This is a genomic window from Gordonia cholesterolivorans (assembly GCF_039531975.1).
Lineage (GTDB): Bacteria > Actinomycetota > Actinomycetes > Mycobacteriales > Mycobacteriaceae > Gordonia > Gordonia sihwensis.
The window spans coordinates 1-56,736 of the sequence record NZ_BAAARB010000019.1 but is presented as its reverse complement, the minus strand read 5'-3'; the positions used below and the strand labels follow the sequence as shown (position 1 = coordinate 56,736).

At 68.6% G+C, this 56,736-nt stretch carries 49 protein-coding genes and 2 tRNA genes (1 of these 51 only partly in view); 16 read left to right on the top strand and 35 right to left on the bottom strand.

Annotated features, from left to right (window positions below):
• Together ABFX36_RS15395 and ABFX36_RS15390 are read left to right on the top strand one after the other, a co-directional pair.
• A protein-coding gene (locus tag ABFX36_RS15395) for an RNA degradosome polyphosphate kinase (protein ID WP_006895956.1) crosses the window boundary here: on the top strand, positions 1–1,274 show its 3' portion. 910 nt of this gene lie to the left of the window's left edge; only the last 1,274 of its 2,184 coding nucleotides appear in the window; its start codon lies beyond the left edge, outside the window; the stop codon is at positions 1,272–1,274.
• Positions 1,274–2,179 (top strand): NUDIX hydrolase, encoded by a 906-nt coding sequence (locus tag ABFX36_RS15390; protein ID WP_006895955.1) that lies wholly within the window; start codon positions 1,274–1,276, stop codon positions 2,177–2,179. The genes ABFX36_RS15395 and ABFX36_RS15390 overlap by 1 nt, the downstream gene beginning before the upstream one ends.
• Positions 2,180–2,264: 85 nt before the next feature.
• Here ABFX36_RS15390 and ABFX36_RS15385 read toward each other — a convergent pair whose 3' ends face one another.
• The 3 genes from ABFX36_RS15385 to leuC all read right to left on the bottom strand — a co-directional run bounded on the left by ABFX36_RS15385 (position 2,265) and on the right by leuC (position 5,256).
• Positions 2,265–3,008 carry an HU family DNA-binding protein gene (locus ABFX36_RS15385; protein WP_062366946.1) on the bottom strand — a complete coding sequence of 248 codons (744 nt, stop codon included), beginning with the start codon at positions 3,006–3,008 and terminating at the stop codon, positions 2,265–2,267.
• Positions 3,009–3,191: 183 nt separating this feature from the next.
• Positions 3,192–3,782, bottom strand: a complete 591-nt coding sequence (gene leuD, locus ABFX36_RS15380; RefSeq protein WP_006895953.1) for a 3-isopropylmalate dehydratase small subunit — start codon at positions 3,780–3,782, stop codon at positions 3,192–3,194.
• A gap of 37 nt (positions 3,783–3,819) precedes the next feature.
• A complete protein-coding gene (gene leuC / locus ABFX36_RS15375; protein ID WP_062366948.1) occupies positions 3,820–5,256 on the bottom strand; it encodes a 3-isopropylmalate dehydratase large subunit in 1,437 nt (478 codons plus the stop codon).
• Between the two features lie 135 nt (positions 5,257–5,391).
• Between leuC and ABFX36_RS15370 the strand changes: the two genes are divergently transcribed.
• On the top strand, positions 5,392–6,111 hold the full coding sequence (locus tag ABFX36_RS15370; RefSeq protein WP_039867175.1) for an IclR family transcriptional regulator: 720 nt from the start codon (positions 5,392–5,394) through the stop codon (positions 6,109–6,111).
• Between the two features lie 43 nt (positions 6,112–6,154).
• Positions 6,155–6,655, top strand: a complete 501-nt coding sequence (locus tag ABFX36_RS15365; RefSeq protein ID WP_346077081.1) for a pyridoxamine 5'-phosphate oxidase family protein — start codon at positions 6,155–6,157, stop codon at positions 6,653–6,655.
• Here the strand turns inward: ABFX36_RS15365 and ABFX36_RS15360 are convergent.
• The 10 genes from ABFX36_RS15360 to ABFX36_RS15315 form a co-directional block, all read right to left on the bottom strand.
• The gene (locus tag ABFX36_RS15360) at positions 6,637–7,389 is read right to left on the bottom strand and encodes a MerR family transcriptional regulator (protein WP_006895949.1); all 753 of its coding nucleotides are present in this window, start codon (positions 7,387–7,389) and stop codon (positions 6,637–6,639) included. The two genes, ABFX36_RS15365 and ABFX36_RS15360, sit on opposite strands and share 19 nt — an antisense overlap.
• Before the next feature lie 9 nt (positions 7,390–7,398).
• Positions 7,399–8,967, bottom strand: coding sequence for a flavin-containing monooxygenase (locus tag ABFX36_RS15355; RefSeq protein WP_062366955.1), 1,569 nt, complete (start codon positions 8,965–8,967; stop codon positions 7,399–7,401).
• Between the two features lie 12 nt (positions 8,968–8,979).
• Positions 8,980–9,903: a reductase gene (locus ABFX36_RS15350; RefSeq protein ID WP_045539425.1), complete on the bottom strand. Its 924-nt coding sequence runs from the start codon at positions 9,901–9,903 to the stop codon at positions 8,980–8,982.
• Positions 9,904–9,939: 36 nt separating this feature from the next.
• Positions 9,940–10,797: an SDR family NAD(P)-dependent oxidoreductase gene (locus tag ABFX36_RS15345; protein WP_197462918.1), complete on the bottom strand. Its 858-nt coding sequence runs from the start codon at positions 10,795–10,797 to the stop codon at positions 9,940–9,942.
• Between the two features lie 218 nt (positions 10,798–11,015).
• Positions 11,016–11,088: transfer RNA gene (locus tag ABFX36_RS15340), tRNA-Glu, on the bottom strand.
• Positions 11,089–11,142: 54 nt separating this feature from the next.
• Positions 11,143–11,214: transfer RNA gene (locus tag ABFX36_RS15335), tRNA-Gln, on the bottom strand.
• A gap of 139 nt (positions 11,215–11,353) precedes the next feature.
• Positions 11,354–12,853, bottom strand: coding sequence for a glutamate--tRNA ligase (gltX, locus tag ABFX36_RS15330; protein ID WP_278124380.1), 1,500 nt, complete (start codon positions 12,851–12,853; stop codon positions 11,354–11,356).
• Between the two features lie 14 nt (positions 12,854–12,867).
• The gene (locus tag ABFX36_RS15325) at positions 12,868–14,700 is read right to left on the bottom strand and encodes a glycosyltransferase (protein WP_062366959.1); all 1,833 of its coding nucleotides are present in this window, start codon (positions 14,698–14,700) and stop codon (positions 12,868–12,870) included.
• Between the two features lie 33 nt (positions 14,701–14,733).
• The gene (locus ABFX36_RS15320; RefSeq protein ID WP_045539419.1) at positions 14,734–15,567 is read right to left on the bottom strand and encodes an alpha/beta fold hydrolase; all 834 of its coding nucleotides are present in this window, start codon (positions 15,565–15,567) and stop codon (positions 14,734–14,736) included.
• The gene (locus tag ABFX36_RS15315) at positions 15,564–16,334 is read right to left on the bottom strand and encodes a fumarylacetoacetate hydrolase family protein (RefSeq protein ID WP_062366961.1); all 771 of its coding nucleotides are present in this window, start codon (positions 16,332–16,334) and stop codon (positions 15,564–15,566) included. Before ABFX36_RS15315 ends, ABFX36_RS15320 begins: the two co-directional genes overlap by 4 nt.
• Positions 16,335–16,445: 111 nt before the next feature.
• Here ABFX36_RS15315 and ABFX36_RS15310 point away from each other — a divergent pair, with 111 nt between their 5' ends.
• Positions 16,446–17,666 carry an MFS transporter gene (locus ABFX36_RS15310; protein WP_346077074.1) on the top strand — a complete coding sequence of 407 codons (1,221 nt, stop codon included), beginning with the start codon at positions 16,446–16,448 and terminating at the stop codon, positions 17,664–17,666.
• Here ABFX36_RS15310 and ABFX36_RS15305 read toward each other — a convergent pair.
• The 3 genes from ABFX36_RS15305 to serA form a co-directional block, all read right to left on the bottom strand.
• Positions 17,644–18,591 carry a hypothetical protein gene (locus ABFX36_RS15305; RefSeq protein WP_062366963.1) on the bottom strand — a complete coding sequence of 316 codons (948 nt, stop codon included), beginning with the start codon at positions 18,589–18,591 and terminating at the stop codon, positions 17,644–17,646. The genes ABFX36_RS15310 and ABFX36_RS15305 overlap by 23 nt on opposite strands.
• Positions 18,592–18,695: 104 nt before the next feature.
• Positions 18,696–19,706: a 3-isopropylmalate dehydrogenase gene (locus ABFX36_RS15300; protein WP_062367034.1), complete on the bottom strand. Its 1,011-nt coding sequence runs from the start codon at positions 19,704–19,706 to the stop codon at positions 18,696–18,698.
• A 14-nt stretch (positions 19,707–19,720) separates the two neighbouring features.
• The gene (gene serA, locus ABFX36_RS15295; protein ID WP_006895939.1) at positions 19,721–21,316 is read right to left on the bottom strand and encodes a phosphoglycerate dehydrogenase; all 1,596 of its coding nucleotides are present in this window, start codon (positions 21,314–21,316) and stop codon (positions 19,721–19,723) included.
• Positions 21,317–21,593: 277 nt separating this feature from the next.
• On the opposite strand from serA, the gene ABFX36_RS15290 reads away from it, so the two are divergent.
• Positions 21,594–22,259: a trypsin-like serine protease gene (locus ABFX36_RS15290; RefSeq protein ID WP_006895938.1), complete on the top strand. Its 666-nt coding sequence runs from the start codon at positions 21,594–21,596 to the stop codon at positions 22,257–22,259.
• Between the two features lie 82 nt (positions 22,260–22,341).
• Here ABFX36_RS15290 and ABFX36_RS15285 read toward each other — a convergent pair whose 3' ends face one another.
• The 5 genes from ABFX36_RS15285 to ABFX36_RS15265 form a co-directional block, all read right to left on the bottom strand.
• Positions 22,342–22,791, bottom strand: coding sequence for an SRPBCC family protein (locus ABFX36_RS15285; RefSeq protein ID WP_062366965.1), 450 nt, complete (start codon positions 22,789–22,791; stop codon positions 22,342–22,344).
• A 123-nt stretch (positions 22,792–22,914) separates the two neighbouring features.
• Complete coding sequence (locus ABFX36_RS15280) at positions 22,915–23,355, bottom strand: SRPBCC family protein (RefSeq protein ID WP_045538708.1); 441 nt, start codon at positions 23,353–23,355, stop codon at positions 22,915–22,917.
• Positions 23,356–23,504: 149 nt separating this feature from the next.
• Positions 23,505–24,506, bottom strand: coding sequence for a ketol-acid reductoisomerase (ilvC, locus tag ABFX36_RS15275; protein ID WP_174302284.1), 1,002 nt, complete (start codon positions 24,504–24,506; stop codon positions 23,505–23,507).
• Between the two features lie 130 nt (positions 24,507–24,636).
• Positions 24,637–25,137, bottom strand: coding sequence for an acetolactate synthase small subunit (ilvN, locus tag ABFX36_RS15270; RefSeq protein WP_006895934.1), 501 nt, complete (start codon positions 25,135–25,137; stop codon positions 24,637–24,639).
• On the bottom strand, positions 25,134–27,041 hold the full coding sequence (locus tag ABFX36_RS15265) for an acetolactate synthase large subunit (RefSeq protein WP_081598085.1): 1,908 nt from the start codon (positions 27,039–27,041) through the stop codon (positions 25,134–25,136). The genes ilvN and ABFX36_RS15265 overlap by 4 nt, the downstream gene beginning before the upstream one ends.
• 308 nt (positions 27,042–27,349) lie before the next feature.
• Here ABFX36_RS15265 and ABFX36_RS15260 point away from each other — a divergent pair, with 308 nt between their 5' ends.
• From ABFX36_RS15260 to ilvD, 3 genes are all read left to right on the top strand, one after another.
• Positions 27,350–27,757, top strand: a complete 408-nt coding sequence (locus ABFX36_RS15260) for a PH domain-containing protein (protein WP_006895932.1) — start codon at positions 27,350–27,352, stop codon at positions 27,755–27,757.
• 50 nt (positions 27,758–27,807) lie between these two features.
• Positions 27,808–29,145 carry a magnesium transporter gene (gene mgtE / locus ABFX36_RS15255; protein ID WP_062366966.1) on the top strand — a complete coding sequence of 446 codons (1,338 nt, stop codon included), beginning with the start codon at positions 27,808–27,810 and terminating at the stop codon, positions 29,143–29,145.
• A gap of 146 nt (positions 29,146–29,291) precedes the next feature.
• On the top strand, positions 29,292–31,136 hold the full coding sequence (ilvD, locus tag ABFX36_RS15250; RefSeq protein WP_045538712.1) for a dihydroxy-acid dehydratase: 1,845 nt from the start codon (positions 29,292–29,294) through the stop codon (positions 31,134–31,136).
• Between the two features lie 82 nt (positions 31,137–31,218).
• On the opposite strand, the gene ABFX36_RS15245 is transcribed toward ilvD, so the two are convergent.
• Complete coding sequence (locus ABFX36_RS15245) at positions 31,219–32,379, bottom strand: DoxX family membrane protein (protein WP_231650254.1); 1,161 nt, start codon at positions 32,377–32,379, stop codon at positions 31,219–31,221.
• 81 nt (positions 32,380–32,460) lie between these two features.
• On the opposite strand from ABFX36_RS15245, the gene ABFX36_RS15240 reads away from it, so the two are divergent.
• On the top strand, positions 32,461–33,603 hold the full coding sequence (locus tag ABFX36_RS15240) for a PQQ-dependent sugar dehydrogenase (protein WP_062366969.1): 1,143 nt from the start codon (positions 32,461–32,463) through the stop codon (positions 33,601–33,603).
• A gap of 12 nt (positions 33,604–33,615) precedes the next feature.
• Here the strand turns inward: ABFX36_RS15240 and gatB are convergent, their stop codons facing one another.
• Positions 33,616–35,121, bottom strand: coding sequence for an Asp-tRNA(Asn)/Glu-tRNA(Gln) amidotransferase subunit GatB (gene gatB, locus ABFX36_RS15235; RefSeq protein WP_006895927.1), 1,506 nt, complete (start codon positions 35,119–35,121; stop codon positions 33,616–33,618).
• Between the two features lie 126 nt (positions 35,122–35,247).
• On the opposite strand from gatB, the gene ABFX36_RS15230 reads away from it, so the two are divergent.
• Positions 35,248–35,490, top strand: a complete 243-nt coding sequence (locus ABFX36_RS15230) for a PspC domain-containing protein (RefSeq protein WP_006895926.1) — start codon at positions 35,248–35,250, stop codon at positions 35,488–35,490.
• 3 nt (positions 35,491–35,493) lie between these two features.
• Here the strand turns inward: ABFX36_RS15230 and ABFX36_RS15225 are convergent, their stop codons facing one another.
• From ABFX36_RS15225 to ABFX36_RS15215, 3 genes are all read right to left on the bottom strand, one after another.
• A complete protein-coding gene (locus ABFX36_RS15225) occupies positions 35,494–36,525 on the bottom strand; it encodes an ATP-dependent 6-phosphofructokinase (protein WP_006895925.1) in 1,032 nt (343 codons plus the stop codon).
• Between the two features lie 110 nt (positions 36,526–36,635).
• The gene (locus ABFX36_RS15220; RefSeq protein WP_006895924.1) at positions 36,636–37,277 is read right to left on the bottom strand and encodes a response regulator; all 642 of its coding nucleotides are present in this window, start codon (positions 37,275–37,277) and stop codon (positions 36,636–36,638) included.
• Positions 37,278–37,329: 52 nt separating this feature from the next.
• On the bottom strand, positions 37,330–38,607 hold the full coding sequence (locus tag ABFX36_RS15215; protein WP_006895923.1) for a sensor histidine kinase: 1,278 nt from the start codon (positions 38,605–38,607) through the stop codon (positions 37,330–37,332).
• A 167-nt stretch (positions 38,608–38,774) separates the two neighbouring features.
• Between ABFX36_RS15215 and ABFX36_RS15210 the strand changes: the two genes are divergently transcribed.
• Positions 38,775–39,410: a hypothetical protein gene (locus ABFX36_RS15210; RefSeq protein ID WP_081598084.1), complete on the top strand. Its 636-nt coding sequence runs from the start codon at positions 38,775–38,777 to the stop codon at positions 39,408–39,410.
• The gene (locus ABFX36_RS15205) at positions 39,407–40,639 is read left to right on the top strand and encodes an alpha/beta-hydrolase family protein (protein WP_006895921.1); all 1,233 of its coding nucleotides are present in this window, start codon (positions 39,407–39,409) and stop codon (positions 40,637–40,639) included. Before ABFX36_RS15210 ends, ABFX36_RS15205 begins: the two co-directional genes overlap by 4 nt.
• Here the strand turns inward: ABFX36_RS15205 and gatA are convergent.
• Together gatA and gatC are read right to left on the bottom strand one after the other, a co-directional pair.
• Positions 40,609–42,102 carry an Asp-tRNA(Asn)/Glu-tRNA(Gln) amidotransferase subunit GatA gene (gene gatA / locus ABFX36_RS15200; RefSeq protein WP_006895920.1) on the bottom strand — a complete coding sequence of 498 codons (1,494 nt, stop codon included), beginning with the start codon at positions 42,100–42,102 and terminating at the stop codon, positions 40,609–40,611. The genes ABFX36_RS15205 and gatA overlap by 31 nt on opposite strands.
• Positions 42,099–42,410 carry an Asp-tRNA(Asn)/Glu-tRNA(Gln) amidotransferase subunit GatC gene (gene gatC / locus ABFX36_RS15195; protein ID WP_006895919.1) on the bottom strand — a complete coding sequence of 104 codons (312 nt, stop codon included), beginning with the start codon at positions 42,408–42,410 and terminating at the stop codon, positions 42,099–42,101. Before gatC ends, gatA begins: the two co-directional genes overlap by 4 nt.
• Positions 42,411–42,580: 170 nt before the next feature.
• Here gatC and ABFX36_RS15190 point away from each other — a divergent pair, with 170 nt between their 5' ends.
• On the top strand, positions 42,581–42,919 hold the full coding sequence (locus ABFX36_RS15190; RefSeq protein WP_006895918.1) for a YbjQ family protein: 339 nt from the start codon (positions 42,581–42,583) through the stop codon (positions 42,917–42,919).
• 5 nt (positions 42,920–42,924) lie between these two features.
• Positions 42,925–43,599, top strand: a complete 675-nt coding sequence (locus tag ABFX36_RS15185) for an ACT domain-containing protein (RefSeq protein ID WP_006895917.1) — start codon at positions 42,925–42,927, stop codon at positions 43,597–43,599.
• 596 nt (positions 43,600–44,195) lie between these two features.
• Here the strand turns inward: ABFX36_RS15185 and ligA are convergent.
• Complete coding sequence (gene ligA, locus ABFX36_RS15180) at positions 44,196–46,304, bottom strand: NAD-dependent DNA ligase LigA (RefSeq protein ID WP_006895916.1); 2,109 nt, start codon at positions 46,302–46,304, stop codon at positions 44,196–44,198.
• A 67-nt stretch (positions 46,305–46,371) separates the two neighbouring features.
• Here ligA and ABFX36_RS15175 point away from each other — a divergent pair, with 67 nt between their 5' ends.
• Positions 46,372–46,761, top strand: coding sequence for an MmcQ/YjbR family DNA-binding protein (locus ABFX36_RS15175; protein WP_006895915.1), 390 nt, complete (start codon positions 46,372–46,374; stop codon positions 46,759–46,761).
• Positions 46,762–46,803: 42 nt separating this feature from the next.
• On the opposite strand, the gene ABFX36_RS15170 is transcribed toward ABFX36_RS15175, so the two are convergent.
• The 6 genes from ABFX36_RS15170 to ABFX36_RS15145 are packed head-to-tail and all read right to left on the bottom strand — an operon-like array spanning position 46,804 to position 56,610.
• On the bottom strand, positions 46,804–47,841 hold the full coding sequence (locus ABFX36_RS15170; RefSeq protein WP_006895914.1) for a uroporphyrinogen decarboxylase/cobalamine-independent methonine synthase family protein: 1,038 nt from the start codon (positions 47,839–47,841) through the stop codon (positions 46,804–46,806).
• Positions 47,838–48,929, bottom strand: a complete 1,092-nt coding sequence (gene mnmA, locus ABFX36_RS15165) for a tRNA 2-thiouridine(34) synthase MnmA (RefSeq protein ID WP_346077064.1) — start codon at positions 48,927–48,929, stop codon at positions 47,838–47,840. Before mnmA ends, ABFX36_RS15170 begins: the two co-directional genes overlap by 4 nt.
• Positions 48,929–50,152 carry a cysteine desulfurase family protein gene (locus tag ABFX36_RS15160; RefSeq protein ID WP_222111523.1) on the bottom strand — a complete coding sequence of 408 codons (1,224 nt, stop codon included), beginning with the start codon at positions 50,150–50,152 and terminating at the stop codon, positions 48,929–48,931. Before ABFX36_RS15160 ends, mnmA begins: the two co-directional genes overlap by 1 nt.
• Positions 50,153–50,192: 40 nt before the next feature.
• Complete coding sequence (locus tag ABFX36_RS15155) at positions 50,193–51,563, bottom strand: FAD-binding oxidoreductase (RefSeq protein WP_346077061.1); 1,371 nt, start codon at positions 51,561–51,563, stop codon at positions 50,193–50,195.
• A 56-nt stretch (positions 51,564–51,619) separates the two neighbouring features.
• Positions 51,620–55,135, bottom strand: a complete 3,516-nt coding sequence (locus tag ABFX36_RS15150; RefSeq protein ID WP_062366976.1) for an ATP-binding protein — start codon at positions 55,133–55,135, stop codon at positions 51,620–51,622.
• Positions 55,136–55,161: 26 nt separating this feature from the next.
• Positions 55,162–56,610: an MFS transporter gene (locus ABFX36_RS15145; protein WP_082781273.1), complete on the bottom strand. Its 1,449-nt coding sequence runs from the start codon at positions 56,608–56,610 to the stop codon at positions 55,162–55,164.
• Positions 56,611–56,736: the final 126 nt, after the last annotated feature.

The following is a 56,736-nucleotide window of genomic DNA, read 5'->3' as shown; positions in this document are numbered from 1 at the left end:
ACATGACCGAGCACATGCTCGAACTCCTGCTCCGCGAGTTGGACGTCGACCCGGGCGACGTCATCCAAGTGCCTGGACTGCTCGATCTGACCTGTCTCTGGCAGATCTACGGGATCGACCGGCCGCAGTTGAAGGAGCGTCCGTTCGTGCCGGCCACCCACCCGGCGTTCGGTGAGCGGGAGACGCCGAAGAGCATCTTCTCGACCCTGCGCGACGGCGACGTGCTGGTGCATCACCCCTACGACTCGTTCTCCACCAGCGTCCAGCGATTCATCGAGCAGGCGGCCGCCGATCCGCACGTGCTGGCCATCAAGCAGACCCTGTACCGCACCTCGGGCGACTCGCCCATCGTCAACGCGCTGATCGACGCCGCGGCCGCGGGCAAACAGGTGGTGGCGCTGGTGGAACTCAAGGCACGGTTCGACGAACAGGCCAACATCCGCTGGGCGCGCACTCTGGAACAGGCCGGGGTGCACGTCGTCTACGGGCTCGTCGGTCTCAAGACGCATTGCAAAACCTGCCTGGTGATCCGTCGCGAGGGCTCGACCCTTCGCCGCTACTGCCACATCGGCACGGGCAACTACAACCCGAAGACGGCACGGCTGTACGAAGACGTCGGTCTATTCACCGCCGCACCGGAGATCGGCTCGGACCTCACCGACCTGTTCAACACGCTCACCGGCTACTCGCGCAAGCAGGAGTACCGGAATCTGCTGGTGGCGCCCCACGGCATCCGCACCGGCATCATCGAGCGGATCGAGGGCGAGATCGCGGCCCACCGGTCCGGAGATCCGGGGGCACTCATCCGGCTCAAGGCCAACGCGCTGGTCGACGAGCAGGTGATCGACGCGCTGTACCGGGCCTCACAGGCGGGCGTTCGCGTCGACGTAGTGGTGCGGGGCATCTGCGCGCTGCGACCGGGTGTGGAGGGACTCAGCGAGAACATCGTCGTCCGGTCGATTCTCGGCGAGTTCCTGGAGCATTCACGGATCCTGCAGTTCGGTGCCCAGAACGAGTACTGGATCGGCAGCGCCGACATGATGCACCGCAACCTCGATCGACGTGTCGAGGTGATGGTGCAGGTCCGTGACCGCAGGCTGGCCGCCGATCTGGAGGACATCTTCGAGTCGGCGCTCGATCCCCGGACCCGCTGCTGGGAACTGCAGCCGGACGGCACCTGGCGGGCCCAGCCGGCGGCCGGTGAGCAGGTCCGCGACCACCAGCGACAGATGATGACCCGTCAACGCCACCACGCCGACCCGACTGGATCCTGATGAGCCGGCCGACCCGTACCGTGTGGGCCGGAGGCGGCGTCCTCTGGAAGCCGAGCAAGTCGGCCGGCGTGAAGGTGGCGCTGGTTCACCGGCGGCGCTACGACGACTGGTCGCTGCCCAAGGGAAAGGCCGAACGCGGCGAGATCCTGCCGGTGACGGCCGCGCGGGAGCTCGTCGAAGAGACCGGCTACGAGGTGCGGTTGGGACACCGGCTGCGCACTGTCGGCTACCGTCTGGCCTCGGGGGTACCGAAACGGGTCTCCTATTGGGCGGTGGAGGCCGTCGGCGGAGGGTTCCACGCCAACCGCGAATGCGACGATCTGAAGTGGCTTCCGGTGGCCGACGCGATCGACGCGGTCAGCTACGACGCCGATCGCGATGTGCTGCACACCTTCGCCTCCCGGCCGGTGCGAGAGCTGCATACACTGATCGTTCTCCGGCATGCGTCGGCGGGGAGCCGCAGGGACTTCACCGGCGACGATCGCCTGCGGCCGCTCGACACGTGCGGGGTGGCCCAGGCCGCGGCGATCCGTGAGCTGCTCCCCCTCTTCGGCGCGCACCGCCTGCACGCCGCCGACCGGACACGGTGCGTCGACACTCTCGCGCCGCTGGCCGAATCGCTGCGCACCGAGGTGAAGCTGGAACCTGCACTGTCGGAGGAGTCCTTCGAGGCGGCTCCGGACGAGGCCTACCGCAGGATTCGACGACTGGCGAGCAAGACTGGGTCGGTGCACGCGGTGTGCAGTCAGGGCGGAGTCATCGCACCGTTGCTGCACCGGTGGGCCGAGGCCGACGGTGTGGAGTTGCCCGAAGCGGACAACCGCAAGGGCAGCGTATGGGTGCTGACCACGCGCGACGGCGATCTCGTCGCCGCCGATCACATCCCCAGTCCGCTCGCCGACTGACACACCGGACGCACTTCGGCCCCCGTCCACATCGTGCGGACAGGGGCCGAAGTGCGCAATACCCTTTGGCGGCAGGTGGATTCGGTCAGTCGTCGGCGCCCTTCGTCGGTGCGGACTTCTTGGCGGCGGCCTTCTTCGCCGGAGCGGACTTCTTGGCCGCCGTCGTCTTCTTGGCAGCAGCGGTCTTCTTGGCTGTCGCCTTCTTCGCCGGTGCCGTCTTCTCGGCCGCGGCGCTCGTGGCCGTCGTACCCGCGCCGGCGGTCTTCGCCGGAGCCGTCTTCTTGGCCGCGGTCTTCTTCGCGGGCGCCTTCTTCGCGGCGGCGGTCTTCTTCGCCGGCGTTGTCTTCTTCGCGGCGGCCTTCGTGGCGGCCGTCTTCTTCGCGGCCGTGGTCTTCGTGGCCGTCGTCTTCTTGGCCGTCGTCTTCTTCGCCGCGGTGGTCTTCTTCGCCGCAGCGGTGGACTTAGCCGGTGCGGCCTTCTTGGCGGTTCCGGAACCGGCGGCCGGTGTCGCCGACGCGCGCTTCACCGCGGGCTGCCCCGACTTGAGCTTCTGCTTGCCGGAGACGATCGCCTTGAACTGAGCACCCGGCCGGAAGGCCGGGATCGACGTGGCCTTCACCTTCACCGTTTCTCCGGTGCGGGGATTGCGTGCCACGCGCGCTGCACGACGGCGCTTCTCGAAGACGCCGAAACCGGTGATCGTGACGCTCTCACCCTTGTTCACGGCGCGAACGATGGTGTCGATCGCCTGCTCGACGAAGTTGGTGGCTGTCTTCCTGTCCGCATCGAGTCTTTTGGTGAGTTCCTCGATGAGTTCTGCCTTGTTCATCCGTACCTCCGCAGGATTCACACTGGCCGGGCGTGCCAGCTAATCCACACGGTAAACGGATCGTGGCGCAAAATAAGCCAACCAGCGCAAATTCACATGAGAAGTTCGGCCGCAGAACGCAAGCCTCACGGCGAGCGTCGAAATCGATTCTCGCCGTGAGGCTTCAGCGCCCGCGATCGCAGGTCAGGGCAGGGTGGTCGGCTTGAACGACGGACGCCGCGACTCGTACTCGGCGATCGCATCCGTCTGGCGGAGGGTCAGCCCGATGTCGTCGAGTCCCTCCATCAGGCGCCAGCGCGTGTAATCGTCGATCTGCAGCGGCACCACGAGATCGCCCGCGGTGACGGTCTTGTCCTCCAGACTGACCGTCAGCTCCAGTCCCGGCTCGGCCTCGAGCCGCTTCCACAGCAGCTCGACGTCGGACTGGGCCACCTGTGCGGCCACCAGCCCGGCCTTGCCGGAATTGCCGCGGAAGATATCGGCGAAGCGCGACGAGATGACGACGCGGAAGCCGAAGTCCATGAGTGCCCAGACGGCGTGCTCACGCGAGGAGCCGGTGCCGAAATCCGGTCCGGCGACGAGCACCGACCCCTTGCTCCAGGGCTCGTTGTTGAGAATGAAGTCGGGGTCGCCTCGCCATCCGGCGAACAGGCCGTCCTCGAATCCGGTTCGTGTGACGCGCTTGAGGTAGACGGCGGGGATGATCTGATCGGTGTCGACGTTGCTGCGCTGCAACGGAACTCCGACACCGGTGTGGGTGATGAACGGTTCCATCGTGTTTGACTCCTAGTCAGGCCTTGGAGAGGCTCGGTCAGTCCAGATCGGCGGGGGCGGCGAGCGTGCCGCGCACGGCGGTCGCGGCGGCGACGGCCGGCGACACCAGATGCGTGCGGCCGCCCTTGCCCTGGCGACCCTCGAAGTTGCGGTTCGACGTCGACGCGCAGCGCTCGCCCGGCGAGAGCTGGTCCGGGTTCATTCCCAGGCACATCGAGCAACCCGCCATCCGCCATTCGGCGCCGGCTGCCTCGAAGATCTCGCCGAGTCCCTCCGCGTCGGCCTGCGCACGGACCTTCATGGAACCGGGCACCACCAGCATCCGCATTCCGTCGGCCACCTTGCGGCCCTTGAGAACCTCCGCGACCGCCCGCAGATCTTCGATGCGTCCGTTGGTGCATGAGCCGACGAAGACGGTGTCGACCTTGACTTCGCGCAGCGGCATGCCGGGCGTCAAGTCCATGTACTCGAGCGCCCGAGCGGCCGTCTGCGCCTCGGTCTCGTCGGTGATGTCGGCCGGATCCGGCACGTTCGCACCCAACGGCAGACCCTGGCCGGGGTTGGTACCCCAGGTGACGAAGGGCGTCAAGGCGGAGGCGTCGATGTGGACCTCGCGGTCGAAGACCGCACCCTCGTCGGTCCGCAGCGAGTTCCAGTACTCCACGGCCGCATCCCAGTCGTCGCCGGTCGGTGCATGCGGACGGCCCTTGAGGAACTCGTAGGTCACCTCGTCCGGCGCGATCATGCCGGCCCGGGCACCCGCCTCGATCGACATGTTGCAGATCGTCATCCGGGCCTCCATCGAGAGCTTCTCGATCGCCGGACCGCGGTACTCCAGCACGTGTCCCTGTCCCCCGCCGGTGCCGATCTCCGCGATCACGGCCAGGATCAGATCCTTGCTCGTGACGCCGGGCGGCAGTTCGCCGTCGACGGTGATCGCCATCGTCTTGAACGGCCGCAGCGACAGCGTCTGGGTGGCCATCACATGCTCCACCTCGGAGGTGCCGATCCCCATCGCCAGCGCGCCGAAGGCGCCGTGAGTGGAGGTGTGGCTGTCGCCGCAGACGACGGTCATGCCGGGCTGGGTCAGTCCCAGCTGGGGACCGACGACGTGCACGATGCCCTGTTCCGCGTCGCCCATCGGGTAGAGGCGGACGCCGAACTCCTCGCAATTCTTGCGCAGCGTCTCCACCTGCAGGGCCGAGACCTGATCGGCGATCGGGCTGAAGATGTCGACGGTCGGGACGTTGTGGTCCTCGGTGGCGATGGTGAGGTCCGGTCGACGCAGCTTCCGGCCGGCCATCCGGAGGCCGTCGAAGGCCTGCGGACTGGTCACCTCGTGCACGAGGTGCAGGTCGATGTAGATCAGGTCGGGGTTGGTGTTGCCGCTCGCATCGGCCTCTCCCGGAACGACGACGTGGTCGTCCCAGACCTTCTCGGCCAGCGTGCGCGGATTTCCGGCGCTCTGCGTCATGAGCTCACTCGCATCTTCTAGTAGTTCCACTTCGAGTCGGGAGACGCGACCGGGAGGTCCGGGCTGTGGACCACCTCGGCCGGGCCTGCGCCCCTCGACTTTCAATCTCAGTATTTGGACGGTTAATATCGTCCTATGGGAAAGGATAGCGGAATCGGCGTGCTGGACAAATCCGTGATGATTCTGCACACGGTGTCGGAGCAGCCGTGCAACTTGGGCGAGCTGTGCGACGCGACCGGGCTGCCCCGGGCCACCGCCCACCGGCTGGCCGTCGGGCTCGAAGTGCACCAGTTGGTCGCGCGCGACGACAGCGGCCGGTGGATTCCCGGTCCCACTCTCGGCAGGCTCGCCGCGACCGCCCGCGACACCGTCCGCGAAGCCGCCCTGATGGTGCTCCCCCGCCTGCAGGAGTCCACAGGCGAGTCGGTGCAGCTCTATCGCCGAGAGGGCGCCGATCGCGTCTGCATCGCGGCCGTGGAGCCGCCGACCGGTCTGCGCGACACCGTTCCGGAGGGCACGCGGCTGCCGATGTCCGCGGGCTCGGCGGCCAAGGTGCTCGCCGCCTGGTCCGATCCCGACACTCTCCGCAGTCTCCTCGCCGACGCCGTCTACTCCGAGCGGACGCTCGCCGAGATCCGCAGGCGAGGATGGGCGCAGAGCGTCGCCGAACGCGCTGCGGGCGTGGCGAGCATCTCCGCACCCGTGCGCGACGCCTCCGGTGCCGTCGTGGCCGCGGTGTCGGTGTCCGGACCCGTCGACCGGATGGGCCGCCGTCCCGGCGACCGGCTGGCCACCGATCTGGTGGCGGCCGCCGACGCCATCAGCGCGAAACTCAAGACACCGGCACAGATCTGAGTCGACCGCGGCAGCCCGACGGGCGAGACGATAACGTCGGATCATGGGAATCAACCAACGCGCGGCGATCGTCATGAGCGACGACGAGATCGAGGAATTCATCAACCGCCACCGGGTCGCCACTCTCGGAACGCACGGCAAGGACGCGATCCACCTCACCGCCATGTGGTATGGCGTGATCGACGGCGAGATCTGGTTCGAGACCAAGGCGAAGTCGCAGAAGGTGGTCAATCTCCGCCGCGACCCGCACGCGACCGTCCTGATCGAGGACGGCGACACCTACGACATTCTGCGCGGCGTCAGCATCGAAGGCACGGTCGAGGTCTACGACGACGCCGAGAGCTGCCTCAAGGTCGGCATCAGCGTGTGGGAGCGGTACACCGGGCCGTACAGCGACGATCTCCAGCCCGCCGTCGAAGCGATGATGCACAAGAGGGTCGCGGTGCGCCTGGTGCCGTCAAGGATCCGCTCGTGGGATCACCGGAAGCTGAACCTCCCGTCGATGCCCGTGGCGGGGTCGACGGCTCAGTGGCTCGACGACTGAGACTCGCGTTCGCCGGCCGCGTGCTGATGGACTCTGAGTTCGTGGTCGAGCGCTCCGTCGAGGCACCGGTCGAGGGTGGCGTGTGCATTCTGCGTACCGACCGCACGCATCGTCCCCAGCAGTGAGGCCGCCCAGGACGCCTCGTCCTGGTCGGCAGGCACCCATCCCGGGCCGCGCCTGCGGTCCACCTCTTCCCGTGCGGAGACCATCAGGATCTCGGCGGCCTCGGCGACCTTCTCGGCGAACCGACGGTGCACGTCGGCCAGCACCGTCAGTCGCATTCCCTGTTCGACGAGCCGCGCGAGATTGCGGAGGCTCCGAGGATCGCCGGTCTCATACGCCGCGCCGTCGGCGGTCTCCTCCAGCAGGCCCGCGCCGAGCAACGCCTGCACGTCTGCGTCGTCGACGGTTCCGAACAGACGCTCGAGCGCCGGGCGGTCGAACACGGTCCGTTCCGTACTCGCCCACGGCTCGTCGAGGATCTCGGTCAGTTCCAGAGCCTCGCCGACGAGTGCCCGCGGATTCGTCAGGAAGGTCGCGATGTGCTTGAGCGTGAACCCGTTGCGCAGCAGTTTGTCGATCGCGCGGAGTCTGCTCAGGTGCTTCTCCGTGTAGATCGCCACCCTGCCTCGACGCACCGGACGCGGCAGGAGGCCGTGCTCTTGATAGCCGCGGATGTTGCGGGTGGTGACCCCGGATATGCGAGCGAGGTCGTCGATCCGGTACTCGGTCATGCGCAGATGTTATCCGGCACCCACGGGTCGCCTCCGACCCCGCAGACCGGGATCGACCGCACGGGCGGCATCGGAGCCTCCGCCGCGGCCGCCCGCCATCTCGGCATCGGCGCCCCGCCCCGACGCGTGCACCAGGATTCGGTAGTCGCGTAGATCCACCCTGCGGAGCTGACGGACGTACTGGGTCGCGAATCCCGGATACATCGTCGCGTTGAAGCCGTCATCGGTGAGATACCAGCTCCGACAACCGGAGTTCCACGTGGTGGCGCCCAGCCGCCGCTGAATGTCGTCGTTGTAGGCCCGCTGGACGTCGGCCCGGACGTCGAGTGCCTTCCAGTCGGCCGCCAGCAGTCGCCCGATGGCGTCGGTGATGTATTCGATCTGGGCCTCCATGTACACCAACGCGGAGTTGTGGCCCGGGCCGGAGTTGGGTCCGAACGTGAAGAACAGATTGGGGTACCCCGACACCGCGACGCTGCGGTACGCGTACGCACCGCCTCGCCATTCGTCGGCGAGGACCCGTCCGTCCAGACCCGTCACCGGTATCGGCGTGCCCGCCTTCGCCACGTCGAACCCGGTCGCGAAGACGATGCAGTCGGCCTGGTGCTCGATACCCTCGACCGTCCGGATCCCCTGGGGTGCGATCCGGGCGATCGGCCAGGTGACCAGCTTGCAATTGTCCTGCTGAAGCGCCGAATAGTAGTCGGTGGTCATCAACAGCCGCTTGCAGCCGGCTGCGAAGTCCGGGGTGAGTTGGCGCCGGAGCCACGGGTCGGACACCTGCGACCGCAGGTACAGCTTGCTCGCCGCTTCCACCGCGCGGGTGAGCGGAGTGTTCCAGACCACGCCGAGCGCGATGGATTCGTGTCCCCAGAACCATGCCGAACGGACCAGCTTCTGGGCTCCGGGAATCGATCGGTATGCGGTCTTGGTCAGCCTGCCGGTCTTGACGTCGACGCGCGGCAGAACCCAGCCGGGGGTCCGCTGGAAGACCTTCACCGAAGCCGCCTGTTTCACCAACTCGGGCACGATCTGGACGGCGCTGGCCCCGGTACCCACCACCGCCACCCGTTTGCCGGTGAAGTCGTAGTCGTGGTCCCATCGGGCACTGTGGATCCGATGACCTTCGTAGTCGTCTATTCCGCGGATGTCCGGGAACGAGGGATTGGCGAGCGGGCCGGACGCCAGGATCACCGACCGCGCCCGAACAGGTGCGAGGTGCTCGAAGGAGATCGTCCATTCACCCGAGGCCGCATCGTAGTCCAGGCCGCAGACGGTGTGCTCGAACCGGATGTGTTCGCGCACTCGGGCGGCGTCGGCCATCTCTTCGATGTAATCGAGGATCTCGCGGCTGCCGGAATAGGTGTGCGACCACTCCGGATTGGGAGCGAAGCTGTACGAGTACAGCTGGGACGGAATATCGCACGCGGCACCGGGATAGGTGTTGTCGCGCCACGTCCCGCCGATCGCGGTGTCCCGTTCGAACACGACGAATTCGTCGATGCCCTTGTCTTTGAGTCTGATCGCGGCGCCGATACCGGCGAATCCGGCTCCGATGACGGCCACTGAGAGTGTCATGGTGGTCTCCCGTCAGGCCGTGGGCTCGTAGGTCAACTCCCGCGACCACGTCGGTGTTCGCCTCACCAGCGACACGGGAATCCAGTTCGTCACCGTCACCAGCGAATCGGCGACCGCGTGATAGGCGACGTTGTCACGATTGGTCACCAGAGCGCCGTGTGTGGCGACGAAACGGAACATCGGCAGTCTGCGGGTGTACTCGCTGCGCCGCCCGACCGAGCGGTAGCGCTTCATCGCGCTGTAGAGACGTTGCTCGTCGACGCCCATCGCGACGATGTTGTCGCGCATCTTGTTCAGCAGCGGAAGGTATGTCAGCAGTCCGATGAGCAGAGAGGGCTGCGCCCATCCGCCGACGAAGTCGATCGTGCGCCGACGCAGACTGGCGTGGCCCAACATGTCCATCACCTCGAAATCCACTGCCAGGTGGCGTGATTCGTCGGAGTTGATCCGCTTGAACACCTCCTGCGCCACCGGGTCCTTCACCTCGTCGGTGATGAACTTGATGAGCGCACCGTCGAGCGCCACCTCCAGCATCGGAATCACCGTGCCCAGGAACGACAGCGACAGTCCGTCGGAGTAACGATCGAGCCAGTTGATCACCAGCTGAACGTTCACGTTGGGCGACGGGATCTCATCGTCGTCGAGCATCCCCCAGCGCCGCATCAGCGCCAGCTCGGCGTTCGCGTGCTTCTGTTCCTCCGCGTGGAAGTGCTCGTAGATGCTCTTGAGGGTGGCGTCGGGAGCCTTCTTCGCCATCGCCGCGAATCCGCGCGCACCGACGTTCTCGATCCACATCAGATCGGAGATGAACGGCTTGAGCTTCGCATGCAGTTCCGGCTCGATCAGTTCGGCGCCCGGTGCGTCCCAGTCGATGTCGGCGAGCGCCCACTGCCGGTCTTTGATCTTCTGGAGCATGCTGTCGAAGTCCATGGCCATGGCCGGTCCTTTCGTTGGATGCGATGAGACTGTCGGTCAGGCGGCCGGCAGGAAGCGGCCCAGCACGCCGAGACCGCGGGCGTACGGGACGGGGAGAAAACGCTTGAGACGCCAGATCACGTTGGCGTCGAGTTGCGGGAGCACGTACAGCCGTCCGAGATCGTGGGCGTCCAGGGTCATGGCGGCGACGGACTGCGGCGAGGTTCCGGTCAGTTCCATCAGCCGGCCGGCCAGATTCTGTCCGGCCTCGGTGATCCGGCCGTCCCGCGCGACATTGGTCTTGACGAACGTCGGGCAGAGCACCGTGACTCCGACGCCCGACCCCGCGAGCTCGGCTGCGAGGGTCTCCGACAGCGACATGACGCCGGCTTTGGAGACGTTGTACGGCCCCATCGACGGTGCCGCGGCGAACCCCGCCGCGGACGCGACGTTGATGATTCCGCCGCGGCCGGCCGCGCGGAGCACGGGGGCGAAGAGTTCGCATCCGTGGATCACGCCCCAGAGATTGATTCCCAGCGCCCAGTCCCAGTCGTCGAGGCCCACCTGCCCCACCGGTTCGCCGCCGATTCCGACTCCGGCGTTGTTGACGACGAGTGTCGGCGCCCCGGAGAAGACATCGCAGACGACGGTCACCAGCGCCTCGACATCGGCCCGATCGGCCACATCGCATCGGACCGCGGGGGCGCTGCGGCCGGTCTCGGCGGCGATGAGCGCGACGGTCTCGGCGGCGCGCTCGGCGTCGATGTCGGCACAGACCACATCACCGCCCCGGCGGGCGAGTTCGAGTGCGAAGGCCCTCCCGATCCCGCTGCCCGCACCGGTGACGACCGCGTCGGCACCGACTGAGCGCGGGTCGCGGACCAGACGATGAAGAAGCCGGTCGACGCCGTACATCAGTGCGCCCCCGTCGCGCTGTCGAGGCTCCCGGAGCGCCGACCAGTGATTCCAGACACCGGATCCGGACCTGAGTGATTCGCGCAACTTCCCATCTCTGAACAACATCACTCACTGCGCCAGTTGTCAATGGCACAGTGAAGGATGGTGTATCGAGGACGCCGAAAGAGAAGAACCCCGGTCATGAATTCCACTTCATGACCGGGGGTCTTCTTCTGTAGCCCCGACGGGATTCGAACCCGCGCTACCGCCTTGAGAGGGCGGCGTCCTAGGCCGCTAGACGACGGGGCCCTAGATCAACTCTGTTGAATTGTGAGGCACACAGAATAACATCCGTGTACTTCGCTGGGGTACCAGGACTCGAACCTAGAATGGCTGAACCAGAATCAGCTGTGTTGCCAATTACACCATACCCCAAGGGTTTGAACCGGAATCCGTTGGGCTTGGCGCTGCCGTTCCGCTTTCCGGGCCGGGAAGAACAATACCAACACCACCCACCCTAAACACAAATCGGCTGGTCAGGGGCCCGTTCAGGGCGCCCGACCAGCCGAGGTGATCAGAGCGAAGCCGACAGTTCGCGCGCCTGGCGGAGTCGAGCCAGCGACTTCTCTCGCCCCAGCAACTCCATCGATTCGTACAGCGGCGGGCTCACCGCGGCACCGGTGACACCGACGCGCACGGGCCCGAAGGCCTTGCGCGGCTTGAGCTCCAGACCGTCGACGAGAGCCTCCTTGAGAGCCGACTCGAGGGCCGCGGTCTCCCAGAGATCTACCGCCTCGCACGCCGCGATCGCCGCGTCGAGCACGCCGGTGGCCTCCCCGCCGAGGTTCTTCTTCACAGATTTCTCGTCGTAGGTGAAGTCGTCGTCGGACACGAACAGGAATTTGATGAGATCCCACGCGTCGCCGAGCACTTGAATGCGCGTCTGGACGAGGTCGGCGATCACCGCCCACCGGCCGGCGTCGACCGGCCCGGACAACCGGCCCCCGTCGATCAGGAACTTCTGCAGTCGGTCGGCGAAGTCGGCGGAGTCGAGCCGGCGGATGTGCTCGGCATTGATGGAGTCGGCCTTCTTCTGGTCGAAGCGAGCGGGATTCGAATTCACGTTGCGGACGTCGAATGCCTCGACCATCTCGTCGAGCGTGAAGATGTCGTGGTCGGCGGAGATTCCCCACCCCAGCAGGGCCAGGTAGTTGAGCAGACCCTCGGGGATGAATCCCCGATCACGGTGGTGGAACAGACTCGACTCGGGGTCGCGCTTGGAGAGCTTCTTGTTGCCCTCACCCATGACGAAGGGCAGGTGGCCGAACTCGGGAACGCGGTCGGCCACGCCGAGCCTCATCAGTGCGCGGTACAGCGCGATCTGCCGGGGCGTCGACGGAAGGAGGTCTTCGCCGCGCAGGACGTGCGTGATCTTCATCATCGCGTCGTCCACCGGGTTCACCAGTGTGTACAGCGGATCGCCGATCTCGTCGTCCCCGCGGGCGGCGCGAGTGAGCGCGAAGTCGGGCACCGTCCCCGCCTTGATCGTGGTGGTGCCGCGAACCAGGTCGTCCCACGTCAGGTCCTCGTCGGGCATCCGCAGCCGGATCACCGGCTTGCGGCCCTGCGCACGGAACTCCGCGCGCTGCGCGTCGGTGAGATCACGGTCGAAGTTGTCGTAGCCGAGCTTGGGGTCGCGTCCGGCCGCCTTGTGCCGCGCCTCCACCTCCTCGTTGGTGGAGTAGGCCTCGTACGCCTCCCCCGCCTCGAGCAGCCGGGCGACCACATCGCGGTGAATCTGCTTACGCTCCGACTGCCGGTACGGTCCGTAGGGGCCGCCGACCTCGGGTCCCTCGTCCCACTCCAATCCGAGCCAGCGCAGGGCGTCGAGGATGGCGTCGTACGACTCCTGGCTGTCACGCGCCGCGTCGGTGTCCTCGATCCGGAAGACGAAGGTGCCGCCGACGTGACGCGCCTGAGCGAAGTTGAACAGCGCGGTCCGGGCGAGTCCGACGTGCGGAGTTCCGGTTGGGGAGGGACAGAAGCGGACGCGGACGTTCTCGGCACTGGTCATGGCCGTAATGGTAGTCAGTCCGTTGCGAACAGTCGTTCCCAGTTCTCCCTGCTCGTGAGCTGCGGCACTGCTTCGCGCCAGGCGCGCTGGAGTTCCGGGGCCTGCCGCCGCAGTCGCCAGCACAGCGTGGCGAGCTCCCTGCCCTGCGCCACACTGGTCGCGCGATCGTATGTGCGAACCCGCACGCCGGTCTGCGAGGCGTCGGTGACCACCGCTGAGGTGAACCGTCCGACGTGCCACCAGGCTCCGTCGTCGGCGCCTATCGCCACCCGCCCGGGCGCCCGCCGACCGAGCAACTGCTGCGCGGCGCGCTTCACCAGCACCCGCCGTTCCCACTTCTTCGCGGGCGCCGGCGGCCGCGGGATCACCGGCAGGTCCGCGATCTCAGACGCGGGCCGCAGCCTGGTGTCGTCGTACTCGCTACGCAGCGCGTTGATCTCGGCGAGCTTGGCTCGGCCGCCGTCGGCGAGCACGTACGGCCCGGCGAGAAAGTCACGGACCGCCCGCAGTTCGATCGCCGCCTGCCCGTACTTGAGGCCGACGATCAACTCGCCGATGTGCTCCGCGACGGTCGCGGAGATCGTCTTGCCGTCGAACCGCGAATGGATGGCCGCCGAGATCAGTACATTGCGCTGACCGAAGTACGACGACCAGTCGTCGACGTCTTTGAGATGGAAGTCGGCGTGCCAGACGCCGGCGTTGGGCAGCGTGACCGTGGGAAAGCCCGCTCGACGGCACCGTACGCCGTACTCGATGTCGTCCCACTTGATGAAGTACGGCATCGGCAGACCCACCGCGTCGATCGCCTCCCGCGGGATCAGGCACGACCACCAGGCGTTGTACCCGGCGATCACACGCACGTCCTGCCGGAACTCGAGCGCGTCGACACCGCGGCGGGCGTTGGGCGGCGGGTCGGCACACGTCAGGTGATCGAGATCGTCGGTCTCCGCCGTCATGTGGATGCGCGTCGTCTCCGACAGCAGCAGCATCTGCGCACCGACCAGCATCGGTTCCCGCGCGAATCGCGCGAACGAGGTCATCCGCAGGATCGACTCCGACTCGCAGAGGATGTCGTCGTCCATCACCAGCACGTCGGTCAGCGGTCGGCCGGCCGCGGTCGCCTCGTAGATTCCCCGCGAGAAACCGCCGCTGCCACCGAGATTGGCCTGGTTGACATAGTCGAGCCGGCTGCCGAGGTCGGCCCTCAGATCGTCGAGGCCCGCGGCGTCGGCGACCCGGCGTGTGCCCTGGTCGACGAGGTGAACCGTCTCGACGCGCTCGGCGAGATCGGCGTCACGAGCGACGGCGCCGACCGTGGCGACAGCGTCGTCGGGACGGTTGAACGTGCAGATCACCACACTGACCCGGCGGTCGCGGACCGGCTCGACCGCCGTAGTCCACCGGGCGTTCCACACGCGCGCTCGGCCACCGACGACCGCGAGGTCGAACCACGCGGCACCGCCGTCGAGGTAGCGATCGATCTGCACCTCCACCACGGCGCGGCCCGCACCGGTGAGACCGACCACGGTCAGCGGCCGTATCCGCCCGCTGATGTCGGAGGCACGGGTGGCGACGGTGAGTTCGGCGCCGTCGTCGCATGAGTAATCGAACTCGACGGCGACCGTCCCGACGTCGGTGTACCGCTGCCAGTACGCGGCGGCGAACCGACCGAAGTAGGTGTCGGTGCTCAGCCGAGAACCGTCGGACAGGACCGCACAGTCACGCTCCACCCGGACCGGTGTTCCGCCTGCATCGGCGTACAGGGCGGGGGCGACGCGAGCGGTTTCACTCGCGAAGAAGGTCCGCTGGAGAAGGTGGCCGGTCCCACCCGGCTGACTGTGGGGCATGAGCGACTCCCTGTGCACGCACCGATCCCGCCATCATCTGTGGCGGCTGAGGAACTCGAGGATAAGCGAATTCACCTCGTCGGGCTGCTCGATGTATCCGTAGTGACCGGCTCGCGCCACCTCACGGTACTCGGCGTCCGGAATCGCCTCGGATACCTCTTTGGCCAGGTAGGCCGGAAGCGTCCGGTCGTCGGCGAACCCCACGACGAGGCACGGCGCCGCGATGTCGCGGTACGCGGAAAGGCGGTTCTGCTCGCGGTCGTGCAACGCGAGCTGGGCGCGGACGCCGGGCGCGCGCGTCTGGCCGCTGAAGCCGATGATGTCGAGCCAGTCGCGCGCCGAGCGGTCGTCGGCGAGCGTGTGCGGCGAGAGATTCATATGTGCCGTGAGCGCGGCGTGGTACGAATCGGGCAGTGTGATGTTCTTGTCGAACAGTTCCCGCTCCCCCGCCGAGAAGGCCTCGAGCATCGGGGTCGGACGCCCGTAGGTGGCGAGCATCACCGCCGCAGTCACCAGATCCGGCCGGGCGAGCGCCAGTTCCTGGGCGATCCGAGCGCCCAGCGACGTCCCGACCACCCGCGCGGGACCGCCCAGATGCTCGATCAGGGCGGCGGTGTCGGCGACCATGTCGGCGAGCGAGAAGCCCTCGGCACATTCGCTGGAGGGCGCGATACCCCGGTTGTCGAAGGTGACGACGCGGTAGCCCGCCTTGAGGAGTGCCGGCTGCTGGTGCGCATGCCACACGCGTCCGGGACTCCCAGTACCCATCACCATGACCACCAGAGGCCCCGACCCGGCATCGGTGTACGACACATTGATCCCGTTGACGCGCACTGTCTGAGGCCGTGCCGGCGCGGGCCGGGTCACTTGTCGACCACCGGGTTGCTCAGCGTCCCGATACCCTCCACGGAGACCGAGACGCGCTGACCGGCGGTCATCGGCCCGATCCCCTCCGGGGTGCCCGTGAGTATGACGTCGCCCGGCAGCAGCGTCATCACACGCGACACCCATTCGACGATCTCTCCGACACTGTGCAGCATGAGCGAGGTCCGGCTCGACTGCTTCACCTCACCGTCGAGCTCGGTCTTGATCTGGACGTCGGAGGGGTCGAAGTCGGTGACGATCCACGGCCCCAGCGGACAGAAGGTGTCGTAGCCCTTGCCCCTCGTCCACTGGCCGTCGTGCTGCTGCTGGTCGCGGGCGGTCACATCGTTCGCCACCGTGTAACCGAGGATCACCTCGCCCGCCTTGGCCGCCGGGACGTCTTTGCACGGGCGCCCGATCACGATCGCGAGTTCGCCCTCGTAATCGACGCGCTCGGACGACGGCGGGCGGACGATGGGCGCCTCCGGACCGATGATCGAGGTGTTCGGCTTCATGAAGATGACCGGATCCGCCGGCGCCTCGCCGCCCATCTCGGCTGCGTGCGCGGCGTAGTTCTTGCCGATGGCGATGATCTTGGTCGCGAGGATCGGCGCGAGGATGCGCGTCTGCGACAACTGCCATGAGCGCCCCGTGAACGTGGGCGTTCCGAAGGGATGTTCAGCGATCTCCCGGGCCGTCTCCTGCCCGGGCTCACCTTCGACGGCGACGAAAGCGACACCGTCAGGACTGGCTACACGACCCAATTTCATAGCCCCAAGGCTAACGCACGAGTCGGACAGTTCTAGAATGTGAAACGGATATATCACTATGTGAGACGCTACGCAAAGGCGCAGCGTCTCACCCGATCAACCGGGAGGCCGATGATGCCGGGACGCCCCGAATCCATCTCCGATGTCAGAGCGTGGACGATGCTCGCCTGCTCGCTCCTGGCGGCGATGACTACGACGTGCGCCACAATCGGAGTGGCCTATGTGATTCCAGAACTGCATCGGTCGCAGGGAATGTCGCTCTCGTCGGCGGCCACGCTCGCGGCGATCCCGACGATCGGCCTGACCCTCACGATCATCGTCTGGGGTGCGGCGCTGGACCGCTTCGGCGAGCGCCGAGTCCTGACGGTCTCCCTGCTGATCACTCTGGCCGGAACGATCGGCGCACTGGCCGCCGCGGCGGCGGGCGCGGGCTTCACCGCGCTGGCCGCGGCCCTGCTGGTGGGCGGGCTGGGCGCGGGCGCGGCGAACGGTGCGAGTGGACGGATCGTGGTCGGATGGTTCCCGGCCTCCTCGCGCGGCACCGCGATGGGCATCCGGCAGATGGCGCAGCCACTGGGCATCGCCGTCTGCGCGCTCACCATGCCGGTGCTCGCCGCACGGGCCGGACTGACGGCGGCCTTCGCGGTGCCGGTCGCCGTCACCGCGCTCGGGCTGATCGCCGTGGTCTTCGGGATCATCGATCCGCCGATCGGACGCGGCGCCGGTTCGGCCTCGTCGGCGAATCCGTATCGCGGGGCGACATTTCTGCAGCGGATCCACGCGGTGAGCGTCCTGCTGGTGATCCCGCAGTCGATGCTGTGGACCTTCGTTCCGGCATGGTTGATCGTCGGGCACGGGTGGTCGCCCCTGAGCGCCGGTGTCCTGGTCACCGCCACGCAGGTGGTCGGCGCGCTGGGACGCATCGCAGCCGGCCGGATATCCGACGTCTGGGGATCGAGGATGCGACCGATCCGGGTGATCGCCGTGGCCGCGGGAGCCGGAACCGCGCTGCTGGCGCTGACCGACTGGATCGGTTCTCCGCTGGCCGCAGCGGTGATGGTGGTCGCGACGGTGAGTTCGGTGGCCGACAACGGACTGGCGTTCACGGCGATCGCCGAGTTCGCCGGGCCGTCGTGGAGCGGCCGCGCCCTCGGGGTGCAGAACACCGCCCAGTACGTCACGACCGCGGCGAGCACGCCCGTGCTCGGCGCGCTGATCGAGGCAGCGGGCTACTCGGCCGCCTTCGCCGTCGCGGCGATCGCACCCGTCATCGCGATCCCCCTCGTGCCCCGCGACCGCACTCCCCGGATCAGCGAGACACCAGTGCGTTGAGGACGCCCGCGGCGTCGGCGGCGCCGTCGACCACGACCACCTCGCGACGGTCGTCACCGACCACCAGCAGCGCCTGACCTGACCGCAGCACGAACCCCTTGGCGCCGCGCAGATTCCGCCGACCCGAGACCCGGTAACCCCAGCCGCCGAAGTCACGGAGCGCGTTGACCTCCACGACCTCGGCGCGCCGGATCTCCGAGAGCGGCATGGCGATCACCGGCCAGCCGATCCGACTCGCCGCCCTGAAGCCGTCCTCGGACACGCTCACCTGTATCGAACCGGTCAATGCCAGCCCGACGGCGGCGACCAGCACCGCCACACCGAGCAGATACCAGTTCGCCATCACCACGCCCAGCCCGCACAGCACGGCGACGGCCGCTCCGACGGTCACCAGGCCACCCGCGCCCACGGACGCCGTTCCCGTCCAGCTGCGCTGCCCGTCGTGCGCGACCGGCACCTCGCCCACGGGGGCCGTGCGACCGTATCCGACCGGCCGGACCGGCGTGGCGTAGGCGACGGCGACCGCGAGAACCAAGGCACCGACGCCGCAGACCGCCGTCAGCCAGACCGGTGCCGTCGCCGACGATGCGTCGTCGAGCCCTCGCTGGCGGCCGGTGATCCAGATCGTCACCGCGATCACGAAGGTCGCGGTTCCGGTTCCGATGCCGGTCACGATCCGCGAGGTGACCGGCTCCTTCACCACGAAGGCGCCGACCCCTGCGATCACGGCGCCGACCACGGCGGTCGCCGCCGTGAGCACGATCAACTCGGTGATCGACGAGAATCCGTCGGCGCCGTCGGCGCCGAAGTGCGAGGCCACCCGATCCGGCAGATCCGAGGACCAGATCGCGAGCAGTGCGCACCCGACGACACCCACCAGCAGCACAACCAGCGGTCCGATCGTCCGCCGGGCAGATTCACTCATACTCGTCACGGTAGCCGAGCGATCGCCGGAACCCGGTACCTGGCCCGCGAGAGAGGAACGGCCCCGACGCGCAAGCGCCGAGGCCGTTCGCAGACGGATCGTCGTCAGACGCCGGCGAGGATGCGGTCGCCGACCTCCGAGGTGGAACCGCGGGAGGATCCGCGGGTCGCCACATCGGCCGCGACGGCCTTCTCCACGCGTGCCGCGCCCTCATCGTCGCCCAGGTGGCGGAGCAGCAGTGCCACGGACAGAATGGCCGCGGTGGGGTCCGCGATGTTCTGTCCGGCGATGTCGGGCGCGCTGCCGTGCACCGGCTCGAACATCGACGGGTTGGCGCGAGTGGCGTCGATGTTGCCCGACGCCGCCAGGCCGATGCCGCCGGACACCGCCGCCGCCAGGTCGGTGATGATGTCGCCGAAGAGGTTGTCGGTGACGATCACGTCGAAGCGACCCGGGTCGGTGACCATGTAGATGGTCGCCGCGTCGACGTGAATGTAGTCCGTCGCGACCTCGGGGAACTCCTTGCCGATCTCCTCGACCGCACGGGTCCACATGCCGCCGGCGAAGGTGAGCACGTTGTTCTTGTGCACCAGCGTCAGCTTCTTGCGCCGGGACTGCGCGCGAGCGAAGGCGTCGCGGATCACGCGCTCGATGCCGAACCGGGTGTTGACACTCACCTCGGTCGCCACCTCCTGCGGTGTGCCTACCCGGATCGCGCCGCCGTTGCCCGTGTACGGCCCCTCGGTGCCTTCGCGGACCACGACGAAATCGATCTTCGGATCGCCTGCGAGCGGCGAGGCGACGCCCTCGTAGAGCACCGACGGCCGCAGGTTGACGTGATGATCGAGAATGAACCGCATCTTCAGTAGGAAGCCGCGTTCCAGCGTGCCCGACGGGACCGACGGGTCACCGATGGCGCCCAGCAGGATCGCATCGTGCTCACGCAGCGAGGCGATGTCCTCGTCGGTGAGCAGTTCACCGGTCGCGTGGTAGCGGCGCGCACCGAAGTCGTATTCGGTGGTCGCGACGTCGGGGTGCAGCTTGCGCAGCACGCGAAGCGCCTGGTCGACCACCTCGGGTCCGATCCCGTCACCGGGGATGACAGCGAGTTTCATCGGCTTGCCCTGGCTCACGACAGGTCCACCTGCTTGATGAGGGTGGCCGAGACGGCGTCGCCGACCGCCGCGACCAGCGCGTCGTCGAGTTCGCGGTCGAGCCGCAGGATCATGGTCGCGCCGTTGCCCTCCACGTCCTGGGCCAGGGCGGCGGCGATGATGTCGACACCGGCGTCACCGAGCACGGTGCCGATCTTACCGAGCGAACCGGGCTGGTCGGCGTAGCTCACGAGCAGGTTGCGGCCCTCGGCACGGAGGTCGAAGTTGCGGCCGTTGATGTTCACGATCTTCTGAACCTGCTGCGGTCCGGTCAGCGTTCCGGCGACGTTGACGATGCTGCCGTCGGCGAAGACCGCGCGCACGTCCACCTGGCTGCGGTGGTTGGGGCTCTCGGTCTCGGTGACGACGTCGTGGCTCACGCCGCGCTCACCGGCGACTGCCGGGGCGTTCACGAAGGTGACCGGCTCGTCGACGACGGCCGAGAACAGTCCGCGCAGGGCCGAGAGGCCGAGCACGTCGACCGGGCTGGCGGCGAGTTCGCCGCGCACCTCGACGGTCAGGTTGGTCGGCATGCCGCCCGCGACGACGCCGGCCAGGACGCCGAGCTTGCGCGACAGCTCCAGCCACGGCGCCACCTCGTCGTCGACCGGACCGCCCGTGATGTTCACCGCGTCCGGCACGAAGTGTCCGGCCAGCGCCAGCTTCACACTGGCGGCGACGTCGGTGCCCGCGCGGTCCTGGGCCTCGGCGGTGGAGGCGCCGAGATGCGGCGTCACGACGACCTGGTCGAGGTCGAACAGCGGGGAGTCGGTGCAGGGCTCGGAGTCGAAGACGTCCAGGCCCGCGCCGCGGACCCTGCCTGCCTTGATGGCGTCGGCCAGGGCCTGCTCGTCGATCAGCCCGCCGCGAGCGGCATTGACGATGATGACGCCGTCCTTGACCTTGGCGAGCTGCTCGGCGCCGATGAGGCCGGCGGTCTCCTTTGTCTTGGGCAGGTGGATGGTGATGAAGTCGGCGCGTTCGAGGAGTTCGTCGAGGCCGACCAGCTCGATGCCCAGCTGTGCCGCACGGGCCGCCGAGGCGTAGGGGTCGTACGCGATGATCTTGGCCTCGAAGGCGGCCAGTCGCTGGGCCACCAGCTGACCGATGCGGCCGAGCCCGATGACGCCGACGGTCTTGTCGAAGACCTCCACGCCGGAGAACGACGAGCGCTTCCAGGTGTGTTCCTTGAGCGTGGCGTCGGCGGCCGGGACCTGACGAGCAGTCGACATCAGCAGGGCGATCGCATGCTCGGCCGCCGAATGGATGTTGGACGTGGGAGCGTTGACGACCATGACGCCGCGCTCAGTGGCCGACGGCACGTCGACGTTGTCCAGGCCGACGCCTGCGCGAGCGATGATCTTCAGATTCTTACCCGCATCGAGGACTTCGGCGTCCACGGTGGTCGCCGAACGCACCAGAATGGCGTCGGCGTCGACCACTGCTTCGAGCAGCTTCGGGCGATCGGGGCCGTCTACCCAGCGCACCTCGACGTCGGAGCCGAGGGCTTCCACCGTCGAGGGGGCGAGCTTGTCAGCGATGAGGACAACTGGACGGCCGCTTTCGGTCACTGCATTCTCCAGGTTTCTTCCGGTGAAGAGTGCCAGGTCCGGCACCCAAGACTTGCCCCGCCATCGTAATTCCCCGGCGCCGCGCGGGCACATCCGCCCCGATGCGAATGTGGTGCCCGACACCTGGGCGCGTGTACATTGCTGACGTCGTCTCATTTCCGTCACAACTGCAGCGGTATCTGAGGCGGGCATTGGGCGTTGCCCCGGAGGGCACTTAAGGTAGGCACGTCGCCCGTGAAGACATACGCGGCCTCGACAAGTACTGAGCGGAGATGCAATGAAGAAGTTGACGGTGCTGCTCGCGGTTCTCGCCGCCGGCCTGTTGTCACTGGTCGGAGTCGGTACCGCCGATGCCGCACCCAAGGTTCCGCTCGGCGGCGGGTCCGGGATCCTCGTCCTCAAGGGAGGGAACAGCGCGGCGGCGTGCACGGTGACCACCGTGGGCCGTCCGACCACCGGGCCGCGAAAGGGACAGCTCATCGCCGTCACCGCCGGCCACTGCGGCAAGCCCGGTCAGCGAGTGATCTCGGAGAGCTTCCAGAGCCGCGGCCAGATCGGCACGGTCGTCTACTCGGCGTCGGACATCGACGTCGCGGTGATCGCGCTCAACTCGAACGTCGCTCCGACGCGCACCGTGCGCGGTGTCACGATCCGCAAGGTCAACACCACCCCGGTCCAGTTCCCGACCATCCTGTGCAAGGAAGGTCGCACCACCGGCAACACCTGCGGCGTCACCTGGTTCTCCGACGGCACCTCGCACTTCAGCCAGATGTGCGTCATCGAAGGCGATTCGGGCAGCCCCGTGGTGGTCGGGGATCAGCTGGTCGGCATGGTCAACGCCTACTACTTCCTGTCGTGCCTGGGACCGGAGACCGGGACCAACGCCAAGACGATCCTGAACCGGCTCAACAAGATCGGCTACAACAACTTCAAGCCGGTGTAGCCCGAAGCCGCCGACGAAACGACGCCGGGCCCCGAGACCTTCCGTCTCGGGGCCCGGCGTCTGTCTGTGCCGGTACGCGCGCTCAGGCGGCGTCGCTGCTCTCCACCGCGGCCCGGAGCGCCGCCTCGGTCTGCCTCACCGCCTGGCCGACGACGGGCTCGATGATCGCACCGAGCGCCCTGCCCGCCAGGCCGCCCGGCAGGTCGTAGTCGAAGTTCACATCCACCAGGGTCTGCCCGTCGGCGCCGTCGGCGAACCGCCAGCCGGTCCGCACGTCGAAGCCGGCGATGGAGGTGAGGACGACGCACTCGTTCTCCACCCACTCGGTGACCCGAAGGGTGGATGTGAGGTTCTTCGGTCCGATCTTCATGCAGGCCTCGTACGTGGCGCCGAGCCCGGACGTGTGGTCGGTGACGGGTGTGAACCGGGTGACTCCGAACATCCAGCTCGGAACGTTTCGGTAATCGTCGACGTACGCGAACACCCGGTCGCGCGACGCCTCGGTGGTCACGGTCTGGCGAACTCCCGGCATTGGTGACTCCTGGGGATCGATCGGTTGCGGTCGATCGGGCATTGCGGTGTGCCCGATGTTGTTCACACCACAATGCCATGCGCCGATGGCAAGGTTGATCCGACCCCCGGGATCGCCGGCCGGTCAGTCCTCGACGGCCGCCCTGATCTTCGCCTCCGTATGCTTCACGCCCTGTTCGGCGAAGGGGCCGATGAGTCCGCCGAGCACCTTGCCCGCGAGCCCGCCGGGCAGCGTGTACCCGAACACGACCCGGAGGACGGTGGTACCCGGCTCGTCACCGTCGGCGAACGTCCACGCGGTGTCGGCGCCGAAGCCCTTCACCGACTCGAGCCTGATCAGTTGTCCGTCGATCCATTCGGTACAGCGCACCGTCGACGTCAGTTCCTTCGGGCCGATCCGGATGGCCGTCTCGAACTCGGAGTCCTGGCCGTGTGTCAACTCGGTGGTCGGCGTGAACCGACCGACCCCGAACATGTACTCGGGCACGTTCCGGTAGTCGTCCACGTACGCGAACACCGCCTCGCGTGGGGCCCCGATGACTGCCTCATGCCGGACTTCGCCCATCTGTTCTCCCCTTCTCGTCGCCGCGCGCGGTCGCCGCAGCACTGCGCAGCATGGTAGCGAGCGCGTCCCGCCGGCGAACGCGGACGACCCCGCACCCGGGATCGGGTGCGGGGTCGTCGAAGAGGTGCGCCGGCGGTGGCCGCTGAGACTCAGGCGGTCTCGGTGATGGGGCGGTCGACCCAGCTCATCAGGTCGCGCAGCTTCTGGCCGGTGACCTCGATCGGGTGCTCGGCGTTCTGCTTGCGCAGCGCCTCGAGTTCCTTGTTGCCGCCCTCGACGTTGGCGACGAGACGCTTGACGAAGGTGCCGTCCTGAATGTCCTTCAGGATGGCGCGCATGCGCTCCTTGGTGTCGGCGTCGATGACGCGCGGGCCCGACAGGTAGCCGCCGAACTCAGCGGTGTCCGAGACCGAGTAGTTCATGCGGGCGATGCCGCCCTCGTACATGAGGTCGACGATCAGCTTGAGCTCGTGCAGGACCTCGAAGTAGGCCATCTCCGGTGCGTAGCCGGCCTCCACCATGACCTCGAAACCGGTCTTGACCAGTTCCTCGGTGCCGCCGCAGAGCACGGCCTGCTCACCGAAGAGGTCGGTCTCGGTCTCTTCCTTGAAGGTGGTCTTGATGACGCCGGCGCGGGTACCGCCGATGCCCTTGGCGTAGCTCAGCGCCAGCGCCTGGGCCTCGCCCTTCGGGTCCTGATCGACGGCGATGAGCGCCGGGACGCCCTTGCCGTCGACGAACTGACGGCGGACCAGGTGGCCCGGTCCCTTCGGCGCGACCATCGCGACGGTCACGTTGGCCGGCGGCTTGATCAGGTCGAAGTGGATGTTGAGGCCGTGCCCGAAGAACAGCGCGTCGCCGTCGTTCAGGTTCGGTGCGATGTCATCGGTGAAGATCTGCGCCTGGCTGGTGTCCGGAGCCAGCAGCATGATGACGTCGGCCCAGGCGGCGGCCTCCGCCGCGGTCATGACCTTCAGCCCCTGCTCGGCCGCCTTCTCGCGGGACTTGGAGCCCTCGCGCAGACCGATGGCGACCTCGACACCCGAGTCGCGCAGCGACAGCGAGTGTGCGTGGCCCTGGCTGCCGTAACCGATCACGGCCACCTTGCGGCCCTGGATGATCGACAGGTCGGCGTCATCGTCGTAGAACATCTCGACTGCCACAGTGGAATCCCTTCAATACGAAATATTTGTGTTGTGTGTCGTGACCATTCAACCCGTCGGTGTGACGGTGGCCGCGACCGGGGTCTGACGCTTCACTCGGCGAACCGAGCTCGAGATGTCAGCGGTTGGCGGACATGCTCTTGGGGCCGCGGCCGAGCGTGACACCGCCCGACTGCGCGATCTCCCGGATGCCGTACGGGTCCAGCATCCGCAGGAGTGCCTCGAGCTTGTCCGAGGTTCCGGTGGCCTCGACGGTCACCGACTCCGGTGAGACGTCGACGACCTTGGCGCGGAACAGATTCACCACGTCGATCACTTCGCTCCGGTTGGACGCGTCGGCGCGGACCTTGATCAGCATCAGTTCGCGGGAGACCGAGTTCGCCGGCTCCTGCTCCACGATCTTGATCACGTTGACGAGCTTGTTGAGCTGCTTGGTGACCTGCTCCAGCGGGAAGTCCTCCACCGAGACCATGATGGTCATCCGCGAGATGCCCTTCAGCTCGGTGGGACCGACGGCGAGGGACTCGATGTTGAATCCGCGCCGGGAGAACAGGCCCGAGACGCGGGCGAGCACGCCCGGACGGTCTTCGACCAGAACGCTCAGAGTATGGGTGCTCACTGCTGGTTCCCTTCGCTCGTGGCCTGCTCACGAATCATGGCGTCGTGGATCTCCGCCGGGTCGGCGGCCGACTCCTCGTCGTCGAACAGCGGCCGGATGTCGCGCGCGGCCATGATCTCGTCGTTGCCGGTGCCCGCGGCGACCATCGGCCACACCTGGGCGTCCTTGCCGACGATGAAGTCGATGACCACCGGGCGGTCGTTGATCTCCTGGGCCTTCGCGATCGTCGGTGCGACGTCCTCTTCGCGCTCCACGCGGAAAGCGACACAGCCCAGCGCCTCGGCGAGCTTGAGGAAGTCCGGGATCATCCGCGAGTGCGTCGCCAGATCGGTGTTCGAGTACCGCTCGTCGTAGAACAGCGTCTGCCACTGACGGACCATGCCGAGATTGCCGTTGTTGATCAGTGCGACTTTGATCGGGAAGCCCTCGATGGCGCAGGTGGCCAGCTCCTGATTGGTCATCTGAAAACATCCGTCGCCGTCGACCGCCCAGACCTCCTTGTCCGGAGCCGCGGCCTTGGCGCCCATCGCCGCCGGAACCGAGTAGCCCATCGTTCCCAGGCCGCCCGAGTTGAGCCAGGTGCGCGGCTTCTCGTACTTGACGAACTGCGCGGCCCACATCTGGTGCTGGCCGACGCCCGCGACGTACACGGCGTCGGGGCCGGCGGCCTTGCCGAGCTGCTCGATGACGTACTCCGGCGACAACGAGCCGTCGGACTGCTTGTCGTAGCTCAGCGGGTAGGTGTTGCGGATGTCCCGCAGGTACTCCCACCAGTCGACCATGTCCGGCTTGGCCCCGCCCGCGGCGAGGTCGGCGCGGATGGCCTCGATCAAGTCGGCGATGACGGCCTTGGCGTCACCGACGATCGGGACGTCGACCTCCCGGTTCTTGCCGATCTCCGCCGGATCGACGTCGGCGTGGATCACCTTGGCCTCCGGAGCGAAGGACGAGAGCTGTCCGGTGACCCGGTCGTCGAAGCGGGCGCCGAGGGTGATCAGCAGATCGCTGCGCTGCAGGGCGGCGACGGCGCCGACCGCGCCGTGCATGCCGGGCATGCCCATGTGCAGATCGTGGCTGTCGGGGAACGCGCCGCGCGCCATCAGCGTCGTGACGACGGGGATGCCGGTGAGTTCGGCGAGTTCACGCAGTTCCTCGGAGGCCTCGGCCTTGATGACGCCGCCGCCGACGTACAGCACGGGACGCTTCGACTGCGCGATCATCCGCGCGGCCTCACGGATCTGCTTGCCGTGCGGCTTGGTGACCGGACGGTAGCCGGGCAGTTCGAACTGCGGCGGCCACGAGAACGTGGTCTGCGCCTGCAGGATGTCCTTCGGGATGTCGACGAGCACCGCGCCGGGCCGGCCCGACTCCGCGATGTAGAAGGCCTCGGCGATGATCCGGGGGATCTCCGCCGCGCTGCTGACCAGGAAGTTGTGCTTGGTGATCGGCATCGTGATTCCGGAGATGTCGGCTTCCTGGAAGCCGTCGGTGCCGATGAGCGAGCGCCCGACCTGGCCGGTGATCGCGACCACCGGGACCGAGTCCATCTGGGCGTCGGCCAACGGCGTCACCAGGTTGGTGGCGCCCGGGCCGGACGTCGCCATCATGACGCCGGCACGGCCGGCGACCTGTGCGTAGCCGGTGGCCGCGTGTCCGGCGCCCTGCTCGTGACGGACGAGCACGTGCCGGACCCGCTGCGAGTCGAGCAGGGGGTCGTAGACCGGGAGCACGGCGCCGCCGGGAATGCCGAACACGACCTCCACGCCGAGCTCTTCGAGCGACCGGACCACGGACTGCGCGCCCGTGACCCGTTCGGGTGCGACGACGGCGCCCGGTGAGCGCATGCCCTCGGTGGACGGCGACTGCGGTCGGGTCGACGACCCGCGTGCTGTTGGAGTACTCACTGCACGATCCTCATCCTCTTGTGTTCTGCTCTTCCACGCGATTCCCGATCAGGCCGGAGGGACTTCTCGTCCGGCTCCCGACAAGAAAAAACCCCCGCCAGCGAGGCTGTGCGAGGGGCGCGTCGTAATTGGTATCTGAAGGTCTACGAAGTGACCGATCAGGCGTCGACGCGCCGACCGATTACTACGAGAAGCTTCTGATTCATCACGTGGACAAAGTAGGCCAGTTCCGGGTCTCGCGTCAAATCATTCCCTCTCGCCCGAAGCTGTGACCTGCGCCCGGCGCGGTGCGTGAGACAATGGGGAATATGAGTGAGTCGTCCAAGGTCTTCTCCATCTCGCGCATCGCTTACTTCGCGGTGCCGGTCGCGTTTCTGCTCGTCATCATGCTGATGGGGATCTCGGTCGCCGGCTTCGCCTGGACTGTCATCGTGCCGATCGCGCTGGCGTGGTGGATTCACCGGCTCCGCACCATCGTCGACGAGCAGGGCGTCACCGCCGTCGGCACCTTCGGCACCAGCCGCCTCCCGTGGCACGACGTCGACGGCATCCGGTTCCCGCGCTGGGGCGCGGTGCGCCTGGTGGCCCGAGACGGATCGAGCGTGCGTCTGCCCGCGGTCGGCTTCTCCGATCTGCCCGCGCTGTCGAACGCCAGCGGCGGCCGCATCCCCGATCCGTTCGCCGCCGAGCGGGACGCCCGACTGTCCGCTCGCTGACCGGGGCGCTCGCCGCGCCCGCATCCGCCAACGACGCCGACACGGAGCCCATGACGACACTCACCGCCAAGGCCCTGCAGAGCGCCATCGACGACGGCCGGCTGGCGTTCGTGGGCCGCGAACTCTCGCAACTGGCCCCGCAGGACGCCGCCGCGATCCTCGACGCGATGGACGAGGGCGACCGGACCATCGCCTTCCGGCTGCTCGCCAAGGACGACGCCGTGCAGGTCTTCGACGACCTCAGCTCCACCGCGCAGGCCGCGTTGATCAGTTCGCTCGGGACCGCGGAGGTGGCCGACGCCTTCGACCATCTGGACCCCGACGACCGCGCGGAGCTGCTCGACGAGCTCCCCGCGAACGTCGCCAAGGCGCTGATCCGCTCCCTCTCCCCCGCCGAGCGCGAGACGACGGCGGTGGTCCTGGGGTTCCGGCGCGGGTCGGTGGGACGCCGGATGAGTCCGGAGTTCGTGCACGTCTTCCCCGACGACGACTGCCGCACGGCGATCGAGCGGATCAAGGCGCGCGGGCGGCACGCCGAGACCATCTACACGGTGCCCGTGGTGGACCACCAGCGCCGCCTGATCGGCGTGGCGAGCCTGCGCGATCTGCTGCTCTCGGATCCGGACACCGATGTCGCCGAGCACACGAAGGCGCCGATCTTCGCCTACGCCGCCGAACCGGCCGAGTCGGCCGCCCAGCGCTGTATCGACCGGTCGATCATGGCGATGCCCGTGGTCGACAACGAGGACCGACTGCTCGGCGTCCTGACCCTCGACGACGCCGCCGAGGTGGTAGAAGCGGCCCGCGACGAGGACGAGGCGCGCGCCGGCGCCCGCGAGATGCTGAAGACGCCGTACCTGCAGGCCTCGACGTTCGCGATCACCCGCGCGCGAGTGGTGTGGCTGTTCGTGCTGGCGATCTCGGCGATCCTCACGGTGAACGTCCTGGAGATCTTCGAGGGCACTCTGGAGCAGAAGGTGGCCCTCGCACTGTTCATTCCGCTCCTGACCGGCATCGGCGGCAACACCGGCTCGCAGGCGGCGACCACGGTGACCCGTGCGCTCGCCACCGACGAGGTCACCACGTCCGATGTGCTCCGAGTCGCGGGCAAAGAGATGAGCGTCGGCGCCACCATGGGCGCCGCCCTCGGCGTCGTCGGATTCCTCGTCGCAGGACTGGTCTACGACATCGGCATCGGTACCGTCATCGGGCTGACCATCCTCTCGGTCTGCACGGTCGCGGCGACCGTCGGCGGCATCATGCCGCTGGTGGCGCGCTCCATCCACGTCGATCCCGCAGTGTTCTCCACCCCGTTCATCTCCACCTTCTGCGATGCGACGGGTCTGATCATCTACTTCTCGATCGCCAAGGCGGTCCTGCAGATCTGACGCCCCCGCGCCCCGGCGGATTCCGCCGTCGGCGTCGCCGGTACCGAGGCCGGGAATAACTCTGGACAGCTGAGCGTAAAGTTGAAGGACATCCCGGATCGTCAGCCCGTCCGGGTCCAGTTCAGCGATTTCTAGCGAGGAATTCCATGCCAGCCCTGCGGTCTCGCACCACAACCGTCGGCCGTGAAGCCGCCGGCGCCCGCGCCCTCTGGCGCGCCACCGGTATGACCGACGACGATTTCGGGAAGCCGATCATCGCGATCGCCAACTCGTACACCCAGTTCGTCCCGGGTCACGTGCATCTGAAGAACGTCGGCGAGATCGTCGCCGACGCCGTGCGCGAGGCCGGCGGCGTGGCCAAGGAGTTCCACACCATCGCCGTCGACGACGGCATCGCGATGGGTCACGGCGGCATGCTGTACTCGCTGCCGAGCCGCGAGATCATCGCCGACTCCGTCGAGTACATGGTGAACGCGCACACCGCCGACGCCCTGGTCTGCATCTCGAACTGCGACAAGATCACGCCGGGCATGCTCAACGCCGCGATGCGTCTCAACATCCCCACCGTGTTCGTCTCCGGCGGACCGATGGAGGCGGGCACATCGGTCGTCATCAACGGCGTCGTGCGCCCGGGCACCGACCTGATCGACGCGATCTCGGCGTCCGCCGACAGCAACGTCGACGACAAGGAACTGCTGGAGGTGGAGCGGTCCGCCTGTCCGACGTGCGGGTCGTGCTCCGGCATGTTCACCGCCAACTCGATGAACTGCCTCACCGAAGCGCTCGGGCTGTCGCTGCCCGGCAACGGATCGACGCTGGCCACCCAGGTCGCACGCCGCGACCTGTTCACGCGCGCCGGCGAGCTGATCGTCGACATCGCGAAGCGCTACTACCAGGACGACGATGAGTCGGTGCTGCCGCGCAACGTCGCCACCCGCCAGGCCTTCGAGAACGCCATGGCGCTCGACGTGGCGATGGGCGGATCCACCAACACCGTTCTGCACATCCTGGCCGCGGCCCAGGAGGGCGAGGTGGACTTCGATCTGAAGGACATCGACCGCATCTCACGTAACGTTCCGTGCCTGGCCAAGGTGGCGCCCAATTCACCGAAGTACTACATGGAGCACGTGCATCGCGCCGGCGGCATCCCCGCGATCCTCGGTGAGCTGAACCGCGCCGGTCTGCTCAACACCGACGTCCATCCCGTTCACGCGCCGTCGCTCGAGAGCTACCTCGCCGACTGGGACATCCGTGGCGGCACGGCCACCGATCAGGCGATCGAACTGTTCCACGCGGCCCCGGGCGGCGTCCGCACCACCGAACCCTTCTCCACCTCCAACCGCTGGGAGTCGCTCGACACCGATGCCGCCGACGGCTGCATCCGCGACAAGGAGCACGCCTACACCGTCGAAGGCGGACTGTGCGTGCTGCACGGCAACCTGGCCCGCGACGGCGCCATCCTGAAGACCGCCGGCGTCGACGAGTCGCTGTGGCACTTCCAGGGCCCGGCGCGCGTCGTCGAGAGCCAGGAGGACGCGGTGCACGCCATCCTGTCGAAGGAACTGCAGGCGGGCGAGGTGCTGGTGATCCGTTACGAGGGGCCCGCCGGCGGGCCCGGCATGCAGGAGATGCTGCATCCGACGGCCTTCATGAAGGGCACCGGCATGGGGAAGAAGTGCGGTCTGGTCACCGACGGCCGCTTCTCGGGCGGATCGTCGGGCCTGGTGATCGGCCACGCCTCCCCGGAGGCCGCGGCCGGCGGCGACATCGGTCTGGTGGAGAACGGCGACGAAATCCTCATCGACGTGAAATCCCGCACCCTCAAGGTCCTCGTCGACGACGAGACCCTGGCGGAGCGTCGCGCCAAGATGGAAGCCTCCGAGCACCCGTGGACGCCGCGCGACCGCCAGCGTCCGGTCACCAAGGCGCTTCGCGCGTACGCGAAGCTCGCGGCCTCCGCCGACAAGGGCGCCGTCCGCGTCGTCGACTGAACACTGTCGGCTGAAAGCACTCATGCCGTATTCCGTGACCCGATTCGGGTCACGGAATACGGCATATGAGTTCAGGAGTACGTCAGGACGTCGGGTTCCCCGGCGAATCGAGCGGATTGGTGCCGTTGAAAACGATCCAGACGGCCACGGCGACGCCGACGCCGACGATGAACCAGGCGGCCGAACCCCAGGCCGGCCTGCGCGACCATCCCCAGCGACGGTCGAAGGAGTAGGTGCCGGGCCCGGTGAGGATCAGCGCCGCCGCCGCGGCGGCCAGCACGATCTCCAGTTCGAGCCCGTTGCCTCCGCCGTCGGCCGAGAAGAACCAGAGGCCGCCGGCGAGCGTCGCCTTGTAGGTGCCTGCCACCAGGATGCTGCTCAGCACCGCCGCCCCGGCGATCGGCGTCAGCAGCCCCAGGATCAGCAGGATGCCGCCCGCGGTCTCACTGACTCCGGCGACGAGTGAGAGCGCCGTCGTGGCGTTGTCGTGGAACCCGATGCCGGGATTCGGCTTGTTGGCGAGGAACTGCGCGAAGCCGTCCGGCCCGGGTCCGTTCAACCAGCCGGTGAGCTTCTGGAGACCGTGCAGGGTGAACGTCACGCCCACCACCACGCGCAGAATGAGCAAGCCGAGATCGAGCGTTCCGCGCCGGATCACCGGCTCCGGAGCCTGGGCGACGTACTCCTCTTCGTCGCGCGGCTGCGGTGCCCCCACGTAGTCGTCTTCGGGCTCGAGCAGCGGTGCGGTGGGCTGCGGCTCGATGTAAGGCAGCGGCGGTTCGGTGAGATGCTCCGCGTATCCCCTGCGCTCGCCGGGGTCCTCACCGTCGTCCTCGTCGTTGACGAAGGGCTCGGTGTGCACCGGCTCGTCCGACGAGCTCTTCTTGATCGGGCTCTCCGTGGCTGCGGCACCCCCCGAACTGATGATCACCGCGGTCTTCGCGTCATCGTCCGGCGGTGAACCGTCGGGCAGCGTGGCTACGGGTTCGGTCGGCTCGGTGACCGGCAGCGTCTCAGTGGGCGACTCGTCGAGTTCGACGGCCTCCTCGCGTGCGGCCTTCTCGTCGATCGCATCCTGAACCGCGGGCTCCGGCCTGCGGCCGTGCCTGTCGAAGAAGCTGTCGTTGTCGGGCTTCGGCCGACGCACCCGAGGTCGCTCGATGGCGTCGGTCGGTTCATCGTACGGACTGCCCGCAGCCGACGGATCCCCTCCGGTCCCTGGCTTGTCATCGGAACTACTCACGGTTACCGACTCTATGGCCGTGCGCCCGCGTGAGGGCCGAGCGGCACCCGACGATTTGGTAACGATCGTTAGAGTGGTGGAATGCCATCACACTCCCGGACTGCCGGCCGCGCGCTGCTCGCCGCGGCGTCCGCGGTGGCCGTCGTATTGGCGTCGACGTCGTGTGTGAACTTCAGCGAAGAGGACCAGGCCGCCGACCAGGGTTCCTTCACTGCGCCGCCCACCATGCAGCAGGCCCCCGAGCAGCCTCCGGCGCCTCCGTCGGACGATCAGGGCGGCGGTCCCCCGCCGACCGGGCCCTGCGTCGACCCGGATCCGGCGGTGATCGCCACGTGTCTGGCGTCCACCGGAGGTGTGCGGCCCGCGGACTCGTCGGGACGCAGTACGTACGTCGCCGAACGGACCACCGGCAAGATCATTCTGTCCAAGCGGTACGGTCCGCAGCGTGCGGTCGCCGGCGTGGAGGTGGACGCCTCCGGCGACGGCGGGCTCGTCGACTTCGAGATGTCGCCCACGTACGCCGAGGATCAGCTGATCTACGCGCTGATCACCACCGGGTCCGACAATCGCGTGGTCCGGATCGCCCCCACCGGGTCGGTGAAGCCGATTCTCACCGGTATCCCGAAGGGCGCGACCGGCAACATGGGATCGATCTCGTTCGCGTCGCCGACCGAGCTCATCGTCGCGACCGGCGATGCGGGCGATCCGGCCGCCGCGTCGAACCCGGCCTCGCTCGCGGGCAAGATCTTCTCGATCGACCCGAACGTCGCGGACCCGAAGCCCGACATCCGTGCGTCGGGGCTCGGGTCGAACGTCGCGCTCTGCCCGTCACCGGCCTCCGACGGCCAGCTGTACGTCGCCGACAGCGGCGCGCCGGGCGATCGGCTCTCCCTGGTCGGCCCTCGCGGTCTGCAGACGCTGTGGAGCTGGCCCAATCGGCCGGGGGTGAGCGGCTGCGCCGTCGGCAAGGACTGGATAGCGGTGTCGATCGCCAAGGCACAGCGGCTCGACACGTTCATGCGGCCGGCCGCCGGAAGCACATCGGTCGGCAAGCCGAGCCCGCAGGACTTCCGCAAGTCGTACGGAGCGGTGGGCCGCATGACCAGTGTCGCGGGGGCTGCGCAGATGGCCACCGTCAACAAGGCCACCCGAGGTGCGGACGTGAAGAGCTACGACGATCGCGTCGCGATCTACCTCCCGAAGGCCGGCGAAGACCTCACCTGAGCGCGCGCATCATCACTCGCACGCGGCGAGGACCAGTTCCTTGACGCGGGCCGGGTCGGCCTGACCGCGGGTCGCCTTCATGACATCGCCGACGATCTTGCCTGCCGCCTGCACCTTGCCGCTGCGAATCTTGTCGGCGATATCGGGGTTCGCGGCGAGTGCCTCGTCGACCGCCTTCTGCAGCGCGGAATCGTCCCGGACCACCTCGAGACCGCGATCGGCGACGATCTGCGCGGGCTCGCCCTCACCGTCGAGCACGGCGACGACCACCTGCTGGGCCAGTTTGTTGGTCAGCTTGCCCTCGTCGACCATGCCGATCACCTCGGCGACCTGCTTGGGAGTGATGGCGAGTTCCGCCAGCTCCATCTCGCGGGTGTTGGCCTGCTGGGCCAGGAACGACACCCACCAGCTGCGGGCGGCGTCGGGTGAGGCACCCGCTTCGGCCGTCTCGATGATGAGGTCGACGGCGCCGACGTTCACCAGATCGCGCATCACCTCGTCGGACACGCCCCACTCCTCCTGGATGCGGGCGCGGCGGATCCACGGCAACTCCGGCAGAGTGGCGCGCAGCGAATCCACCCACTCCGGGCTCGCGAGCACCGGGGGCAGGTCCGGCTCCGGGAAGTAACGGTAGTCCTCGGCGGTCTCCTTGCGACGGCCCGCCGACGTGGTTCCGTCCGACTCGTGGAAGTGCCTGGTCTCCTGGATGATCTCGCCGCCGGCCGACAGGATCGCGGCCTGCCGGCTCATCTCGAACCGGACCGCGGCCTCGACCGACTTGAGCGAGTTGACGTTCTTGGTCTCGGTGCGGGTGCCGAACTCGGCGGCGCCCTTGGGCATCAGCGACAGGTTCACGTCGCAGCGCATCGATCCCTGGTCCATGCGGACGTCGGACACGTCGAGCGACTTGAGCAGATCGCGCAGGGCGGTCACGTACGCGCGGGCCACCTCCGGTGCGCGCTCGCCCGCACCCTCGATGGGGCGGGTCACGATCTCGACGAGCGGGACGCCCGCGCGGTTGTAGTCGAGCAACGAGTGACTGGCACCGTGGATGCGCCCGGTGGCGCCGCCGATGTGCAGCGACTTACCGGTGTCCTCCTCCATGTGGGCGCGCTCGATCTCCACCCGCCAGGTGGTGCCGTCGCTCAGCAGCACGTCGAGGTAGCCGTCGTAGGCGATCGGCTCGTCGTACTGACTGATCTGATAGTTCTTCGGCTGGTCCGGGTAGAAGTAGTTCTTCCGCGCGAACACGCTCGACTCCCGGATCGAGCAGTTCAGCGCCAAGCCGATGCGCGCGGCGGATTCGACGGCCTTCGCGTTGGCGACCGGAAGCGCCCCCGGCAGACCCAGGCAGGCGGGGCACACCTGGGTGTTCGGCTCGCCGCCGAACGTGGTCGGGCAACCGCAGAACATCTTGGTCGCCGTGCCGAGCTCGACGTGGACCTCCATGCCCATGACCGGGTCGTAAGTCTCGATGACGTCGTCGAAGTCCATCAGTTCGTCGATAGCGGCACTCATGCGTCCCATCGTATCTGGGGGCCGAAGTCAGGGTGCTTCCCGATGCCCGATAGCGCCGCCGGGGCCTACGTTCGAGTCATCGGGCGGACGCCCGAACCGAGACCGATCCGAACCGAGGAGAACACCATGACCGATCCAGCCCTTCCGGGAGCCGGCGACGCGTACGACGCCGAGCCCGTCCGCCCCGCCAAACGACTCACCCGCTCGACCACCGACAAGATGATCGGCGGTGTCGCGGGCGGCATCGCCGAGTACTTCGGAATCGACTCCACTTGGGTCCGCGTCGCCTTCGTCGCGTCGATCATCCTCCCGGGCCCGCAGGTGCTTCTGTACCTGCTGCTCTGGGCGATCATCCCGAAGAACCGCTAGCCCTCAGCCGAAGATCGCGCGCGCTCCGCGGTAGTACTCGAGCGGCACCGTCTTGGTGTGGCCCACGGCCTCCTCGAAGGGGACCCGGACGATGTCGGTGCCGCGCAGTGCCACCATGGACCCCCACCCCGCGTCCGCGACGAGGTCGCTCACCGCCTGGCCGAAGCGGGTGCCGAGGACCCGGTCCCATGCGCTGGGCACACCGCCGCGCTGGATGTAGCCGAGCACCGTGGCGCGTGTGGCGATCCCGGTCCGTTCCTCGATGAGCGGCGCGAGGATCTCGCCGATCCCGCCCAGCCGCGGCCGGTTGAACTCGTCCATGCCCTTGTACGAGTGCGCCTGCTCCATCTCCGGCAGCATGAAGCCCTCGGCGACGACGACCATCGGCGAACGACCACGGTCGCGGACGCTGACCACCCACTCGCAGATCTGCTCGAGCGACTCCTGCTGCTCCGGAATGAGGATCGCGTGGGCGCCGGCCGCGACACCCGCGTACATCGCGATCCATCCGGCGTGCCTGCCCATCACCTCCAGAACCATGCACCGCTTGTGCGAATTGCCGGTGGTGCGCAGCCGGTCGACGGCCTCGGTCGCGATCTCGACCGCGGTGTTGAAACCGAAAGTGTAGTCCGTCGCCTGCAGGTCGTTGTCGATCGTCTTGGGCACGCCGACGATCGGAATGCCGTCGCCGAGCAGTCTGTTGGCGGCCGCCATGGTCCCGTCGCCGCCGACGGCGATGACGCCGTCCACCCCGATCCGCTGGAGTGCCCGCTTGATGTTCTCCGGCCCGCCGTCGGGTTCGGTGTACGGACCGAAGCGGCTGGTTCCCAGAATGGTGCCGCCCTGCTGGGAGATGCCTCGCACCACGGATCGGTCGAGGTCGATCGCCTCGCCGTACACCAGCCCCCAGAACCCGTCTCTGAATCCCACGAACTCCTGATCGTGGACCGTGCTGCCCTGCAGGACGGTTCCGCGGATCACCGCGTTGAGACCGGGGCAGTCTCCGCCGGATGTCAGAATGCCGAAGCGCGCCATCGGGTGCGACCCCTCTCTGAAAGGAAACCGGGTTCGCGTCCATCACAACACGATCCGTGCCCGGTGGCAGCACGTCGGCCAGTTCCGGACCGGTGCGCGGCATCGACCTCCTACTTCAGGCCGTTCTCGTAGGCGAAGACCACCGCTTGCGCGCGGTCGCGCAGACCCAGCTTGGCCAGCATGTTGCTCACATGGGTCTTCACCGTCTGTTCGGAGACGAACAGTTCGGCGGCGATCTCACCGTTCGACTTGCCGTCGGCGACGGTCAGGAGCACCTCGAGTTCCCGCGGGGTGAGCGAGTCGGCGGCCGCGGTGGCCTTGCGCGTGGTCCGGGAGGTGACCTGCTCGATCAGGCGTCTGGTGACCGAGGGCGCCAACAGCGCGTCGCCAGCGGCCACCACTCGGACCGCGCGCACGAGCTCGTCTGCCGGCGCGTCCTTGAGCAGGAAGCCCGACGCACCGATCCGCAGGGCGGCGTACACGTAATCGTCGATGTCGAAGGTCGTCAGCATCAGGACTCTGGTGGCCGACCCGCTGGAGATGATCTGCTCCGCGGCCCACAAGCCGTCGCGTCGCGGCATCCGGACGTCCATCAGGACCACATCGGGTTTGAGGCGGCGCACCTGGTCGACGGCGACCTGCCCGTCCTCGGCGTCCCCGAGCACGGTGATGTCGTCGGCGGCGCCCAGCAGTGCCGCGAAACCGGCGCGGACCATCGCTTGGTCGTCGGCGATGAGGACAGTGGTCGGCACGAGGGTCAGCCTAGTGCGCCGGGCCGCGGCGCGGCGCTCACGCCCGGGCGCTTCACGCGACCGCCCTCACCGACGGACCGATCGGCAGAGATGCGCGGACGGCGAAACCGCCGCCCGGCCGCGCCGCCGCGGTGAGACTCCCGCCGACGGCGTGGGCGCGTTCGGTCATTCCCAGGATGCCGTGCCCGCCGCCGACGGTCGCGCCGAGCGGCTGCGTCGCCAACCCGTTCACGATCTCGACGTCGAGTCTCCCCTCGTGCACGGGATCCTCCTCGATGCGGACCGCGATCGCCGCCCCGGGCGCATGGCGGGTGGCGTTCGTGACCGCCTCCTGAACGATCCGATACACGGCAGCGCCGACCGTCTGCGCCACCGACGAATGGTCGGAGGTGTCGGTCAGTTCCACATCCACGCCCACCGCCTGCACGCCCTCGATGAGTTCGGGGACGTCGCCGAGGCCCTGGACCGGAGCGAGCGCCGCGGTGTCCGCGGCGTCGCCGTGCGGGCGAAGCACGCCCAGCAGCTGGCGCACCTCGTCGAGCGATTCGCGGGCGGCGTCGGCGATCGCGTCGAACTCCGCCTTGGCCCCGGGCCCCACCTCCTCGGCATCGGCGGCCGCGGCCAGCCGGTAGGGTGCGGTCTGCGCCATCACCACCACCATCGACATGCGGTGCGCGACGATATCGTGCAGGTCGCGCGCGATGCGTGAGCGTTCGGCGAGTACGGCCTCTCGGGCTCGCAGCACCTCGGTCTCCTCGGTCTGCTCCGCGATCTCGCGCTGCGAGCGAGCACGGTAGCGCAGGAACGCGACGGCCATGCCGACGACGACCAGCCCGAAGATCCAGCCCACCAGCGCATCGAAGGGCAAGCCGACGACGAAGGCGCCCGCGACGGCGGCCAGCACCACTGGCAGCCGCTTGAGCGGCTGGGTCCACAGCGCCGCGACGGTCATCGCCAGCAGCGCCAGGAACAACGGGATCGGCATCGGCCACGGTCCGTCGTTGGGAACCAACGACGCGACGGCCGAGGTGATGACCGTTGACGCCCAGCCGTACCTGACCGCCTCCTCGCCGGCGAACACGAGCGCGATGCCGCCGCAGCCGAGGATCGCGAAGGCGGGCAGGAGGAACGCGGGCAGGCGAGTGACCTCGCCGAGCACCGGCCAGCACACCGAGATCATGCTGACCGCGGCCAGGGCGGCGAGCCAGTTGCGCCAGTGCGACAGGTATCGGTGCAGCGCCGGGTCGCTGATGCGGTCGAGCGCGATCCGGTCACGGACCCGCCCGACCGCGGCGGCGGTCCGGCGACGGACGGCAGAGGGAGACTTCACAGTTCGACGATAGGAGCCCGAGCCGGGTCGCCACCTCCCCCGCGAGAGTGAGATCCGACCGGTTCCCCAGTCGCAGGGTTCCCTGCGGTCTCACTCTCGCGCGCGGGGTGCAAGACCCCCGTTGCGAGCGATCCGGTGTGGTGCCACCCGGCCATAGCGTTCGGGACATGACCTCGAACACCTCCGCTGACTCAGCCGATTCCCCTGGGCGACAAGGTATCCGCCGGTGGGTCGTCCGGCTCTCGACCGGCGCGGCGTTGACCGTCGGAGTCCTCGGGCTGCTGCCGATCAGCTCGGCGCTGGCGGACTCGCATCGGGCCGCTCCCCCGGCCCGGCCGGCCACAGCCGCCGAACGCGCCATCGCGGACCTGGTCGGCGACCGTCCGCTCGACGCCATGCGCGATCTGCCCGCCGACTTCTCCCGACGACTCGGGTATCGACCGGTGGTGATCGACGGCCGCCCCCTCAACCCGGCCGGAGACTGTTCCTCGCCGGTCCCGTTGCCGGACCGATTCACCGACGCCTGCCGTGCGCACGATCTCGGATACGACCTGCTCCGGTACTCCGATTCCACCGGCCGGCCCGCGGGAGCCTGGGCTCGCACCGCCCTCGACGGCCGACTGATCGACGACATGCACGCCGTCTGCGACGATCCGCTGTGCCACGCCGCCGCCGAGACCGCGCGGACCGGCCTGGCGGTGAACACCTGGCGGCAGCATTCGGGCCCGCCGGTGCGCGAGTCGGGCGGCACGATCGTCCTCGGCTATCTCTCCCGAACCGCAGAGACAGTGGGGTTGCGATGAACCGCCTGCGGGTGCGTCCCGCGGTGGCCGCCGGCGCTCTCGCCGGTCGCCTGCTGGCTCTCGCCCCCGGCATGCTCCCCCGCTCCGCGCTGGTCGCCGCCGTCGCCGGCCTCGCGTTGACTCTTCTCGGGATGGCCGTCGGTGCCGGCGTCGGCGCGCTTCGAGACCGGATCGGTGACCGTCCACCTGCCCCGGTCTCTGGGGGCGTCCTCGCCGCCGGGCTCGTGGTCGCCGGTGCGGCCGTCGGGCTCGCGGCGCGTCACGAGTCGGCGGTCCGGGCCGCGGTGGGTGCCCCGCCGATCGGCCCCGGGTGGGTCCTGGCCGTGTGCGCGATCCCGGTCGCCGCCGCGGCCGCGGTCGTCGCGATCCCAGGACGGGTGTGGGCCGGCTTCGGAATGGTCGCGGTGGTCGCGGCGGCGTCGATCGGGCTGCCCGCGCCCGCACAGGCGTCGGGACCGGATGTTCCCGAGCGCCCCGTGATGCTCTACAGCCCGCTGAGCGAACCCGGCTCGGTCCGGGACCGCGCCGAGCGCCTGGCCGATCGCTGGGTGGCCGACGGCGGTCGCGAGGCACGCGCGGTCGTGGTGGCCGTGCCAACCGGCTCGGGATGGATCGACGCCGGAACGGTGGACGGCTTCACCGGGTACTTCGGCGGATCGGTCCGGGTCGTCGCCCTGCAGTACGACGACGTCGCGTCGTGGCGGGCGTTCATCTCCTCCCCGGATCGTGCGGGGACCTCCGCGTCCGCGGTCCTCGACGCCGTCTGGTCCCGTATCTCGGGCCTGCCCGAAGCGCGGCGGCCCCGCGTGTACCTCGCCGGGCAGAGCCTGGGAGCGGTGGGAGCCGACGCCGCGCGCCGCTGGGCGAACGACTCCGGGGTCGAACTCGCCGGGACAGTGCTCGCCGGGCCGCCGGCGGGGTCGGTCGACCGGGTCGCACCGTGCGAGCGGCGGGTGGTGCTGGCCAACGCCGACGATCCCGTCCCCGGGTTCGCTCCGTCGCTGCTGTGGCATCCGATCGACCGCATTCCCGGAGACGGCGACGACCGGCACCACAGCGAGTCTCCGCCGTGGCTGCCGGTCGTGTCGATGGTCGGTACCGTCCTCGACCTCGCGGGCTCACTGAAGGTTCCCGCGGGACACGGGCACCGTTACGGCGTCGAGCAGGGGCTCGCCGCCGGGAACATGCCGGCAGGCTGTCAGCCGACCGGCCCGCGGGCCGCCTCGTAGGCCGCACCGACCCGGTACAGCCGGTCGTCGGCCAGTGCCGGTGCCATGATCTGCAGGCCGACCGGGAGTCCGTCGTCGGAGGAGACCCCCGACGGAACCGACATCGCCGCGGTGCCCGCCAGGTTCACCGGCAGCGTGCACAGGTCGAACAGATACATCGACAGCGGATCGTCGACCTTCTCTCCGAGCTTGAACGGCGTGGTGGGGGTGGTCGGGGAGATCAGCACGTCGACGTCCTCGTATGCCGCGGCGAAGTCGCGAGCGATGAGCGTGCGCACCTTCTGCGCCTGACCGTAGAACGCGTCGTAGTAACCGGAGCTCAGCGCGTACGTCCCGATCATGATGCGGCGCTTGACCTCCGGGCCGAAGCCGGCCTCGCGGGTCAGTGCCATGACCTCGTCGGCGCTGTGCGAACCGTCGTCGCCGACCCGGAGCCCGTACCGCATCGCATCGAAGCGGGCCAGGTTGCTCGACACCTCCGACGGCAGGATCAGGTAGTAGGCGCCGAGCGCGTACGAGAAGTGCGGGCAGTCGACCTCGACGATCGTCGCGCCGAGATCGGTCAGCTGCTTGCACGCCGCCTGGAACGACTCCAGCACACCGGCTTGGTAGCCCTCGCCCTGCAACTGCTTCACCACGCCTATGCGCACACCCGACAGGTCGCCGGACGCGCCGGCGCGCGCGGCGCCGACGACATCGGGAATCGCCGCGTCGATGGAGGTGGAGTCGCGCGGATCGTGCCCGGCGATCACCTCGTGCAGCAGCGCCGTGTCGAGCACGGTGCGTCCGCAGGGGCCGCCCTGATCGAGCGACGACGCGCACGCCACGAGTCCGTAGCGCGACACGGTTCCGTAGGTCGGCTTGACGCCGACGGTCGCGGTGACCGAGGCCGGCTGTCGGATCGAGCCGCCGGTGTCGGTGCCGATGGCCAGCGGCGCCTGGTACGAGGCGAGTGCCGCGGCGCTGCCGCCGCCCGAACCGCCCGGAATACGCGTGGTGTCCCACGGATTCCGGGTCACCTGGTAGGCCGAGTTCTCGGTCGACGAGCCCATCGCGAACTCGTCCATGTTCGTCTTGCCGAGGATCGGGATGCCCGCGGCACGGAGCTTGGCCGTGACGGTCGCGTCGTACGGCGAGACCCATCCTTCGAGGATCTTGGACCCACAGGTGGTCGGGGCGTCGACGGTGGTGAAGACGTCCTTGAGCGCGATCGGGACGCCGGCCAGAGCGGACGGCGCCTCACCCGAAGCGATCGCCTGGTCGGCCGCCTCCGCCGCGGCGAGCGCTTCGTCGCCGCCGACGTGCAGGAATGCGCCCAGCTGTCCGTCGATCTGCTCGATGCGGTCGAGGTGTGCCCGGGTTACCTCGACCGACGACAGTTCGCGAGCGGCGATCTTGCCCGCGAGGTCGGCTGCGGACAGGCCTGTGATCTCGTTCGCGCTGCGGGTGTCGCTCACGCTCATTCCTCTCCCAGAATCTGCGGAACGGCGAAGCGCTCCTGTTCGACGGCGGGCGCCCCCGACAACGCCTGTTCTGCGGTCAGGCTCGGGACGACGACGTCCTCGCGCAGCACGTCGCGCAACTCGGCGGGATGTGCGGTGGGCGGCACGTCGTCGGCGGCCACCTCGGAGATCTGCGCGACGTGGCTCAGGATCGAGTCGAGCTGCGCCGCGTATCGGTCGAGTTCGTCGTCGTCGAGCGCCAAGCGGGACAGTCGCGCGAGATGCGCGACCTCGTCCCGGCTGATCGCCGGCTGGGAATCGGTGGACATCGTCGACCTCTCTACACACGCACTCGTCACGGAACACCGCACGAGCTCAGGACAGTGGGACTTGCCTACCAGGATATGCGGCCGCTTCGGACCGAGCCCGCGCGGGAGGTGTGCTCCGGGTGAATGATCGCGGAGTGGCCGGAGTGCACCGCACCGGTTAACTTGGACACATGATCATCGTCACCACCAACGAACTGCCGGGCTACCGGATCGAGCACGTGTTCGGCGAGGTGTTCGGCCTCACGGTGCGGTCGCGACACATCGGTTCCAACATCGGCGCCAGCTTCAAGTCGATCGCCGGTGGCGAACTCAAGGGCATCACCCAGTTGCTGCACGAGGCGCGTCATGAAGCGTTGAGTCGCTTGGCCGCCGAAGCTCAGAGCAAGGGGGCCAACGCGGTTCTCGCATTCCGCTTCGAGACGAATGAGTACGCCGGATCCGGCGGCGTCGAGGTGTGCGCGTACGGCACGGCTGTGGGTGTGCGTCCGCTCGAGCAGCAGCCGCGCTGACTCCGGTGTCGTATCTGCTTCGCGTTCTGCTGAACGACCGTCCCGGCAGTCTCGGCATGCTCGCCGTTCAACTCGGCGCCGTCGGTGCCGACATCCGCTCGCTCGAGGTGATCGAGCGAGGCGAGGGCTACGCCGTCGACGACCTGGTGGTCGACCTGCCCTCGGGTGCGCTGCCCGACACCCTCATCACCGCCGCGGAGAAGGTCGCGGGCGTGCACGTCGACTCTCTCCGTCCGCACGACGGGGTCCTCGACACGCATCAGGAACTCGAGTTGATCGACCTCGTCGCCGCGGGCGGCAAGGACCGCCTGCAGGTGCTGGCCGACTACGCGCCCCGTGTGCTCCGCGTGTCGTGGGCGATGGTGATCTCCCGCCCCGGTCCGGACGTGCTGCGCCTCTACGGCAGTTCGGGAGCCCCCGAGACGGCCCTGGAGACGGCCGACTGGCTGCCCCTCGACCGGGCGGTGGCGTTCGACTCCGAAGCCGAATGGATCCCTCAGGGATGGCGTGACATGGGGACCAGGCTGGCCGCCGCCCCCTTGGGCGACGACGGCAAGGCCCTGCTCCTCGGCCGGATCGGCGGTCCCGACTTCCGCCCTGCGGAAGTCGCGCGCCTGGGCTACCTGACCGGCATCATCGCCACCGTCCTGAAGAGAAAGCCGAACACCCAGGGCGGTTGAGCGAGCGCTCCAAGGCTGGTTGAGCGAGCGCTCCAAGGCTGGTTGAGCGAGCGCAGCGAGTCGAAACAGCATGCGCAGTCTCGATACGCGCGCTCGCTACGCTCACACGCTCACTCGACGAACCTGGGTCTTCCCCGGCCAGCTGAGCGAGCACCTCCCAGGCCAGTTGAGCGAGCGCAGCGAGTCGAAACAGTACGCGCAGTCTCGATACGCGCGCTCGCTACGCTCACACGCTCACTCGACGAACCTGGGTCTTCCCCGGCCAGCTGAGCGAGCACCTCCCAGGCCAGTTGAGCGAGCGCAGCGAGTCGAAACAGCACGCGCAGTCTCGATACGCCTGCTCGCTACGCTCACACGCTCACTCGACGAACCTCGGCTAATCCCCAGGCTGGTTGAGCGAGCGCAGCGAGTCGAAACAGTACGCGCAGTCTCGATACGCGCGCTCGCTACGCTCACACGCTCACTCGACGAACCTAGAAACTTCCGCGAGCGCAGCGAGTCGAAACAGCATGCGCAGTCTCGATGCGCCTGCTCGCTACGCTCACCGGCTCACTCGACGGACCTGGGGTCTTCCGCGAGTCGAAACGGCGCACGCATCAATCGTCCTCCGACTCCGACTCTCCCGCAGACCCGGTCGCCAGCAATTGTTTGAAGCCGTCCTCGTCGAGGATCGGAACGCCTAATTCTTCGGCCTTGGCGGCTTTGCTGCCGGGCGAGTCGCCGACCACGACGTAGTCGGTCTTCTTCGACACCGAGCCCGACGCCTTGCCGCCGCGCACGATGATCGCCTCTTTGGCTCCGTCGCGGGAGAAGTCGACGAGCGAACCGGTGACCACGATCGTCTTGCCGTCGAGCGTCCGCTCGATCGACTCGTCCCGCTCATCGGCCATGGCCACCCCCGCGGCACGCCATTTGGCGACGATCTCGCGGTGCCAGTCGACGGCGAACCAGTCGTGCACGCTCGCCGCCCGCGTGGGGCCGAGACCGTCCACCTGCGCCAACTCGTCGACGGAGGCGTTCTGGATGCTTTCGAGGTCGCCGAAAGCGGTGGCCAGAGCCCGCGCCGGGGTGGGCCCGACGTGGCGGATCGACAGCGCGACGATCACCCGCCACAGCGGGACCCGCTTGGCCTTGTCGAGGTTGTCCAGGAATCTCCGACCGTTGGCCGAGAGCGCACCCGACTTCGTGGTGTACAGGTCGGTCTTGACCAGATCGTCGGCAGTGAGCGAGAACAGGTCGCCTTCGTCGGTCAGCACGCCGCTCGACAGAAGTGCTTGCGCCCCTTCGTATCCGAGCGCTTCGATGTCGAATGCGCCGCGGCCCGCGAGATAGAACAGCCGTTCGCGCAGTTGTCCCGGGCAGTAGCGCTGGTTGGGACAGCGGATGTCCTTGTCGCCCTCCTTCGCGGGGGCCAGTTCGGTTCCGCACTCGGGGCATCGAGTCGGCATCACGAACTCGCGTTCGGTACCGTCGCGCAGTTCGACGACCGGACCGAGCACCTCGGGAATCACGTCGCCGGCCTTGCGAATGGTGATGGTGTCGCCGATCAGGACGCCTTTACGCTTCACCTCGAAGGCGTTGTGGAGTGTCGCGCGGGAGACGGTCGATCCCGCGACCAGCACCGGTTCCATCAGCGCCCACGGCGTGACGCGGCCCGTCCGTCCGACGCCGACCATGATGTCGAGCAGTTTGGTCGTGACCTCTTCCGGCGGGTACTTGTACGCGATCGCCCAGCGCGGTGCGCGTGAAGTCGCACCCAGCCGGCGCTGGCGCGTCACATCGTCCACCTTGACGACGAGGCCGTCGATCTCGTGTTCCACCGAGTGCCGGTTCTCGCCCCAGTACGCGATCGCCTCGATGATCTCGTCGGCCCCGGTCACCTTCTTCGTGTGGTCGGAGACTGGCAGCCCCCACTCGCCCAGCGCGAGGTAGGCCTCGTGCAGCGACTCGGGCCTCCAGCCCTCCACCTTCCCGATCCCGTGACAGATCATCCGGAGTCGGCGCCGCGCGGTGACCTGCGGATTCTTCTGGCGCAGAGAGCCGGCGGCCGAGTTGCGCGGATTCGCGAACGGCGGCTTCCCCTCTTCGACGAGGGAGGCGTTCAGATTCTGGAAGTCTTCGACTCGGAAGAACACCTCACCGCGGACCTCCAGGAGTTCAGGCACCGGGCGCACCGAATCGTCGAGATCGTGCGGAACGTCGGTGATGGTGCGCGCGTTGAGTGTCACGTCCTCGCCGGTGCGGCCGTCGCCCCGGGTCACTCCCCGGACCAGCGTGCCCTTCTCGTACACCAGCGAGAGCGCTACCCCGTCGATCTTGAGTTCGCACAGGAACTCGGTCCCGGCGCCGATCTCGGCTTCGGTACGCGAGACCCAGGTGCGCATCTCGTCGTAATCGAAGACGTTGTCGAGCGACATCATCCGTTCGAGATGGTCGACCGAGGTGAAGTCGGTCGAGAAGCCGCCGCCGACCAGCTTCGTCGGCGAATCGGGCACCGCCAGTTCGGGATGCTCGTCCTCGAGTGCCTGCAGCCGGCGCAACAGCGAGTCGAACTCTCCGTCGCTGATCACAGGCGCGTCCTGGACGTAGTAGCGGAACTGATGCCCGCGAACCTCCTCGGCGAGCAGCGCCCACTCCCGCGCCCAATCGGCGCCCGCCTCCGCTGCGGCCGATCCTGCCGTGTCTGTCCCCTCGCCCTCACTCACGCGTTCAGGTTAACCGAGCCCTGCGACATGGCCGCGTCCGACGAACGCCGACACTACGCTTACCGGCATGCCGCACCCCATCATGTTCTCCGACGACGATCCGATCCTGCAACGACTCCGAACCGTGGCACTGGCACTCCCGGAAGCCACCGAGAAGGTTGCGCACGGCCGTCCGACCTTTCGCTGCGGCAAGATGTTCGCCATGTACGGCGGCGGTGAGAAGGGCTCCAAGATCCGCCGCGACACCGCGCTCCTGTTCATCCCCGACCCGCTCGAGCGAGAGGCGCTCATCCAGGACGCCCGCTTCTTCGTCCCCGCGTACGTCGGCGCCTACGGATGGCTCGGCATCGACCTGACCGCCGACTCGGACTGGGACGAGGTGGCCGAACTGCTCGACGCCAGCTTCCGGCAGGTGGCGCCCAAGCGCGCGGTCGCACAGTTGGAGAGCGACGTCTGAGACGTCCGGAACGGGCGCCGATCGGCCGGGGCCGCGACGACGCTACGAGGAGCGGTAGTCCGGATCCGCGGCCAGTCCCGCGGCGATCTCCGACGACAGCGACAGGGCCCGCGTCGCCCACGATCCCGTGGCCCCCGCGAGGCCGCATACGGGTGTGACCAGGATGTTGTCGCGCAAGACCCGACGCGGCAGGCCGATCCGGTCGATCAGTTCGGTGAGACGACCGGCGAGCGTCTCGGCGTCGACCGGGGCCTCCGGCTCGGTGGCCGGAACCAGCCCCGCAGCGAGCACTCCGTCGCTGTCGACGAAGGCTCCGAGCCGGTCGTAGTCGGCGTCCGGTCGCAGTCTCGTCAGATCGATCGACAGCGCGACCCGCTCGAGTCGATCGGTCAGGTCCCACCGCGGGCGTCGACACGAATGCAGAAGAACGGGCACGTCGAGGCCGTCGACGACGCCCTGCATCAACTCGGCGGCGTCGGGCGCCGGGATCGGCCGAATCGGGTCGAGGCGGGTCAGCGGGGTGACGGTGCCATCGATCACCCGCCCCACGTCGGGTTCGTCGAGCTGCACCAGCACCTTCGCGCCGAGCCGTCGCGTCACCTCGGCGACGTGCCCGCGCAGTCCCTCGGTCAGCGACGCCGCGATGTCACGAACCGCACCGCGGTCCTTGACGATCTTGTGGCCTCCGCGCAGCTCGGCGTTCGCGGCGAAGGTCAGCGGCCCGCACGCCTGCACCTTCACGGTTCGTCCGGAGCCGACGAGCCCGGAGGCTTCCCAATGCTCCTCGAGAGCATCGAGGTCCCAGCGCAGCCAGTCCCGCGCGCGCCGCGTGGTGGTGTTGGGGTGATCGGTGAGCCGGTAGGCGTGATGCACCATGTCGAGCGGCAGGTCGACGAGCAACGCGCCGGTCCGGCCGATCATGTCGGCTCCCACTCCCCGCGCGGGGAGTTCGGGAAGGAACGGCAGATCGAGTTCGCCGCTCGCGATGCGCACCGCCTCGGACGGATCGGTGCCGGGCATGGAGCCGACGCCGGTGCCGACTCCGGCCGGCAGCCCCGTCCCGGCCGCCTGCGCTGTCACTCCGAGCCGGTGATCCGGCCGCAGCCGATCACCAGGTCGCCTTCGACCTCGTCCGGAGCGTAGAGCACGGCCGCCTGCCCACGCGCCACACCGCGAAGCGGCTCGCGCAGATCGATCCGGATGCCGGGGCCGTCGGGGCCCTCGACCGGCGTCGCGACTGCGGGCGCGAGTCCGCCGTGCGCGCGCACCTGCACCACGCACTCCACCGGGCCGTCCGGGGTGCGGCCGGAGGTCCACACCGCCTTACCCGCGGTGATCGCGGTGACCTCGAGATCGGCCGCGGCGCCCACCGTCACCGTCCCGCTCTCCGGATCGATCCCCGTCACGTAGCGCGGACGGCCGTCGGCGGCGGGCGCCTCGATCCCGAGGCCCTTGCGCTGACCGATGGTGAATCCGTGGACGCCGTCGTGCTCGGCCAGCCTCTCGCCCGTCGCCGAGTCGACAACGGCCCCGGGCCGCACGCCGATCCGCGCGCCGAGGAAGGCTCGCGTGTCGCCACTCGGAATGAAGCAGATGTCGTGGGAGTCGGGCTTATCGGCGACCGCGAGCCCGCGGCGTTCGGCCTCCTCCCGGATCTGCGGCTTCGGGGTGTCACCGACCGGGAACATGGCACGCGAGAGCTGCTCGTGGTCCAGGACGGCCAGCACGTACGACTGATCCTTGTCGGCGTCGACGGCACGGCGCAGTTCGCCGTCGGCCAACCGTGCGTAGTGCCCGGTGGCGAGCGCGTCGAAGCCCAGCGCGACCGCGCGTTCGGCCAAGGCCGCGAACTTGATCTTCTCGTTGCACGACAGGCAGGGGTTCGGCGTCTCACCGGCCGCGTACGAGGCGACGAACTCGTCGATCACATCTTCTTTGAAACGGTTGGCGAAGTCCCACACGTAGAACGGGATGCCGAGCAGGTCGGCCGCGCGCCGGGCGTCGTCGGCGTCCTCGCGCGAACAGCAGCCGCGCGAACCAGTGCGCAGGGCACCGGGCGCCGTCGACAACGCCAGATGGACTCCGACCACCTCATGACCGGCGTCCACCGCACGCGCAGCGGCGACCGCCGAGTCGACCCCTCCGCTCATCGCTGCGAGTACCCGCATCAGCTCTCACCTCCAGCCCGCGCTCCGACCGCCGACAGCAGTCCGGCGGCCCGGGCACGATCGACCACCTCGCCGATCACCTCGCCGACCAGGTCGACGTCGTCCTCCGTATTGCCGGTTCCCAGCGAGAACCGGAGCGATCCGCGGGCGGTCGCAGTGTCGAAACCCATCGCCAGCAGCACGTGGCTGGCCGCCGCGACACCCGCGGTGCAGGCCGATCCGGTGGAGCACTCCACTCCCTTCGCGTCGAGGAGCATGAGCAGCGAATCACCCTCGCACCCGTCGATGGACACGTGCAGCACGCCCGGCAGCGCGAGGTCGGGCTCGATGGGCAGCGCACCGTTGATCCGCACACCGTCGACGGCGCCCAGCACTCCCGCGAGCCGGTCGCGCAAGGCGGCGACGCGCCGGGAATCGGTGTCGCATCCAGCGACCGCCGTCCGCAGGGCCGCCGCCATTCCCGCGGCCGACGCGACATCCGGGGTCCCCGACCGGAGGTCACGCTCGTGACCGCCGCCGTGGAGCAGCGGCACGCAGGCCACGTCACGGCCGATCACCAGCACTCCGGTCCCCTGCGGACCGCCGAACTTGTGTGCCGCGACAGTCATCGCCGACAACCCGCTCGCCGCGAAGTCGACCGGCAGGTGGCCGACGGCGGCTACGGCGTCCGAGTGGACCGGAATCCCGGCTTCGGCGCCGAGCCGGGCGATCTCGGCGATCGGCTGCACCGTCCCGACCTCGTTGTTGGCCCACATCACCGAGATCAGCGCCACCTCGCCGGCGTGCTCCTCGAGCGCCGCGCGCACCGAGTCGGGACTGACGAACCCGTGACCGTCGACCGGCAGCACGACGAGTTCGGCGCCGGCCTCGTCGGCGAGCCACTGCGCCGGATCGAGAACCGCGTGGTGTTCGATCGCCGAGATGACGATCTTGCGGCGCCGAGGGTCCTCACGGCGGCGCGCCTCGAAGATCCCCTTCACCGCGAGATTGTCGGATTCGGTGCCGCCGCCGGTGAAGATCACCTCGGACGGACGGGCTCCCAGGTCGCGGGCGATCGACTCGCGCGATTCCTCCAGCATCCGTCGGGCCGCCCGGCCGGAGCCGTGCAGCGAGGAGGCGTTCCCCGGGTGTGCCCACGCCGCCGCCATCGCCGCGGCGGCTTCGGGTACTAGCGCGGTGGACGCGGCGTTGTCGAGGTAGACGGGAGGGTAGGGCAGCGACATGACGCGCTCCACGATAGTCGCACGTCGCACTGCCCGGAAATCACCGGGCCAGTTGTCCGACTCGGAGCACGCCGCGCGGATCGTGTTGGCCGGCGAGCGCACGCAGCCAGGCGCGTGTCTGCTCGTCATAACAACGCGCCGTCACGCCGGCGTCGGAGGTCGCCGTGAAGTTCGGCAGCCGGTATCCGTCGGAGTACGCCGACATGGTCTCCACCAGTCCCGCGACCGCGACCGGAACCTGTTCCGCGATCGGCGGCGCCAGAATCCCGACCGTGTACAGATGCAGGGGCGCCGATCGGTGACAGAGTGCGCTGTCGACCTGCGGCGTCCGCGCGAACCGGCCGCCGAGCAGTCGCAGTTCCACCATGAGGAGAGGCGATTCGACGTCCGGTCCGGCGGAGGCCAGGATCGCGTCGACCGCTTCTTCGGGGAGTTCTCGCAGCAGGCAGCCGTCCTCAGCGACCGGCATCGGGTCTGCGGGATCGGCGTGGATCGCGCCGATCGCCGCGTAGGGCATCGTGCCGACCGCATCGAGCAGCGGGGGCGCGACCGCACGTATGGGCGCGAACAGCCGCTGCGCCTCATCGCGCGAAGTCAACGCGGCGTAGCGGACGGCGACCGTCATGCGGCCGGCGAGCATCGGCGGCACCGTCGGCAGCTCTGGCAGTCGCAGCAGTGCCACGGAGGTGTTCGCCTCGACCGGCAGCGAGGCACTCCATGTCCGCCATTCACGCAGAACCGCGGGTGCGTCGGCGCCGTCGAAGTACATCGCACCGGCGTACAGTTCCGGGATCGGCAGCAGATCGATCACCGCCTCGGTGACCAGACCGAGAGTCGCTTTGCCGCCCCGCAGCCCCCAGAACAACTCGGCGTTCTCATCGTGCGACGCCCGGACCACCCGTCCGGCACCGGTCACGACCTCGAACGAACGGACGTGGTCGCTGGAGGATCCGACAGTTCGCACCAGCGGACCGATGCCGCCGCCCGTCAGGAATCCGATCACGCCGACAGACGGTGCCGACCCGCACAGCGGGGCCAGACCGTGCGGTGCGGACTCGTCGAGGACCCGCTGCCACCGCACCCCGGCGCCGACGCGCGCGGTACGCCCTGCGGGATCGATCTCCAGGGTGTCGAGACCGCCGGTGCGTACAAGCAGCGAGCGCCCGTCGATGGGAATCGCGCCATGCCCGGTCGAGTGGACGGCGACAGTCATCCCGTTGTCTCCCGCGAACGTCATCACCGCGGCGATGTCCGCGGCGTCGGCAGCGTCGACGACCGCCCAGGGGCGGCGTGACACGGCGACGTTGAATCCGATCGTCTCGTACCCGTCGTCCGACGGCCGGTGCACCGCTCCGCGTACCCGCGTTCGTAGGTCGGCGATGTCGGCGCGATCGATGGCGTGTGAGGTCATGGCATGTCTCCCGGTTCACGGCGGCGCGGGGATCCGCACCTGTCCCGAACCGACTGTCACTCAGTGCGCTTGCATCCTTCTTGGACTGCCCTTGGCACACTCGTCCTACGCTCGGCGGCGTGCGCGACGTCGGCTACTGCCTGGAGGCCCAGCGCACGGGCCTGCGCGGCGATCGCCGCGATCTCCCTCGCACGGTCGGCCGAGTCAGGTGCCCGCAGAGCTTCGAAGAGGCGGCAGCGCAGCAGCCCGGGCCGGCTGTCCCCGGCGATCGAGAGCGCTCGTGCGCGACCCAGCGCCGCGTCCGCGGCCGCATCGTCACCGATCAGGTCGTAGAGGCCGGCGAGCGCCAGGTCGACGGGGCCGACGCAACCGACCTGACCGACCGTCGCGATATGCCCCGCGTAGGGGGCGAGCACATCGATGAACGCCCGCGCGTCGTCGACGAAGCGCTCCTCGACCACGAGATTCGCCAGCACCACGGCCTGCGCGAGCGACGTCCAGATCATCGGGCGGTCGTCCGCCCGCCAGAGATCGATCATCGACTGGACCAGCGCGGCGTCGCCGTGCTCGACGGCCACGGTCGCCACACCCGCGGCCAGCAGCGTCGATACCCGATTGTCGGGCGCCGCGGACATCACCGTCCGCACCCATTCCATGCGGTCCCCGCCGCCGGTGCCGAGCACCTCATCGACGACGTCGTCGAACACGCCCCGCTGATTCGCCGTCGCCATCAGCGCGAGCGCCCCGGAGCCCGCAACATACAGTTCCGTCTGCCGATGGACCGCGAGGGCGGTCCGGAAGTGCTCTTCGGCAAGCGCGAAGTCGCCGTGCCAGACCGCCAGCGCGGCCTCCATCCAGCGCAGTTGCGCGCGCAGGACCGGCAGTCGCATGCGCTCACTGCCTGCGATCGCCGCACGCAGACGAGCCTTCGTCTGCGGGATGTCGCCGAGCGTCATCGCGGCCATCGTCACGACCGAACCCGCGATCACCTCGTCGAGTTCGGCATCCGCGTGAGGCAGCGCGGTCAGGTCATCGGCCAGCGAGATCAGCTCGGCCGCGCGTCCGGAGACCCCGGAGTAGGTGATGAGGCGCGCGAGAATCGCGTCGGCCATCACATCGGGATCGCCGACCGCAGCGGCCACCTCGGCGGCTCGCTCCAGAAGCCCGGCAGGCACCGAGGCGTCCCGGTGATAGCAGTGTCCGATCGCGAGCGCTCCCAGCACTCGAACCAATGCTATGGAGTCGCCGTCGACGATGTCGACCGCTGCGGTGAGGACCTCGTGCAGCGACCCGGTCTCGGCGGTCGGCGAGATCCACGGCCAACCACCGCCCGCACGCAGTAGAACACCCGCGAGACGCCCTACCGTGACAGTGCTCCCGTCACGCATCGCCCGCACCAGCATGGCCTCGACCGTGTCCAGGACGAGCTGAGCCCGTCCGGCGCGGACCTGCGCGTGCAGCATGCCCGTAAGCAGCGCGTCCCGCTCGTCGACCGACGCTTCCGGACCCGCCAGTGTCTCGTGTGTCCGGAGCGCGCGGCTGAGCCAGTGCGCTGCGCTCTCCGAGTCCCAGCGGACCGCCGCATCGTGCGCCGCCTCCCGGCAGGCGGCGACCACGTCGGGCACCTCGGCCACCGGCAACGCGTCGAGCAGGTGCGCTGCGCGGCGGGCGCTCATCTCCGGGCCGCTCCGCGCCGCGAGCAGTTCGGCGGCCCGCAGATGGATCCGGCAACGGCGCAGCGGCGCGAACATCGTCTCGGCCTCGTCGCGCAGAAGTGCGTGGGCGAAGGTCAGTCCACCGCTGCTCGGCAAGGGGACGACGATCCGCTCGTCCGCGGCTTCGTCGAGACAGTCGGCGACCGCGTCGACGCTGCGGGAGGTCAGTTCCGACAACATCGCTATGTCGATCTCCTCGCCGATCACCGCGGCGTGGCCGATGACCTCGCGGACGGTCGGATCGAGTGTCGCCAGCCGGCGACCGAGCACCGATCTGACCGCCGCCGGGATCACGTCGCGGCGCTGTTCCTCCGGCAGCCGGGCATACTCGGTCACATACAGCGGATTGCCACCGGTCCGGGCCACCAGCTGGTCGAGTTCGGCGGCCGACAAATCGGTGTCCGCCACCGCCCGCACCAGCTCACCGACCGCCTCGCGCGACAGCTCCGGCACGTCGAGCAGTCGGCCGCCGGATCGTGCGACGGCCTCGCGGAGCGACTGCGCGGCGTCGGTCGCCTCCTCCTCCCGCAGTGTCAGGACGACGGTGACCGGCGCATCCCGAAGTACCGGCGCAAGGTAGCGGAGCAGTCCCAGCGACATCGCATCGGCCCACTGGACATCGTCCACGACGATCGTCAGCGGTTTCGTCGCGCTCTCGTGTTCGAGGAGGGCTTGCACGCGGTCGTAGACCTCGAAACGGGCCGCGTCGGCGTCGGCGCCGTCGGAGACCGTCAGCAGATCCGTGTCCGCGTTCAACGCGCGGCAGAGCTGGCGCAGGGGCCACCATGCCGGAACGCCCTCGGTGTCCGGGCAGCGCACCCACACAGCCCGATCCCCCGCCGCCTCGGCGAGGTGGACCGCCTCCTCGGCCAGACGAGTCTTGCCGATGCCGGCGGGTCCGGACAGGATCAGCCAGCGGGTGCCGGTGCCCGCCGTACGCAATTCGCGGAGCACGCGCACCGCATCCTCCCTCCCGACGAGCGGCGCCCCGATATCGCGGGCCACCTCGCCCGCGAGCTCTTGCGTCTCGACGGGCTGGACGGCTCGCGGTTCCGGGGACGACACCGGCCGGGCGCCGGTCCAGCGAGGAGTCAGCGGCCAGGCTGCCAGCTCGGGGTCGTGCCTGAGCACCGCACCCTGCAGCTCACGCAGTTCAGCGCTCGGGTCGAGGCCGAGTTCCACGTCGAGATCGCGGACATACGCCGCGTACGCTTCGAGAGCGCTCCCGGCCCGACCGTCGCGATACAGTGCGACCATCCGCAGCCAGACGCTCCGCTCCCGGAGCGGGTCCTGGCGGCACAACTCAGTCGCGGCGACGAGTGCGGTCGCCACATCGCCGTGCGCAAGGAGCGCCGCGATCTGAGCCTCGGTGGCCGCACGCCGCAGCTCGGTCGGCGCCGTCGACTCCACTTCGATCCAATCGCGGTCCTCGAACTCCTCCAGCAACGGCCCCCTCCAGAGCGCCAGAGCGGCTGTCGAGGCAGACAGCGCGGTCTCCCAGTCAAACGCGTCGACCGCATCGCGCGCCTCGCCGGCCAGTCGCCCGAACTCCAGCAGATCGAACCGATCCTGGCCCACCGCCAACCGGTAGCCGGGACTGACCCGCTCGATCGGAGACGCACCGGATGCGTCACGCAGCAGTCTGCGGAGATTCGAGATGTAAGCCTGCAGACTGGTCGCCACCGCCGCGGGCGGATCGTCTCCCCAGACCGCGTGCACCAGCCGATCGGTCGAAACGACGGCGCCACGGGCCAGCAGCAGCGCCGCGAGGACCGCGCGCTGCTTGGGCGACCCGGGGTCGACGGGCATGCCGTCACGCCGAACGACGAGTGGCCCCAGCACCCGGTACTCAAGCATCACAGCCCCAGCTCATCCCGTCGATTCTAGAATGCGACGCGCGGGCGGTCGTCGGCTTCGGCAGGCGTCGCATCCGATCGCGCCTGCCTGATCCACACTGCGGCCGCTGCCGCTCCCACGAGAGCCGTCCCACAGCTCACCCACAGTGCCAGCCGCAGACCGTCGACGAATTCCGCCGGGGATCCGCCCGCCAGGACGGACTGCGCGGGGAACAGGGCTCCCAGCGCAGCGACACCCAGTGCGATCCCGGACTGCCGAAAGGCGTCGTTGATTCCCGCGGCCAGTCCGGCATCGTCACCGTGGCTCTCACTGAGCACGACACCGCTCATCACCGGATTGAACACCCCGGCGCCGATGCACGCGACGACGAATCCGGGAACCATCACCAGACCGCTGCTGTGCACACCGCCGAGCGTCATCATCGCCATCCCGACCGCGACCGCCACCAGCGAGAGCGCGAGGGCCCGGCCGGGCGGAACAGAGGTCAGGAAACGGTCCGTGACACCGGCGACGGCCAGCATGACCACAGTTCCCGGCAGATACACGAGCCCGGCGCCGATCGGCGACATGCCGAGGACACCCTGCAAGTAGACAGTGACGTACACGAAGACCGCGAACATCGACGCCGAGATCGCGAAGACCGCGACCTGTGCGCCGGCGAATGAGCGATTCGCGAACATCGCCAGGGGCAGCATCGGCTGGTCTACTCTCCTTTCGACACTGATGAATCCTGCGAGAGCCGCTACCGCGACGGCGAAGGCGGCCACCGTCGCGCGATCGGTCCAGCCCCGCTCGTTCGCCTCGACGAGGCCGTAGGTGAGCGCGGCCAGTCCGATCACCACTGCGAGTTGTCCCCGGCGGTCGCCGCGTCGGGGCGCGCTGCTGCGCGACTCCGCGACGTGGCGCACCCCCGCCAGGATGACGAGGCCGACCGGCACGTTGATGAGAAAGATCGATCGCCAGGCGAGCAATTCGGTGAGGAGACCGCCGAGCAGCGGACCGACCGCGAACGACGCGCCGATGGTCGCGCCGTACACCGCGAGCGGCCGCGCCCGATCGGACCGCCGGGGAAACGCGCCGGCGAGCAGAGCGAGCGACGAGGCGAACAACAGCGCGGCGGCCAGCCCCTGCACCACCCTGGCGACGATCAGCATCGGCATGCCGACAGCGGCCGCACAGAGGATCGACGCCCCGGTGAATCCCACGGTGCCGAGGATGAACACCCGTCGTCGCCCGTAGCGGTCCGACCATGCACCGGCGCTGAGCACGATAGTCGCGAGTGCGAGCGTATAGCCGTCGACCACCCACTTGAGCGAGGCCATGCCGGCATCGAACTCGCGCGCCATCGCGGGAAGGGCGGTGTTCACCACGGCGATGTCGAGCATCAGCATCGCGGTGGCGGCGCAGACCACCGCGGTCGTCATCGTCTGGGAGAGGTCCCGGCCGCGCCGGGAAACTCGATCAATGTGTTCCATTAGCCTCGGGCTTTCATCGCTGAATTCGCCTGACCTGCCGTTTTCATGAAGAAAGGTGCTCTGAGCTGCAATAATTGTTGTTGCGAAACGACAATCACAAGCAGGGCAAGGAGCACCTTTCTGGTG

What these genes read in the sequence shown, in the direction of transcription:
- ABFX36_RS15390 (WP_006895955.1), top strand. Translation starts at nt 1,274, where the DNA reads ATGAGCCGGCCGACCCGTACCGTGTGGGCCGGAGGCGGCGTCCTCTGG.
- gltX (WP_278124380.1), bottom strand. Translation starts at nt 12,853, where the DNA reads ATGACCAGTGCCGAGAACGTCCGCGTCCGCTTCTGTCCCTCCCCAACC.
- ABFX36_RS15210 (WP_081598084.1), top strand. Translation starts at nt 38,775, where the DNA reads ATGACCTCGAACACCTCCGCTGACTCAGCCGATTCCCCTGGGCGACAA.
- ilvC (WP_174302284.1), bottom strand. Translation starts at nt 24,506, where the DNA reads ATGTTCTACGACGATGACGCCGACCTGTCGATCATCCAGGGCCGCAAG.
- leuC (WP_062366948.1), bottom strand. Translation starts at nt 5,256, where the DNA reads ATGACGCAGAGCGCCGGAAATCCGCGCACGCTGGCCGAGAAGGTCTGG.
- ABFX36_RS15155 (WP_346077061.1), bottom strand. Translation starts at nt 51,563, where the DNA reads ATGACCTCACACGCCATCGATCGCGCCGACATCGCCGACCTACGAACG.
- ABFX36_RS15240 (WP_062366969.1), top strand. Translation starts at nt 32,461, where the DNA reads ATGCCATCACACTCCCGGACTGCCGGCCGCGCGCTGCTCGCCGCGGCG.
- ABFX36_RS15190 (WP_006895918.1), top strand. Translation starts at nt 42,581, where the DNA reads ATGATCATCGTCACCACCAACGAACTGCCGGGCTACCGGATCGAGCAC.
- ABFX36_RS15300 (WP_062367034.1), bottom strand. Translation starts at nt 19,706, where the DNA reads ATGAAACTCGCTGTCATCCCCGGTGACGGGATCGGACCCGAGGTGGTC.
- ABFX36_RS15370 (WP_039867175.1), top strand. Translation starts at nt 5,392, where the DNA reads ATGGGAAAGGATAGCGGAATCGGCGTGCTGGACAAATCCGTGATGATT.
- ABFX36_RS15145 (WP_082781273.1), bottom strand. Translation starts at nt 56,610, where the DNA reads ATGGAACACATTGATCGAGTTTCCCGGCGCGGCCGGGACCTCTCCCAG.
- ABFX36_RS15175 (WP_006895915.1), top strand. Translation starts at nt 46,372, where the DNA reads ATGCCGCACCCCATCATGTTCTCCGACGACGATCCGATCCTGCAACGA.
- ABFX36_RS15280 (WP_045538708.1), bottom strand. Translation starts at nt 23,355, where the DNA reads ATGGGCGAAGTCCGGCATGAGGCAGTCATCGGGGCCCCACGCGAGGCG.
- ABFX36_RS15230 (WP_006895926.1), top strand. Translation starts at nt 35,248, where the DNA reads ATGACCGATCCAGCCCTTCCGGGAGCCGGCGACGCGTACGACGCCGAG.
- ABFX36_RS15350 (WP_045539425.1), bottom strand. Translation starts at nt 9,903, where the DNA reads ATGGCCATGGACTTCGACAGCATGCTCCAGAAGATCAAAGACCGGCAG.
- ABFX36_RS15205 (WP_006895921.1), top strand. Translation starts at nt 39,407, where the DNA reads ATGAACCGCCTGCGGGTGCGTCCCGCGGTGGCCGCCGGCGCTCTCGCC.
- ABFX36_RS15290 (WP_006895938.1), top strand. Translation starts at nt 21,594, where the DNA reads ATGAAGAAGTTGACGGTGCTGCTCGCGGTTCTCGCCGCCGGCCTGTTG.
- gatB (WP_006895927.1), bottom strand. Translation starts at nt 35,121, where the DNA reads ATGAGTGCCGCTATCGACGAACTGATGGACTTCGACGACGTCATCGAG.
- ABFX36_RS15225 (WP_006895925.1), bottom strand. Translation starts at nt 36,525, where the DNA reads ATGGCGCGCTTCGGCATTCTGACATCCGGCGGAGACTGCCCCGGTCTC.
- gatC (WP_006895919.1), bottom strand. Translation starts at nt 42,410, where the DNA reads ATGTCCACCGATTCCCAGCCGGCGATCAGCCGGGACGAGGTCGCGCAT.
- ABFX36_RS15345 (WP_197462918.1), bottom strand. Translation starts at nt 10,797, where the DNA reads ATGTACGGCGTCGACCGGCTTCTTCATCGTCTGGTCCGCGACCCGCGC.
- mgtE (WP_062366966.1), top strand. Translation starts at nt 27,808, where the DNA reads ATGACGACACTCACCGCCAAGGCCCTGCAGAGCGCCATCGACGACGGC.
- ABFX36_RS15365 (WP_346077081.1), top strand. Translation starts at nt 6,155, where the DNA reads ATGGGAATCAACCAACGCGCGGCGATCGTCATGAGCGACGACGAGATC.
- ABFX36_RS15310 (WP_346077074.1), top strand. Translation starts at nt 16,446, where the DNA reads ATGATGCCGGGACGCCCCGAATCCATCTCCGATGTCAGAGCGTGGACG.
- ABFX36_RS15325 (WP_062366959.1), bottom strand. Translation starts at nt 14,700, where the DNA reads ATGCCCCACAGTCAGCCGGGTGGGACCGGCCACCTTCTCCAGCGGACC.
- ABFX36_RS15315 (WP_062366961.1), bottom strand. Translation starts at nt 16,334, where the DNA reads ATGAAATTGGGTCGTGTAGCCAGTCCTGACGGTGTCGCTTTCGTCGCC.
- gatA (WP_006895920.1), bottom strand. Translation starts at nt 42,102, where the DNA reads ATGAGCGTGAGCGACACCCGCAGCGCGAACGAGATCACAGGCCTGTCC.
- ABFX36_RS15355 (WP_062366955.1), bottom strand. Translation starts at nt 8,967, where the DNA reads ATGACACTCTCAGTGGCCGTCATCGGAGCCGGATTCGCCGGTATCGGC.
- ABFX36_RS15160 (WP_222111523.1), bottom strand. Translation starts at nt 50,152, where the DNA reads ATGTCGCTGCCCTACCCTCCCGTCTACCTCGACAACGCCGCGTCCACC.
- ABFX36_RS15285 (WP_062366965.1), bottom strand. Translation starts at nt 22,791, where the DNA reads ATGCCGGGAGTTCGCCAGACCGTGACCACCGAGGCGTCGCGCGACCGG.
- ABFX36_RS15360 (WP_006895949.1), bottom strand. Translation starts at nt 7,389, where the DNA reads ATGACCGAGTACCGGATCGACGACCTCGCTCGCATATCCGGGGTCACC.
- mnmA (WP_346077064.1), bottom strand. Translation starts at nt 48,929, where the DNA reads ATGCGGGTACTCGCAGCGATGAGCGGAGGGGTCGACTCGGCGGTCGCC.
- ABFX36_RS15305 (WP_062366963.1), bottom strand. Translation starts at nt 18,591, where the DNA reads ATGAGTGAATCTGCCCGGCGGACGATCGGACCGCTGGTTGTGCTGCTG.
- ABFX36_RS15150 (WP_062366976.1), bottom strand. Translation starts at nt 55,135, where the DNA reads ATGCTTGAGTACCGGGTGCTGGGGCCACTCGTCGTTCGGCGTGACGGC.
- ABFX36_RS15385 (WP_062366946.1), bottom strand. Translation starts at nt 3,008, where the DNA reads ATGAACAAGGCAGAACTCATCGAGGAACTCACCAAAAGACTCGATGCG.
- ilvD (WP_045538712.1), top strand. Translation starts at nt 29,292, where the DNA reads ATGCCAGCCCTGCGGTCTCGCACCACAACCGTCGGCCGTGAAGCCGCC.
- ABFX36_RS15260 (WP_006895932.1), top strand. Translation starts at nt 27,350, where the DNA reads ATGAGTGAGTCGTCCAAGGTCTTCTCCATCTCGCGCATCGCTTACTTC.
- leuD (WP_006895953.1), bottom strand. Translation starts at nt 3,782, where the DNA reads ATGGAACCGTTCATCACCCACACCGGTGTCGGAGTTCCGTTGCAGCGC.